General features: G+C 56.7%; 51 protein-coding genes and 1 riboswitch (1 of these 52 running past the window's edge). Of the genes, 26 read left to right on the plus strand and 25 right to left on the minus strand.

Annotation, left to right across the window (positions count from 1 at the left end; all coding sequences use genetic code 11):
* Positions 1-327: 327 nt before the first annotated feature.
* Together murI and btuB are read right to left on the minus strand one after the other, a co-directional pair.
* On the minus strand, positions 328-1,179 hold the full coding sequence (gene murI, locus SPH27_RS20540) for a glutamate racemase (RefSeq protein ID WP_023309660.1): 852 nt from the start codon (positions 1,177-1,179) through the stop codon (positions 328-330).
* On the minus strand, positions 1,124-2,971 hold the full coding sequence (gene btuB, locus SPH27_RS20545) for a TonB-dependent vitamin B12 receptor BtuB (protein ID WP_039264233.1): 1,848 nt from the start codon (positions 2,969-2,971) through the stop codon (positions 1,124-1,126). The genes murI and btuB overlap by 56 nt, the downstream gene beginning before the upstream one ends.
* A gap of 65 nt (positions 2,972-3,036) precedes the next feature.
* Positions 3,037-3,213: riboswitch (cobalamin riboswitch) on the minus strand.
* A 104-nt stretch (positions 3,214-3,317) separates the two neighbouring features.
* On the opposite strand from btuB, the gene trmA reads away from it, so the two are divergent.
* Positions 3,318-4,418 carry a tRNA (uridine(54)-C5)-methyltransferase TrmA gene (trmA, locus tag SPH27_RS20550; protein ID WP_047653051.1) on the plus strand — a complete coding sequence of 367 codons (1,101 nt, stop codon included), beginning with the start codon at positions 3,318-3,320 and terminating at the stop codon, positions 4,416-4,418.
* 79 nt (positions 4,419-4,497) lie between these two features.
* Here the strand turns inward: trmA and SPH27_RS20555 are convergent, their stop codons facing one another.
* Both SPH27_RS20555 and fabR read right to left on the minus strand, forming a co-directional pair.
* The gene (locus SPH27_RS20555) at positions 4,498-4,857 is read right to left on the minus strand and encodes a YijD family membrane protein (RefSeq protein WP_008501783.1); all 360 of its coding nucleotides are present in this window, start codon (positions 4,855-4,857) and stop codon (positions 4,498-4,500) included.
* 9 nt (positions 4,858-4,866) lie between these two features.
* The gene (gene fabR, locus SPH27_RS20560; protein ID WP_008501784.1) at positions 4,867-5,505 is read right to left on the minus strand and encodes an HTH-type transcriptional repressor FabR; all 639 of its coding nucleotides are present in this window, start codon (positions 5,503-5,505) and stop codon (positions 4,867-4,869) included.
* 196 nt (positions 5,506-5,701) lie between these two features.
* Here fabR and sthA point away from each other — a divergent pair, with 196 nt between their 5' ends.
* On the plus strand, positions 5,702-7,102 hold the full coding sequence (sthA, locus tag SPH27_RS20565; protein ID WP_008501785.1) for a Si-specific NAD(P)(+) transhydrogenase: 1,401 nt from the start codon (positions 5,702-5,704) through the stop codon (positions 7,100-7,102).
* On the opposite strand, the gene oxyR is transcribed toward sthA, so the two are convergent.
* From oxyR to argC, 4 genes are all read right to left on the minus strand, one after another.
* The gene (gene oxyR, locus SPH27_RS20570) at positions 7,085-8,002 is read right to left on the minus strand and encodes a DNA-binding transcriptional regulator OxyR (RefSeq protein ID WP_023309664.1); all 918 of its coding nucleotides are present in this window, start codon (positions 8,000-8,002) and stop codon (positions 7,085-7,087) included. The genes sthA and oxyR overlap by 18 nt on opposite strands.
* Positions 8,003-8,329: 327 nt before the next feature.
* Positions 8,330-9,703, minus strand: coding sequence for an argininosuccinate lyase (argH, locus tag SPH27_RS20575; RefSeq protein WP_069303419.1), 1,374 nt, complete (start codon positions 9,701-9,703; stop codon positions 8,330-8,332).
* Positions 9,704-9,781: 78 nt separating this feature from the next.
* Entirely contained in the window at positions 9,782-10,558 is a 777-nt protein-coding gene (argB, locus tag SPH27_RS20580; RefSeq protein ID WP_090420882.1) for an acetylglutamate kinase, read from the minus strand.
* Positions 10,559-10,564: 6 nt separating this feature from the next.
* Positions 10,565-11,569, minus strand: a complete 1,005-nt coding sequence (argC, locus tag SPH27_RS20585; RefSeq protein WP_182072168.1) for an N-acetyl-gamma-glutamyl-phosphate reductase — start codon at positions 11,567-11,569, stop codon at positions 10,565-10,567.
* An 88-nt stretch (positions 11,570-11,657) separates the two neighbouring features.
* Here argC and argE point away from each other — a divergent pair, with 88 nt between their 5' ends.
* From argE to gldA, 5 genes are all read left to right on the plus strand, one after another.
* The gene (gene argE / locus SPH27_RS20590; RefSeq protein WP_023309677.1) at positions 11,658-12,809 is read left to right on the plus strand and encodes an acetylornithine deacetylase; all 1,152 of its coding nucleotides are present in this window, start codon (positions 11,658-11,660) and stop codon (positions 12,807-12,809) included.
* Positions 12,810-13,080: 271 nt separating this feature from the next.
* Positions 13,081-15,732 (plus strand): phosphoenolpyruvate carboxylase, encoded by a 2,652-nt coding sequence (gene ppc, locus SPH27_RS20595; protein ID WP_023309665.1) that lies wholly within the window; start codon positions 13,081-13,083, stop codon positions 15,730-15,732.
* Positions 15,733-15,826: 94 nt separating this feature from the next.
* Entirely contained in the window at positions 15,827-16,591 is a 765-nt protein-coding gene (locus SPH27_RS20600; protein ID WP_182072170.1) for a helix-turn-helix transcriptional regulator, read from the plus strand.
* A gap of 128 nt (positions 16,592-16,719) precedes the next feature.
* Complete coding sequence (fsa, locus tag SPH27_RS20605; protein WP_048978885.1) at positions 16,720-17,382, plus strand: fructose-6-phosphate aldolase; 663 nt, start codon at positions 16,720-16,722, stop codon at positions 17,380-17,382.
* A 12-nt stretch (positions 17,383-17,394) separates the two neighbouring features.
* Positions 17,395-18,498 (plus strand): bifunctional L-1,2-propanediol dehydrogenase/glycerol dehydrogenase, encoded by a 1,104-nt coding sequence (gene gldA, locus SPH27_RS20610; RefSeq protein WP_182072172.1) that lies wholly within the window; start codon positions 17,395-17,397, stop codon positions 18,496-18,498.
* Between the two features lie 82 nt (positions 18,499-18,580).
* Here gldA and katG read toward each other — a convergent pair whose 3' ends face one another.
* From katG to metB, 4 genes are all read right to left on the minus strand, one after another.
* Positions 18,581-20,761, minus strand: a complete 2,181-nt coding sequence (katG, locus tag SPH27_RS20615) for a catalase/peroxidase HPI (protein WP_039264223.1) — start codon at positions 20,759-20,761, stop codon at positions 18,581-18,583.
* A 147-nt stretch (positions 20,762-20,908) separates the two neighbouring features.
* Positions 20,909-21,796, minus strand: a complete 888-nt coding sequence (gene metF, locus SPH27_RS20620) for a methylenetetrahydrofolate reductase (RefSeq protein ID WP_033146931.1) — start codon at positions 21,794-21,796, stop codon at positions 20,909-20,911.
* Positions 21,797-22,022: 226 nt separating this feature from the next.
* Positions 22,023-24,455 (minus strand): bifunctional aspartate kinase/homoserine dehydrogenase II, encoded by a 2,433-nt coding sequence (locus tag SPH27_RS20625; protein ID WP_033146932.1) that lies wholly within the window; start codon positions 24,453-24,455, stop codon positions 22,023-22,025.
* Positions 24,456-24,457: 2 nt separating this feature from the next.
* Positions 24,458-25,618, minus strand: coding sequence for a cystathionine gamma-synthase (gene metB / locus SPH27_RS20630; protein ID WP_047646964.1), 1,161 nt, complete (start codon positions 25,616-25,618; stop codon positions 24,458-24,460).
* Between the two features lie 276 nt (positions 25,619-25,894).
* Between metB and metJ the strand changes: the two genes are divergently transcribed.
* Complete coding sequence (gene metJ, locus SPH27_RS20635) at positions 25,895-26,212, plus strand: met regulon transcriptional regulator MetJ (RefSeq protein ID WP_007369220.1); 318 nt, start codon at positions 25,895-25,897, stop codon at positions 26,210-26,212.
* A gap of 48 nt (positions 26,213-26,260) precedes the next feature.
* On the opposite strand, the gene rpmE is transcribed toward metJ, so the two are convergent.
* Positions 26,261-26,473, minus strand: a complete 213-nt coding sequence (rpmE, locus tag SPH27_RS20640) for a 50S ribosomal protein L31 (RefSeq protein ID WP_003862040.1) — start codon at positions 26,471-26,473, stop codon at positions 26,261-26,263.
* A 200-nt stretch (positions 26,474-26,673) separates the two neighbouring features.
* On the opposite strand from rpmE, the gene priA reads away from it, so the two are divergent.
* The 7 genes from priA to rraA all read left to right on the plus strand — a co-directional run bounded on the left by priA (position 26,674) and on the right by rraA (position 34,639).
* On the plus strand, positions 26,674-28,869 hold the full coding sequence (gene priA, locus SPH27_RS20645; RefSeq protein WP_048976557.1) for a primosomal protein N': 2,196 nt from the start codon (positions 26,674-26,676) through the stop codon (positions 28,867-28,869).
* 119 nt (positions 28,870-28,988) lie between these two features.
* Positions 28,989-30,014, plus strand: a complete 1,026-nt coding sequence (gene cytR / locus SPH27_RS20650; protein WP_023309683.1) for a DNA-binding transcriptional regulator CytR — start codon at positions 28,989-28,991, stop codon at positions 30,012-30,014.
* Positions 30,015-30,107: 93 nt separating this feature from the next.
* Entirely contained in the window at positions 30,108-31,103 is a 996-nt protein-coding gene (gene ftsN / locus SPH27_RS20655) for a cell division protein FtsN (RefSeq protein ID WP_063439139.1), read from the plus strand.
* A 94-nt stretch (positions 31,104-31,197) separates the two neighbouring features.
* Positions 31,198-31,728: an ATP-dependent protease subunit HslV gene (hslV, locus tag SPH27_RS20660; protein WP_008501802.1), complete on the plus strand. Its 531-nt coding sequence runs from the start codon at positions 31,198-31,200 to the stop codon at positions 31,726-31,728.
* A gap of 9 nt (positions 31,729-31,737) precedes the next feature.
* Positions 31,738-33,072, plus strand: coding sequence for an HslU--HslV peptidase ATPase subunit (gene hslU, locus SPH27_RS20665; protein ID WP_023309685.1), 1,335 nt, complete (start codon positions 31,738-31,740; stop codon positions 33,070-33,072).
* Positions 33,073-33,140: 68 nt separating this feature from the next.
* Positions 33,141-34,061, plus strand: a complete 921-nt coding sequence (gene menA / locus SPH27_RS20670; protein ID WP_182072174.1) for a 1,4-dihydroxy-2-naphthoate polyprenyltransferase — start codon at positions 33,141-33,143, stop codon at positions 34,059-34,061.
* 92 nt (positions 34,062-34,153) lie between these two features.
* Entirely contained in the window at positions 34,154-34,639 is a 486-nt protein-coding gene (gene rraA, locus SPH27_RS20675) for a ribonuclease E activity regulator RraA (RefSeq protein WP_023309687.1), read from the plus strand.
* 586 nt (positions 34,640-35,225) lie between these two features.
* Here rraA and zapB read toward each other — a convergent pair.
* Entirely contained in the window at positions 35,226-35,465 is a 240-nt protein-coding gene (gene zapB, locus SPH27_RS20680; protein WP_010436935.1) for a septal ring assembly protein ZapB, read from the minus strand.
* 399 nt (positions 35,466-35,864) lie between these two features.
* On the opposite strand from zapB, the gene SPH27_RS20685 reads away from it, so the two are divergent.
* From SPH27_RS20685 to fpr, 4 genes are all read left to right on the plus strand, one after another.
* Complete coding sequence (locus tag SPH27_RS20685; protein WP_014885705.1) at positions 35,865-36,710, plus strand: MIP/aquaporin family protein; 846 nt, start codon at positions 35,865-35,867, stop codon at positions 36,708-36,710.
* 21 nt (positions 36,711-36,731) lie between these two features.
* Positions 36,732-38,240: a glycerol kinase GlpK gene (gene glpK, locus SPH27_RS20690; RefSeq protein WP_023309688.1), complete on the plus strand. Its 1,509-nt coding sequence runs from the start codon at positions 36,732-36,734 to the stop codon at positions 38,238-38,240.
* Positions 38,241-38,394: 154 nt separating this feature from the next.
* Positions 38,395-39,405, plus strand: coding sequence for a class II fructose-bisphosphatase (gene glpX / locus SPH27_RS20695; RefSeq protein WP_032662725.1), 1,011 nt, complete (start codon positions 38,395-38,397; stop codon positions 39,403-39,405).
* Between the two features lie 96 nt (positions 39,406-39,501).
* Entirely contained in the window at positions 39,502-40,248 is a 747-nt protein-coding gene (gene fpr, locus SPH27_RS20700; RefSeq protein ID WP_182072176.1) for a ferredoxin--NADP(+) reductase, read from the plus strand.
* Here fpr and SPH27_RS20705 read toward each other — a convergent pair whose 3' ends face one another.
* Positions 40,249-40,668, minus strand: a complete 420-nt coding sequence (locus SPH27_RS20705) for a DUF805 domain-containing protein (RefSeq protein ID WP_023293600.1) — start codon at positions 40,666-40,668, stop codon at positions 40,249-40,251.
* Positions 40,669-40,780: 112 nt separating this feature from the next.
* On the opposite strand from SPH27_RS20705, the gene SPH27_RS20710 reads away from it, so the two are divergent.
* On the plus strand, positions 40,781-41,377 hold the full coding sequence (locus SPH27_RS20710) for a DUF1454 family protein (RefSeq protein WP_023309692.1): 597 nt from the start codon (positions 40,781-40,783) through the stop codon (positions 41,375-41,377).
* Between the two features lie 111 nt (positions 41,378-41,488).
* Positions 41,489-42,256, plus strand: a complete 768-nt coding sequence (gene tpiA / locus SPH27_RS20715; protein WP_182072178.1) for a triose-phosphate isomerase — start codon at positions 41,489-41,491, stop codon at positions 42,254-42,256.
* Positions 42,257-42,355: 99 nt separating this feature from the next.
* Here tpiA and SPH27_RS20720 read toward each other — a convergent pair whose 3' ends face one another.
* The 6 genes from SPH27_RS20720 to cpxP all read right to left on the minus strand — a co-directional run bounded on the left by SPH27_RS20720 (position 42,356) and on the right by cpxP (position 48,474).
* Positions 42,356-43,660: an SLC13 family permease gene (locus SPH27_RS20720; RefSeq protein ID WP_182072180.1), complete on the minus strand. Its 1,305-nt coding sequence runs from the start codon at positions 43,658-43,660 to the stop codon at positions 42,356-42,358.
* Positions 43,661-43,733: 73 nt separating this feature from the next.
* Positions 43,734-44,477, minus strand: coding sequence for a CDP-diacylglycerol diphosphatase (locus SPH27_RS20725; protein ID WP_182072182.1), 744 nt, complete (start codon positions 44,475-44,477; stop codon positions 43,734-43,736).
* Between the two features lie 107 nt (positions 44,478-44,584).
* Complete coding sequence (locus SPH27_RS20730; protein ID WP_023309695.1) at positions 44,585-45,574, minus strand: sulfate ABC transporter substrate-binding protein; 990 nt, start codon at positions 45,572-45,574, stop codon at positions 44,585-44,587.
* Positions 45,575-45,784: 210 nt separating this feature from the next.
* Positions 45,785-46,747 (minus strand): 6-phosphofructokinase, encoded by a 963-nt coding sequence (pfkA, locus tag SPH27_RS20735; protein ID WP_023309696.1) that lies wholly within the window; start codon positions 46,745-46,747, stop codon positions 45,785-45,787.
* Positions 46,748-46,921: 174 nt separating this feature from the next.
* Positions 46,922-47,815 (minus strand): CDF family cation-efflux transporter FieF, encoded by an 894-nt coding sequence (gene fieF, locus SPH27_RS20740; RefSeq protein WP_023309697.1) that lies wholly within the window; start codon positions 47,813-47,815, stop codon positions 46,922-46,924.
* A gap of 152 nt (positions 47,816-47,967) precedes the next feature.
* Entirely contained in the window at positions 47,968-48,474 is a 507-nt protein-coding gene (gene cpxP, locus SPH27_RS20745; RefSeq protein WP_032662714.1) for a cell-envelope stress modulator CpxP, read from the minus strand.
* A gap of 150 nt (positions 48,475-48,624) precedes the next feature.
* On the opposite strand from cpxP, the gene cpxR reads away from it, so the two are divergent.
* Both cpxR and cpxA read left to right on the plus strand, forming a co-directional pair.
* A complete protein-coding gene (gene cpxR / locus SPH27_RS20750) occupies positions 48,625-49,323 on the plus strand; it encodes an envelope stress response regulator transcription factor CpxR (RefSeq protein WP_006179159.1) in 699 nt (232 codons plus the stop codon).
* Positions 49,320-50,693: an envelope stress sensor histidine kinase CpxA gene (gene cpxA, locus SPH27_RS20755; protein WP_023309731.1), complete on the plus strand. Its 1,374-nt coding sequence runs from the start codon at positions 49,320-49,322 to the stop codon at positions 50,691-50,693. The genes cpxR and cpxA overlap by 4 nt, the downstream gene beginning before the upstream one ends.
* A 53-nt stretch (positions 50,694-50,746) precedes the next feature.
* Here the strand turns inward: cpxA and yiiM are convergent, their stop codons facing one another.
* A complete protein-coding gene (gene yiiM / locus SPH27_RS20760; protein ID WP_058841955.1) occupies positions 50,747-51,421 on the minus strand; it encodes a 6-hydroxyaminopurine reductase in 675 nt (224 codons plus the stop codon).
* Between the two features lie 71 nt (positions 51,422-51,492).
* Positions 51,493-52,113 carry a superoxide dismutase [Mn] gene (gene sodA, locus SPH27_RS20765; RefSeq protein ID WP_004203668.1) on the minus strand — a complete coding sequence of 207 codons (621 nt, stop codon included), beginning with the start codon at positions 52,111-52,113 and terminating at the stop codon, positions 51,493-51,495.
* Positions 52,114-52,401: 288 nt separating this feature from the next.
* On the opposite strand from sodA, the gene rhaT reads away from it, so the two are divergent.
* Positions 52,402-53,436 carry an L-rhamnose/proton symporter RhaT gene (rhaT, locus tag SPH27_RS20770; RefSeq protein ID WP_182072184.1) on the plus strand — a complete coding sequence of 345 codons (1,035 nt, stop codon included), beginning with the start codon at positions 52,402-52,404 and terminating at the stop codon, positions 53,434-53,436.
* Here rhaT and rhaR read toward each other — a convergent pair whose 3' ends face one another.
* Entirely contained in the window at positions 53,437-54,285 is an 849-nt protein-coding gene (gene rhaR, locus SPH27_RS20775; RefSeq protein ID WP_048981010.1) for an HTH-type transcriptional activator RhaR, read from the minus strand. It abuts the gene before it with no gap.
* A gap of 73 nt (positions 54,286-54,358) precedes the next feature.
* Complete coding sequence (gene rhaS, locus SPH27_RS20780) at positions 54,359-55,195, minus strand: HTH-type transcriptional activator RhaS (RefSeq protein ID WP_048981012.1); 837 nt, start codon at positions 55,193-55,195, stop codon at positions 54,359-54,361.
* Positions 55,196-55,496: 301 nt separating this feature from the next.
* Between rhaS and rhaB the strand changes: the two genes are divergently transcribed.
* Positions 55,497-56,966: a rhamnulokinase gene (rhaB, locus tag SPH27_RS20785; RefSeq protein WP_182072187.1), complete on the plus strand. Its 1,470-nt coding sequence runs from the start codon at positions 55,497-55,499 to the stop codon at positions 56,964-56,966.
* Positions 56,963-57,671: the 5' portion of an L-rhamnose isomerase gene (gene rhaA / locus SPH27_RS20790; RefSeq protein WP_182072189.1), read on the plus strand. The gene runs 551 nt beyond the window's last position; 709 of the gene's 1,260 nt are visible here — the first part of the coding sequence; it begins with the start codon at positions 56,963-56,965; the stop codon falls past the right edge of the window. The genes rhaB and rhaA overlap by 4 nt, the downstream gene beginning before the upstream one ends.

The following is a 57,671-nucleotide window of genomic DNA, read 5'->3' on the forward strand; positions in this document are numbered from 1 at the left end:
GACTTGGTATTCATTTTTCGTCTTGCGACGTTAAGAATCCATGTCACTTTGAGTGCCCACACAGATTGTCTGATAAATTGTTAAAGAGCAGTGCAACGCGGCTTTCGCTCACCGTTGCGAGGTCCCGTATATTACGTTTTCCTCATTCAGAGTCAAGCGATTATTTTTGCTTTTCTCTGCAGGTGTTCATCTCTGAACCCCGCTAACCCGGCGGCCTGTAAGCCGTTGTTCCGTGTCAGTGGAGGCGCATTATAGGGAGTTCTCAGACGTTGACAACCCCTCTTTTAAAAAAAACTTTCAACCGTCTCTTTTTTGCTCAAAACCGTGCTACAGCGCCAGTTTTTCGAGCGTTTCAAAGCCATAACGGCGTAAAACGGGTAAAAGTTGCTCAGTCTCTTTCGTGATGGCCATACAAAACGCGATATTCGCATCGGTAGATTTCGCATCCGGCGCTTCATGCTCCAGCAGCCAGGCCGTACGACGGGCGATAGCCGCACCGGAATCCACCAGGCGCGTCCCCTCCGGCAATACCTCTAATAGCTCTTCCTGTAATAGCGGGAAGTGAGTACAGCCCAGCACAACGGTATCCGGAGGCTCTGGCATCCGCAGCCACGGACGAAGAATACGACGCAGCTCGTCGAGTGATACCGCCTTTCCATGCAGCTTCGCTTCAGCCATCTCCACCAGCTCAGCCGAACCCAGCATCGCAATCTGGCATTCGTTGGCAAAACGGTCGATCAGTTCGCGGGTATAAGGACGCTTTACCGTGCCTCGCGTTGCCAGCAGACCCACAATGCCGTTCGCCGTCAGGCGCGCGGCTGGCTTTATTGCAGGAACGACGCCCACAACCGGGAACTGGAATTTTTCACGCAGGGCGGGAAGAGAAACGGTGCTCGCCGTATTACAGGCGATGACGGCCAGCGCAAGGGGATAGCGCTTTTGTACCGCGGTGACGATTTCAACCACACGCTCAACAATAAAATCTTCGCTCTTTTCCCCATACGGGAAAGCGACGTTATCGAAGGCGTAGATGTAATGGAGATCCGGCAGGAGATGCCGAATCTCATCATAGACCGAAAGCCCACCGACGCCGGAATCAAACACCAGCACGGTGGGACGCGGATTAGAAGGTGTAGCTGCCAGACAAGGTGTATTCCCGTCCTGCAGTTTGGTAGCCATAAACTGTCTCGTAATCTTTATCGAACAGGTTGGCTATTTTACCACGAACTGTGAGATGTGAGGTGACAGGATACGAAACTGCGACATCCCACAGGCTGACACCGCCCATTTTTACTTTCTCAGACGGATAAGCACCAAAGTCAGTGTCGTAACGCGTACCGAGATAGTGATAAGTCAGGCTCCAGTCGAAATCATAGATCTGCGTGTCGAGCTGATATTTCACCTGCTGCTTAGCACGACGGTCCAGAAGTTCGTTGGTTGCGGCATTACGGGCATCCACATAGTCGTAGCCAACAGTATGCGTCAACGGACCCGTATCAAACGATGCTGTCGCTTCCACACCTTTAATGCGCGCTTTACCGACGTTGTAATATTGCTGAAGGTTATTATCGAAGTCGATGAGATTATCGACGTCATTACGGTAGCCGGAGACGCGCCAGCTCACGCCCGCCGTCAGGCCTTCAAACGCACCTTCCCACTGCTTGCTCTCTTCGGGATCAAGATGGTCATTGCCATAGAAACCATAGAGTTGACCCAGATTCGGTGCTTTATAGGCCGTACCATAAGAAGCAACGAAGCGGTAACCCTCCACGAACTCCCAGGCCGCACTACTTTGCCAGGTGCCATGGCGACCGAACTGAGAGTTGTCATCGCTGCGAACCGCTCCTTCCAGAGTGAAGTCACCAAACTGCTGCAACCCGGTCAGGTAAACGCCGGTGTTACGCAGGTCGTAGCCGTTGGTCACGTAGTTTGTACCCGGCTCGGTGCTCTGCTTCTGCCAGTCAACGCCCGCGCCAATGTTTCCATGGCCAACATCAACGGAGTTCAGCCACTGGACGTTGTACTGCTTGATTTCATCCAGTGTGGCTGTCGAATCGTAGCGGCCCAAATTTGGGTCGTAGTTATAGTCCTTGCTGTGGCTATAGCTGGTGAGCAGCTGTGAATGGAAGATGTCATCGTTGAAGCGCAATCCTGCATCCCAGGTCTGACTATAGAGCTGGCGGGTATCGACCAGTACGTCAGGGGTAAATGAACTGTAGTAACCGTCGTAGGCAGTACGGTTGCTGTAGCCAAAGCCGCGAACAAATCCGCTCCACTGCTCCGAGAATGCGTGATCCAGTGCACCATAGAGCGTTTTATTCATAAAGCCGTCGCGATCGGTCTGGGCAAGGCCACCATTGTTGCCGTCCGCAACCACATCAAACCCTTTGGTATAGGTGTAATCACCCGCAAGCGTGACGCGCGTGCTGTCGCCCAATGTTTGCTGAGTACTGCCGCCATAATTCTGGTAACCATGCGACCCTACACCTGCATTCAGCGTGGTACCGTCCTTCGCGCGAGTGGTAATAATGTTTACGACTCCGCCAATCGCGTCCGAGCCGTATACCGCCGAACGCGGTCCACGAACATATTCGATACGCTGCACCAGGGAGATCGGGAACTGGCTGAGATCGGACGACCCCGTAACGCCCGCCTGGTTAAGGCGGATCCCATCAACAAGGATCAGGACATGGCTGGAGTTGGTGCCACGTATAAAGAGAGAAGAGAGTTGCCCCATCCCGCCATTTTGCGCCGTATCCACGCCGGGCAGGCGACGCATAACATCAAGGACTGAGGTTGATTGCCAACGGTCAATATCGGCACGCGTAACAACGGAGGTTGCAGCCAGAATAGTTTTTTCAGGTTGTTCAAAACGATTTGCCGTCACCACCAACGAGTCGGCGCTATCCTGCGCCCAGCCCGAAAATGCCGTGACGGACAACGCCGTCAACAGCGATACTTTTTTAATCATTGTTAAAGCATCCACAATATAAGAAGGATGCCGCAGGCCTCATCGATAGCACGCGATGATGAAACCAAATGCGACGTGATCCCGGCAGGTCTTCGGGCTAGGTGGCTATATAAGGATGAAGACTTCCCATTTTCACAGTGTCTACAACACTCATCCCGCCAGACTTTACCGCTGCGCGTCAGCTCCAGATTTACACTGGATTCCCTTTTCACTCTCAGGAGACCGGAAACAGAATGCTACAATTAGACACGTATGGATGTCCAGACAGCTATTGCCCATTAAATCTGGACATCCCCTGAACAATGCCTACAATCCCCGCGTAATTCTTTATCACTCAGGACGCATCATGACCCCAGAACACCTCCCGACAGAACAGTACGACGCGCAGCTGGCAGAGAAAGTCGTCCGCCTGCAAAGTATGATGACGCCTTTCAACGCGCCCGTTCCCGAGGTGTTCCGCTCTCCCGTCAGCCACTACCGCATGCGCGCCGAGTTCCGCATCTGGCACGACGGTGACGACCTGTACCACATCATTTTCGATCAGCAGACGAAATCCCGTATTCGCGTGGACAGCTTTCCGGCGGCGAGCGAGCTCATTAACCAGTTGATGACGCTGATAATGGACGGCGTGCGCAACAATCCGGTACTGCGTAACAAGCTGTTCCAGATTGACTACCTGACCACGCAAAGCAATCAGGCGATTGTCTCCCTGCTGTACCACAAAGCGCTCAATGACGAGTGGCGCGAGCAGGCAGAAGCGCTGCGCGATGCGCTGCGCGCGCAGAACATCAACGTTCACCTGATTGGCCGCGCGACAAAAACCAAAATCATGCTGGATCAGGACTACATCGACGAGCGCCTGCCGGTGGCAGGTAAAGAGATGGTGTATCGTCAGGTCGAGAACAGCTTCACCCAGCCAAACGCTGCGATGAACGTGCAGATGCTGGAGTGGGCGCTGAAGGCGACGGAAGGGTCAACGGGCGATCTGCTTGAGCTCTACTGCGGTAACGGCAACTTCTCGCTGGCGCTGGCGCGTAATTTCGATCGCGTTCTGGCAACGGAAATCGCCAAGCCGTCGGTGGCTGCCGCGCAGTACAACATTGCCGCTAACCATATCGATAACGTGCAGATCATTCGTATGGCAGCGGAAGAGTTCACGCAGGCCATGAACGGCGTTCGCCAGTTTAACCGCCTGGAAGGGATCGATTTGAAAAGCTACCAGTGTGAGACGATTTTTGTCGACCCGCCGCGCAGTGGCCTGGACAGCGAAACCGAGAAGATGGTGCAGGCGTACCCGCGTATTTTATACATCTCCTGTAACCCGGAGACGCTGTGCAAGAACCTCGAAACATTAGGCCAGACGCACAAGGTTGAACGTCTGGCGCTGTTCGATCAGTTCCCGTATACGCACCATATGGAGTGCGGCGTTTTACTTACCGCACGGTGATCTGTAGGCCGGATAAGCGTAGCGCCATCCGGCGTTTTTGGCAGGTGGCGCTTCGCTTACCTGCCCTACAAATAATTCATTACTCCGGTAACTGGCTCTTACGGCTACGCATGCGCGAGCCAATCCAGAACACCAGCGCCACAGACAGTACCGCAGGGAAGAAGTTAGAGCCGATATCCGGATACTCCGCGCGAACCACCGTGCTATACAGCAATACGCCCAGAATAAAGCAGGCAGCGGCCAGCCCCGGTAACCCCACCGGCATGGTGCGGTTCAGGTAACGTTGATGCAGGCAGTAAACCGTCAGCACCAGCGCTATAAGCGGGAAAATCGAAAATGGAACAATTGAGCTAAAAATAGCGGCAAACGTACCATTAATGGATAAGCCAGCGATCAATGCCAGCAACAGCGTCCCTTTATCCTGACCTGACTGTTTCATTACTCACCTTCACTCTTCGGTTTGATGTGCCAGTTTCTCTTGTTCACGGCGATACCAGTAATACGCGCCTTTGGAGATCATCCTGAGCTGCAATACCAGCCGCTCTTCGAGCTGCTTGCGTTGTTCAATGCTGACATCCAGCGCTTCGGCACCCGCGCTGAAAACAATCGTCACCATCGCCTCGGCCTGTGCTTCAGTAAACGCACGCGGCATATGGTTTTCGAGTTCAAGATAGTCGGCAAGTTCCGCGATGAAGTGCTGAATTTCACGCGCGACGGCGGCACGAAACGCCGCCGATGTGCCCGAACGCTCGCGCAGAAGCAGACGAAACGCGTTGGGGTTATTGCCGATAAATTCCATAAAGGTCGATACGGAGGTGCGGATCACGCTACCCCCTTTGGCGATACGCTGACGCGCCTGCCGCATCAGCTGGCGCAGCATCAGACCGCTCTCGTCGACCATGGTCAGGCCCAGTTCATCCACATCACGGAAATGACGATAGAAGGACGTTGGCGCAATCCCGGCCTCGCGTGCGACTTCGCGCAGGCTCAAACTGGCAAAACTCCGCTCAGCACTCAGTTGACTGAATGCGGCTTCCACCAGCGAACGCCGGGTTTTCTCTTTTTGTTGTGCTCTTACGCCCATCACGATAGTTGAATCCTTCCAAAGGCCTGATGGCACTATACCAGAGAATAAAATTAATCTGTTTGCCTGGCTTTGTGAATGATTGTTTACGTGCGGTTTGTGCTCCACTGCCCGAAAAAAGCACAACGATAATTGGGTTACTCTGGCAATGATGTTATGATTCTGTTGCTTTTATGTATAAGAACAGGTAAGCCTTACCATGCCACATTCCTACGATTACGACGCAATAGTTATTGGTTCCGGCCCCGGCGGCGAAGGTGCTGCTATGGGTCTGGTGAAACAGGGAGCCAGAGTAGCGGTCATCGAGCGCTACCATAATGTCGGCGGCGGTTGCACCCACTGGGGCACCATCCCTTCGAAAGCCCTCCGCCACGCCGTTAGCCGCATTATCGAATTTAACCAGAACCCTCTTTACAGCGACCACTCCCGACTTCTTCGTTCATCCTTTGCTGACATCCTGAATCACGCGGATACCGTTATTAACCAGCAGACACGCATGCGTCAGGGATTTTATGAGCGTAATCACTGTGAAATTTTGCAGGGCAACGCGCATTTTGTGGATGAACACACCCTGGCACTCGAATGCCACGACGGTTCGGTTGAAACCATCACGGCTGAAAAATTTGTGATCGCCTGCGGCTCACGCCCTTACCATCCGGCCGACGTAGACTTCTCGCATCCGCGCGTTTACGACAGCGACTCGATTCTGAGCCTGCACCATGAGCCTCGCCACGTCATTATCTATGGCGCAGGGGTCATTGGTTGCGAATATGCGTCGATCTTCCGCGGAATGGACGTCAAAGTTGACCTGATCAACACCCGTGACCGCCTGCTGGCGTTCCTCGATCAGGAGATGTCGGACTCTCTCTCCTACCACTTCTGGAACAGCGGCGTGGTGATTCGCCACAACGAAGAGTACGAGAAGATCGAAGGCTGCGACGACGGGGTGATCATGCACCTGAAGTCCGGTAAGAAGCTGAAAGCAGACTGTCTGCTGTACGCCAACGGTCGTACCGGCAACACCGATTCACTGCAGCTGGAAAATATCGGGCTTGAAACCGACAGCCGCGGTCAGCTGAAGGTCAACAGCATGTATCAGACCGCCCTGCCGCACGTTTACGCGGTCGGCGACGTGATTGGCTACCCAAGCCTGGCCTCAGCCGCTTACGACCAGGGACGCATCGCCGCACAGGCGCTGGTAAAAGGCGAAGCGACGGCGCACCTGATCGAAGATATTCCGACGGGGATCTATACCATCCCGGAAATCAGTTCAGTCGGCAAAACCGAGCAGCAGCTGACGTCAATGAAGGTGCCTTACGAGGTGGGTCGCGCACAGTTTAAACATCTGGCGCGGGCGCAAATCGTGGGGATGAGCGTGGGAACGCTGAAGATCCTGTTCCATCGCGAAACGAAAGAGATCCTAGGCATTCACTGCTTTGGTGAACGCGCGGCGGAAATCATTCATATCGGCCAGGCGATAATGGAGCAGAAAGGCGGTGGTAACACCATTGAGTACTTCGTTAACACCACCTTTAACTACCCGACCATGGCGGAAGCCTATCGGGTAGCTGCGCTGAACGGCTTAAACCGCCTGTTTTAACGCGCTGTCGAAATGGCCATCCATCGAACCACGGATGGCCTCTGCCAGCTGCTCATAGCGGCTGCGCAGCGGTGAACCCGGACGATACACCAGGCCGATAGTGCGACGCGGCTCCGGCTTAATGCACGGCAGATAAACCACGCCATCACGCTTACGCTCGCGCGGCACGGCCAGCGCAGGCAGCAGCGTAATACCGCTTCCCGCCGCGACCATATTACGCAGCGTTTCCAGGCTGGTTGCGCGGAAATGGGTATCCTCATCCGCACCCGCTTCGAAGCAGAAGCCCATCGCCTGATCGCGCAGGCAGTGGCCATCTTCCAGCATCAGCAGCTTTTCACCGGCCAGATCGGCCATCGGTACGCGATCGCGGTTCGCCCACGGGTGATCTTCATAGATCGCCAGCATCATCGGCTCATCGAACAGCGGCACTTCAATAAAGGCTTCACTCTCTTTCACCAGCGCCAGAATGGCGCAGTCGAGCTTGCCGCTGTCTAACTGCGCCAGCAGCTGATGGGTTTGCGCTTCATGCAGGTACATTTCGAGTTTCGGGAACGTCTGGTGCAGCATCGGAATGATGTGCGGCAACAGGTACGGGCCAACGGTTGGGATCAGGCCGATATGCAGCGGGCCGGACATCGCCTCCCCCTGCTGGCTTGCCATTTCCTTGAGCACTTTGACCTCGCGCAGCACGGTGCGCGCCTGATCCACCAGCAGAAGACCTGCCTGTGTGAACAGAACCTTACGACTGGTGCGCTCCAGCAGCATCACGCCCAGCTCGTCTTCCAGCTTGCGGATCTGACCGCTCAGCGTGGGCTGGCTGACGTGGCAGGAATCTGCCGCGCGGCGAAAGTGACGATGCTCGGCTAACGCTACCAGGTATTCAAGATCACGAATATTCATTATTCATCCTCCGTCGCCACGATAGTTCATGGCGATAGATAGCATAGCAACGAACGATTATCCCTATCAAGCATTCTGTTGAATAATACACCACATAGACGAGGCGGCACGTGTTTGACCCTTGACGTCCCCGCACCGTCAGCGAGTTTCTCTCAAAACTCGAACAACTAAAGCCAACGTGAACTTTTGCGGACCCCGTGGTCCGCTTTTTTTTTGCGTAAAAAAGCCCGGGGATAAAAGCAAAATGGCAACCGAAGTTGCCATTTTTCGTGTTTACTCCCTCTCCCCGTGGGAGAGGGCCGGGGTGAGAACACCAGCCCGCACGGTTCAAACCAACCGGTTTTTCGCATCCGCTATCGCCTGCGCCACCTGCTTAGGCGACACGCCGCCTTTCGCGGCACGTTTATCCAGGCAAGACTGCAGCGCAAGGATCGGATACACATCATCCCCGATAACCGCGCTGAACTTCTGCAGGTCGGCCAGCGCCAGATCTTCCAGCGGTTTACCCTGACGAATGGCTTCCACCACCGCTTCACCCACAATGTGGTGCGCTTCACGGAAAGGTACGCCTTTCGCCACCAGATAATCCGCCAGTTCGGTAGAGTTCGCATAGCCCTGCTGCGCCGCTTCCTGGCAGCGCGGACGTTTCACCTGAATGCCGTCCAGCACCAGGGCGCCCATATGCAGACAGTCCAGCCAGGTGTCGAGCGCGTCGAACAGCCCTTCTTTGTCTTCCTGCATGTCTTTGTTATACGCCAGCGGCAGCCCTTTCAGGGTCATCATCATGCCGGTCAGCGCGCCCTGCACGCGGCCACATTTGCCGCGGATCAGCTCCAGCGCGTCCGGGTTTTTCTTCTGCGGCATCAGGGAGGAGCCTGAGGTCACGCGGTCGGAGAGCTCGACGAAGCCCGCTTCGCCAGAGTTAAAGAAGATCAGGTCTTCGGCAAAGCGCGACAGATGCACCATTCCGATAGACGCATTGGAGAGCAGCTCCAGCACGTGGTCGCGGTCGGACACGCTGTCCAGGCTGTTACGGGTGGCGGAAGCAAAGCCCAGCCAGCCTGCCAGCTGCTCACGGTCGATTTCATACGCCGTACCGGCCAGCGCGCCGCTGCCCAGCGGGCTGACGTCCAGACGCTTCAGGGTATCCTGCAGACGGCTTTCGTCACGCGCCAGCATCTCGACGTAGGCCAGACACCAGTGCGCGAAGGTCACCGGCTGGGCGCGCTGCAGGTGGGTATAACCCGGCATCACCGCGTCCTGGTTGTTCTGCGCGGTCTCTACCAGCGCGCTCTGCAGCTGACGGTTAGCCGCCAGCAGTTCGCCAACGGTATCTTTGCACCACAGCTTAAGATCGGTGGCGACCTGGTCGTTACGACTGCGGCCGGTATGCAGCTTTTTACCTAGCTGGCCGACTTTGTCGATAAGTTTGCCTTCCACCCAGCTGTGAATATCTTCAGCATCGCTTTCGAGGATCTGCTGCGGGTTAAGACGCACCTCTTCCAGCAGATTGTTCAGCGCCTCTTCCAGCCGTAATTGTTCGTCGGCGGTCAGTACGCCTACCGTTACCAGCGCCCTGGACCAGGCCACAGAGCCGACAATATCCTGTTCGGCCAGGCGGTAGTCGAAGCGCAAAGAGTCGTTGAACTGTTTGAACCGCTGATCCGCTGCCTGTGTAAAACGCCCACCCCAAAGTGCCATAACATGCTTCCTTAAATATCTTTGAATTTCATTGCCCGGTGGCGCTGCGCTTACCGGGCCTACAAAACATTAAATCGATTACGCCAGAATACGCGTGCCAATCGGCGTGCCGTTAAACAGCGCCGGCAGTTGTTCCGCGTGACGCCAGGAGGCGATATCCACCGGGCGGCCCAGCGTGCGTGCGGCATCCAGCGCGGCGTTCACTTTGACGATCATGCCGTCGGTAATAATGCCCTGGGCAATCAGCTGCTCGGCTTTCTCAGCCGTCATTTCCGCAATGCGCTGGCCTTTGCCGTCCAGAATGCCGCTCACGTCGGAGAGCAGGATCAGATCCGCACCCAGCGTTGCCGCCAGTGCCGTCGCCGCCTGGTCAGCGTTGACGTTCATCAGCTCGCCCTCTTCGGTCACGCCGATAGAGCTCACCACAGGCAGGAACCCCCCTTCCAGCAGCGTGTTAATCAGCTTAGGTGAACCCGGCTGCGCCAGTCCAACGTGGCCGAGCTCTTCGTCGAGCTGGGTCACTTTTACGCTGTCGCCATCGCCCAGATAGAGGCCGACGGACGCGATGTGGTGTTTCTTCGCCCACGCCAGCAGCGTTTTGTTCGCCGTACCCGCCAGCGCACCGGTAATGATGTCAATCTGGTCAGCTGGCGTGACGCGCAGGCCGTTCTTCTTTTTCACCGGCAGGTTGAGCCCTTTCATCAGCTCATCCACCACGCAGCCGCCGCCGTGCACAATCACCAGCGGACGCTGGTGTGATTCGCGATAGTTCACCAGCGCGGTAAACAGACGCTCCAGCGCTTCTTCGCTGTCCAGCAGTACACCACCGAGTTTGATAATTAATGGGTTCATCATCACACCTTAAATAAGAGCCTGCGTTTCCGGGAAACCGAAACGAATATTTGCACACTGCATTGCCTGTGCGGCAGCGCCTTTGAGTAAGTTATCTTCTGCGGCGACAACGATGAGATGCTCGCCCTGCACGGCAAAGCCGATGTCGCAGAACGGCAGGCCGACCACGTTTTTCAGCGCCGGCACGCCTTTATCGTACAGGCGCACCAGCGGTTTATCCGCATACGCCTGCGTGAAGGCCTCGTTCACCTGCTCTTTGGTCACGCCCGGCTTCAGACGGCAGGTAATGGTTTCGAGGATACCGCGCGGGAAGCTGCCCAGATGCGGCGTGAAAATGACGTCCGCGCCCAGATGCGTTGTGATTTCAGGGTGATGACGGTGATTAAACACGCCATACGGCTGAAGGCTCACTTCGCAGAAGCTGTTGGAAATAGCGGCCTTGCGTCCTGCACCGCTCACGCCGCTGGTGGCGTTGATCACCGGCCACTGGCTCAGATCCAGCAGGCCTGCGTCGATCAGCGGCTTCAGGGAAAGCTGCGCCGCCGTCGGGTAGCAGCCCGGAACGGCAATCAGGTCCGCTTCTTTCAGTTTATCTGCGCTCCACTCCGCCAGTCCGTACACCGCTTTTTCCAGCAGTTCCGGATGCTGATGGGTGAAACCGTAATATTTTTCGTAAAACGCACCGTCGTTCACGCGGAACGCGCCGGAAAGGTCGAAGACCACGCAGCCAGCCGCCAGGAACTGCGGCGCCAGGTCGTGGCTGACCTCGTGCGCGGTGGCTAAAAACACCACGTCGACGCCGTCGGTAAACTCGCTGATGTCAGACATGGGCTGCAGCGGCAGATCGACAAGACCCTTAAGCTGCGGATGCAAATCGGAAATTAACTTTCCTGCATCATTGCTTTGCGCTGACACGGTCAAAGCGGTTATGGTCATATGTGGATGGCGATTCACGTAGCTTACAAGCTCTGCGCCCGCATAACCGCTAGCGCCTACAATCAGCGTATTCAACATCGGGTTCCTTTATGCTCAACGTTAATGTATTTTTATTCACATTTATTGCATGAATATTGATACTATCACGACCTAAGGTGTGTCAACAATGAAAATGAACTTACCGCCATTTATCGAGATCTACCGCGCCCTGATTGCCACTCCGTCCATCAGCGCAACGGAAGAAGCGCTGGATCAGAGCAATGAGTCTTTAATCAATCTGCTGGCGGGTTGGTTTAGCGATCTTGGGTTTAACGTTGAGGTTCAGCCCGTTCCCGGAACACGCCACAAATTTAACCTGCTCGCCAGCACCGGAACCGGTGCGGGCGGCCTGCTGCTGGCCGGCCATACCGACACCGTGCCGTTTGACGATGGCCGCTGGACGCGCGATCCGTTCACCCTGACCGAGCACGACAACAAGCTCTATGGTCTGGGCACCGCCGACATGAAAGGCTTCTTCGCCTTTATCCTCGACGCGCTGCGTGACGTGGACGTGACGAAGCTGAAAAAACCGCTCTACATCCTGGCGACCGCCGACGAAGAAACCAGCATGGCGGGCGCGCGCTACTTCTCTGAAAATACGTCGATTCGCCCGGATTGCGCGATCATCGGCGAGCCGACGTCTCTGCAGCCGATCCGCGCGCATAAAGGCCATATCTCTACGGCCGTGCGCGTGCTGGGTCAGTCCGGCCACTCCAGCGACCCGGCGCGCGGCGTGAACGCCATCGAGCTGATGCATGACGCCATCGGCCGCATCATGACCCTGCGCGACGATCTGAAAGAGCGCTACCACTACGACGCGTTCACCGTGCCGTATCCGACGCTGAACCTCGGCAGCCTGCACGGCGGTGATGCCTCCAACCGTATCTGCGCCTGCTGCGAACTGCATATGGACATCCGCCCGCTGCCGGGCATGACGCTGAGCGATCTCGACGGCCTGCTGAATGAAGCGCTGGCTCCGGTGAGCGAGCGCTGGCCGGGCCGCCTGACGGTCTCCGAACTGCATCCGCCGATCCCGGGTTACGAATGCCCGCCGGATCATCAGCTGGTTGAGGTGGTGGAAAAGCTGCTCGGTGAGAAAACCGATGTGGTGAACTACTGCACCGAAGCGCCGTTTATTCAGACGCTTTGCCCTACGCTGGTCCTGGGCCCCGGCTCCATCAACCAGGCCCACCAGCCGGATGAATATCTGGAAACCCGCTTCATCAAGCCAACACGCGAACTGATTACCCAGGTTGTGCATCACTTCTGCTGGCATTAAAACCGCACCGAAGAGTCCCCTCTCCCAGTGGGAGAGGGTCAGGGTGAGGCCAACAAATCGCATGATCTCCGTCACATTCCCATAAGCATCTCTTATCTGACGCAATGCGAATTAAATTTCGTAAATTGCCCGCATTTATTCGTTTGCTGAACCGTTTTCGCAGCAATTGACGACGGGGGTTTTACGTGGCTTTATAAAGGGAGATGACAAAATAATGTCCAGATGATTTTCGCCTGGGCATAAACAAAAATGATGGGGTGACTGGGTTTTTATGAACGAACAATATTCCGCGTTGCGTAGTAATGTCAGTATGCTCGGCAAAGTGCTTGGAGATACCATCAAAGACGCGTTGGGGGAGAACATCCTCGACCGCGTTGAAACCATCCGCAAGCTGTCTAAATCTTCCCGTGCCGGTAACGAGGCCAGTCGTCAGGAGCTGCTCACCACCTTGCAGAACCTCTCTAACGATGAGCTGCTGCCCGTTGCACGCGCATTCAGCCAGTTCCTGAACCTGGCTAACACCGCTGAGCAATACCACAGCATTTCGCCAAACGGCGAAGCGGCAAGCAACCCGGAAGTCATTGCCCGCACCCTGCGTAAACTGAAAGACCAGCCAGACCTCAACGAAGCCACCATCAAAAAAGCGGTGGAATCGCTTTCGCTGGAGCTGGTGCTGACCGCACACCCCACTGAAATTACCCGTCGCACCCTGATCCACAAAATGGTGGAAGTGAACAACTGTCTGAAGCAGTTGGATAATAAAGATATTGCCGACTACGAACGCAACCAGCTGATGCGCCGTTTGCGCCAGCTGATTGCCCAGTCCTGGCACACCGATGAAATTCGTAAGCATCGTCCAAGCCCGGTCGACGAAGCCAAATGGGGCTTTGCGGTGGTGGAAAACAGCCTGTGGGAAGGGGTGCCTAACTATCTGCGCGAGCTGAACGAACAGCTGGAAGAGAACCTCGGCTACCGCCTGCCGGTCGACTTCGTTCCGGTCCGCTTCACCTCCTGGATGGGCGGCGACCGCGACGGCAACCCGAACGTGACCGCGGAAATTACCCGTCACGTCCTGCTGCTGAGCCGCTGGAAAGCGACCGACCTGTTCCTGAAAGACATTCAGGTGCTGATCTCCGAGCTGTCGATGGTTGAAGCGACGCCGGAACTGCGCGCGCTGGCCGGAGAAGAAGGCGCCAGCGAGCCGTACCGTTTCCTGATGAAGAAACTGCGTGGTCAGCTGATGGCCACTCAGGCCTGGCTGGAAGCGCGTCTGAAAGGTCAGCGCCTGCCAAAACCAGAAGGTCTGCTCAGCCAGAACGAACAGCTCTGGGAGCCGCTGTATGCCTGTTATAAATCACTGCAGGCCTGCGGGATGGGCATCATCGCTAACGGCGAACTGCTCGACACCCTGCGCCGCGTGAAGTGTTTCGGCGTGCCGCTGGTGCGTATCGACGTACGTCAGGAAAGTACCCGTCATACCGAAGCGCTGGGCGAACTGACCCGCTATCTCGGCATCGGCGACTATGAAAGCTGGTCCGAAGCCGACAAACAGGCCTTCCTGATCCGCGAGCTGAACTCGAAGCGCCCTCTGCTGCCGCGCAACTGGGAGCCAAGCAACGAAACCCGCGAAGTGCTCAACACCTGTAAAGCGATCGTGGACGCACCGAAAGGATCGGTGGCCGCCTATGTGATCTCCATGGCGAAGACCCCGTCCGACGTGCTGGGCGTTCACCTTCTGCTGAAAGAAGCGGGAATCGACTACGCCCTGCCGGTCGCCCCGCTGTTTGAGACCCTCGACGACCTGAACAACGCCAACGACGTCATGACCCAGCTGCTGAATATCGACTGGTACCGCGGCTTTATTCAGGGCAAACAGATGGTGATGATTGGCTATTCTGACTCCGCGAAAGATGCGGGCGTGATGGCGGCATCCTGGGCGCAGTATCAGGCGCAGGACGCACTGATCAAAACCTGCGAGAAAGCCGGTATTGAGCTGACCCTGTTCCACGGACGCGGTGGCTCGATTGGCCGTGGCGGCGCGCCTGCACACGCAGCGCTGCTTTCACAGCCGCCGGGAAGCCTGAAAGGCGGCCTGCGCGTCACCGAGCAGGGCGAGATGATCCGCTTCAAGTACGGTCTGCCGGAAGTGACCATCAGCAGCCTGTCGCTCTACACCAGCGCGATCCTGGAAGCAAACCTGCTGCCGCCGCCGGAGCCGAAAGCATCCTGGTGCCATATCATGGACGAGCTGTCTGATATCTCCTGCGATCTGTACCGCGGCTACGTGCGTGAAAACAAAGATTTCGTTCCTTACTTCCGCTCGGCCACGCCTGAGCAGGAGCTGGGTAAACTGCCGCTGGGCTCACGTCCTGCGAAGCGTCGCCCGACCGGTGGCGTAGAGTCTCTGCGCGCGATCCCGTGGATCTTCGCCTGGACGCAGAACCGCCTGATGCTGCCCGCCTGGCTGGGTGCCGGTGCCGCGCTGCAAAAAGTGGTGGAAGACGGTAAACAGAACGAACTGGAAACCATGTGCCGCGACTGGCCGTTCTTCTCTACCCGTCTGGGCATGCTGGAGATGGTCTTCTCGAAAGCTGACCTGTGGCTGGCGGAATACTACGACCAGCGTCTGGTGAAACCAGAGCTGTGGGCGCTGGGTAAAGAGCTGCGCGAACTGCTGGAAGGCGACATCAAAGTGGTACTGGACATCGCCAACGACTCACATCTGATGGCGGACCTGCCGTGGATTGCCGAGTCTATTCAGCTGCGTAACATCTACACCGACCCGCTGAACGTCCTGCAGGCAGAGCTGCTGCACCGTTCGCGTCTGGCGGAAGAAGAAGGTAAAGAGCCGGATCCGCGCGTTGAACAGGCGCTGATGGTGACGATTGCGGGCGTTGCTGCGGGTATGCGTAACACCGGCTAATACTCTATGCCCGGCGGCGCCGCGCTTGCCCGGACCTGTGACTGGTAGGCCGGGTAAGCGTTAGCGCCACCCGGCACATTTCGGTAGTCTTCTCATGCATTCCGATGTCACCCGAATCCTGGCAGACCTGGTAAACCGCACGCTACCGCTGGGCCAGATTCATTTCTCAGCGCTGTCTGAACAGCATTCCCGAACATCTCCCTGCCTCGTCATTACCCTTGATGCCCCCTGTGAGGCGATATTTTCATCCTTTGGACACTTAACGCATCCATCGTCTAACGCCCTGAGCATACATTTCGGTAAGCAGCTGCTGACTATCGAGTTACAGCATGACAATACGCTTGTGCAGCAGCTCCAGGTTGCCCGCCGCGGTCCGCGAACGGGTGCTTTTCTTCTGCAGACGCTAACCGAATTACAGATGCAGCCGGATGAGCAAGAGACCGCGATACTGGTGGTATTAAGCTTGCTCAGCCACTGCCGGGATCTGCTTGGCAGCGATATCCACACCGCCAGCCGCAGCCGCGCCCTGTTTGAGGCCATTCGCCGCTTCATCGAAGAACATCACGCTTCGGCGTTAACCCGTGAATCCGTCGCGCAGGCGTTCTACGTCTCGCCGAACTACCTTTCCCACCTCTTTCAGAAGATTGGCAACGTGGGGTTCAACGAATACCTGACCCAAACGCGACTCGAACACGCGCGCCAGCTGCTCAAAGGCTACGATCTTAAAATCAAAGATATCGCCGCACGCTGTGGGTTTACAGACAGCAATTACTTCTGCCGTCTCTTTCGCAAGCACACCGAACGCTCTCCTTCCGAATATCGTCGCCAGTATCACAGCGAGCTGACCGTCAAAAAATAGCATTGTGATCGCTCTCGCACTTCGCTAAGGACATTACATTTGTCCAGTATTTGGCAAAATTGGCCTGTATCCGCCCTGCTCGCCCGCGCCTTATCCTTTGTTCAACCTTTCTGACTTAAGGAAAAATAATGGAACTGTACCTGGATACCGCCAACGTGGCGGAAGTTGAACGCCTGGCGCGGGTCTTCCCCATTGCGGGCGTCACTACCAATCCGAGCATCGTTGCCGCCAGCCGTGAATCCATCTGGGACGTGCTGCCGCGTCTGCAAAAAGCCATCGGGCCGGAAGGCACGCTGTTTGCTCAAACCATGAGCCGCGATGCCGAAGGGATGGTGGCGGAGGCCAAACGTCTGAGTAACGCCGTCCCGGGCATCGTGGTGAAAATCCCGGTGACGGCTCAGGGGCTCATCGCGATTAAGGCATTGAAAAAAGAGGGGGTTACCACGCTGGGGACCGCCGTTTACAGCGCGGCACAGGGCCTGCTCGCCGCGCTGGCAGGCGCGAAATATGTGGCGCCGTACGTAAACCGCGTTGACGCGCAGGGCGGTGACGGCATTCGCATGGTCCAGGAGCTGCAATCCCTGCTGGAACTGCACGCGCCGGAAAGCAAAGTGTTGGCCGCCAGCTTCAAAACGCCGCGGCAGGCGCTGGACTGCCTGCTGGCGGGATGCGAGGCAATCACGCTTCCCTTAGACGTAGCGCAACAAATGCTCGGCACGCCAGCGGTAGAGTCAGCCATAGAGAAGTTCGAGCAGGACTGGAAAAACGCGTTTGGTAACCTCAACCTCTAAGGGAGAACTGTTATGGACCGTATCATTCAATCGCCGGGAAAATATATCCAGGGCGCTGATGTGCTTACCCGTCTCGGCGACTATCTGAAACCCCTGGCCAATCGCTGGCTGGTCGTCGGCGATAAATTTGTGCTGGGTTTTGCCGAAGAGACCCTGCGTCAGAGTTTTAAAAAAGCCGAACTGCACGCCGAAATCGCGCCGTTTGGCGGCGAATGTTCACAAAATGAAATCGATCGGCTGAAAAAGCTGGCAGACAGCGCCGACTGCCTGGCGGTGCTGGGTATCGGCGGTGGTAAAACGCTCGATACCGCCAAAGCGCTGGCCCATTTTATGGACGTGCCGGTCGCTATTGCCCCGACAATCGCCTCCACCGATGCGCCGTGCAGCGCCCTTTCGGTCATTTACACCGATAGCGGTGAGTTCGATCGCTACCTGATGCTGCCGCAAAACCCGAACATGGTAATCGTCGATACCAAAGTGGTCGCGGGCGCGCCGGCACGCCTGCTGGCCGCCGGGATTGGCGATGCGCTGGCAACCTGGTTTGAAGCACGCGCCTGCTCGCGCAGCGGCGCAACCACCATGGCGGGCGGCAAATGTACGCAGGCTGCACTCGCGCTGGCCGAGCTGTGCTACAACACGCTGGTTGAAGAGGGTGAAAAAGCCATGCTGGCCGCGGAACAGCATGTGGTTACACCGGCGCTGGAACGCATTATCGAAGCCAACACCTATCTCAGCGGCGTAGGCTTTGAAAGCGGCGGGCTGGCGGCGGCACACGCTATTCATAACGGAATGACGGCGGTACCGGACGCGCACCACTTCTATCACGGTGAAAAAGTGGCGTTTGGCACGCTCACGCAGCTGGTGCTGGAAAACGCGCCGGTAGAAGAAATAGAGACCGTCGCCGCGCTTTGTCACAGCGTTGGGCTGCCGATCACGCTGGCACAGCTAAATATCAAAGAGGATATTCCGGCCAAAATGCGTTTGATCGCGGAAGCCTCCTGTGCCGAAGGGGAAACTATCCACAACATGCCCGGCGGCGTAACGCCGGATCAGGTATATGCGGCGCTGCTGGTGGCCGACCAGTATGGGCAGCGGTTCCTGCAGGAGTGGGAGTAAATAGCGTGAATAAAAATCCCCGCATCAGCGGGGATTTTTTTGCCCTAGGCCGGGTAAGCCTTAGCGCCCCCCGGCACAACGGTTACTGCAGGTCAAACCGGTCCAGATCCATCACCTTCGCCCATGCGGCAACGAAGTCGCGGACGAACTTCTCGCTGGCATCGCTGCTGGCATAAACCTCTGCCAGCGCGCGCAGGACGGCGTTAGAACCGAAGACCAGATCGGCGCGGGTGGCGGTGTATTTCACTTCACCGCTGGCGCGATCGCTTCCGGCAAACAGTTCATTAGATTCGTCGGTTGCCTTCCACTGGGTGTTCATGTCCAGCAGATTCACGAAGAAATCGTTGCTCAGCACGCCCTCGCGGTCGGTAAACACGCCATTCTTGCTGCCATCAAAGTTTGCACCCAGCACGCGCAGGCCACCGATCAGCACCGTCAGCTCAGGCGCAGTCAGCGTCAGCTGCTGGGCTTTGTCGATCAGCAGTGACTCAGTGGTGGACACATCCACCTGCGCACGGTAGTTGCGGAAGCCGTCGGCAATCGGTTCGAGCAGGTTAAACATCTCGATATCCGTCTGATCCTGACGCGCATCCACGCGCCCTGGCGTAAACGGAACGTTGACGTAAACGCCTGCCGCTTTCGCCGCCTGCTCAACGCCCACGACGCCCGCCAGCACGATGATATCGGCCAGAGAGGCTTTGTTGGTGGTGCGCTGGATAGCTTCCAGAGCCGGCAACGCGCGAACCGCTGCGGCGTTCACATCCCAGTCGCGCTGAGGAGCCAGCGCCAGACGCGCGCCGTTGGCGCCGCCGCGCTTGTCGCCGCCGCGGAAGGTCGACGCTGACGCCCAGGCAACGGAAACCAGTTCGCTCACGGAGAGGCCAGAGGCAGCGATTTCCGCCTTCAGGCTTTCAATGTCTTCTTTCGACGGATTGAACACCGCCTGCGGCAGCGGGTCCTGCCAGATCAGATCTTCTTTCGGCACTTCCGGGCCAAGGTAACGCGATTTTGGCCCCATATCGCGGTGGGTCAGCTTGTACCACGCGCGCGCGAAGGCTTCGTTGAAGGCCTGCGGATCGTTCAGGAAGCGGCGGGAAATTTTCTCGAATTCCGGATCAAAACGCAGCGTCAGGTCGGTGACCAGCATGGTAGGTTTGCGTTTTTTCGACGGGTCGAACGGATCGGGCATGATTTCCGGCGCATCCACGGCTTCAAACTGAATCGCCCCCGCCGGGCTGCGGGTCTGCACCCATTCGTATTTGAACAGGTTTTCGAAGAAGTAGTTGCTCCACTGGGTCGGGGTTTGCGACCAGATGACTTCCAGACCGGAGGTAATGGCATCTGCGCCAATTCCCGTGCCGTGCGTGCTGGCCCAGCCCAGGCCCTGCGCTTCAATCGGCGAGGCTTCCGGGTCGGTGCCGACGTGCGTGGCTTCACCCGCGCCGTGGGTTTTGCCGAGGGTGTGGCCGCCTGCGATCAGCGCAACGGTCTCTTCGTCGTTCATCCCCATGTTGCCGAAGGTGGCACGAATGGCCGCCGCAGCAGACAGAGGTTCACCGCTGGCGTTTGGCCCTTCCGGGTTCACATAAATCAGGCCCATTTCGGTGGCGGCCAGCGGTCGCTTCGCCAGCGCCTCCGGGTCACGGTGGGTTAGCCAGGCTTTTTCATCACCCCAGTTCACGTCCAGGTCTGGTTCCCAGACGTCTTCACGCCCGGCACCGAAACCAAACGTACGGAAGCCGGAGTTCTCCAGCGCCACGTTACCCGCGAGGATAAACAGGTCGGCCCAGGAAATTTTTTGTCCGTATTTTTGCTTGATTGGCCACAGCAGACGGCGCGCCTTATCCAGGCTCACGTTATCCGGCCAGGAGTTCAGCGGCGCAAAGCGCTGTTGACCGCGGCCTGCGCCGCCGCGCCCGTCAACGGAGCGATAGGTACCCGCGCCGTGCCAGGCCATACGGATAAACAGGCCCGCATAGCTGCCCCAGTCGGCAGGCCACCACGGTTGAGAGTCGGTTAAAAGGGCTTTGAGGTCGCCTTTAAGGGCGGAGTAATCAAGTTTGCTGAATTCTTTGCGGTAGTCGAAGTCTTCACCCAGCGGGTTCGAACGATTGGAATGTTGGTTAAGAAGATCGATGCGGAGTTGTTTTGGCCACCAGTCGCGGCTGCCTGTACCTGCCCCCGCGCTGTGATCGACGCCGCCCTGGTGGAACGGGCATTTGCCGACCGATGCCGCTTTATTGGTCTCGTCTGACGTGCTCATCGCTATGCTCCCTTTTACAGTGTTACCGTTACGATATACACCACTAGCAATAAGTTATAGTTGAATTAATCCACAGATTCGATAGCTCATACCTTTTAACTATTCGCGTAACTAAAAAGCCCTCATAATACGAGGGCTTTGTGCTTATTATGCCGGACGAACACCCAGCGTATGGCAAATGGCGTAGCTCATCTCCGCGCGGTTCAGCGTATAGAAGTGGAAATCTTTCACCCCTTCACGGCTTAAAATTTTCACCATGTCCATCGCGATATTGGCCCCCACCAGCTTGCGGGTTTCCGGGTCATCGTCCAGCCCTTCGTACATTTTGGACATCCACAGCGGAATGCGGACATTGGTCATATCGGCGAACTTCTTCGCCTGTTTGAAGTTAGAGACCGGCAGAATACCCGGGATAATTTCAACGTCGATGCCCGCGGAGACGCAGCGGTCACGGAAACGCAGGTAGCTTTCCACATCAAAGAAGAACTGGGTAATGGCGCGGTTCGCGCCGGCGTCCACTTTACGCCTGAGGTTCAGCAGATCGGCCTGGGCGCTTTTCGCTTCCGGATGCACCTCAGGATAAGCGGCAACGGAGATATCAAAGTCAGCCACCTCTTTCAGCAGCGCGACCAGATCGGCGGCATACATGTCCGGCTTACCGCTGCCCGGCGGCAGGTCACCGCGCAGCGCGACGATATGACGAATGCCGTTATTCCAGTAATCCTGGGCGATGGCCCGTAACTCGTCGCGGGTGGCGTCGATACAGGTGAGGTGCGGCGCCGCTTCCAGACCGGTACGATCTTTGATGCCTTTAATGATGCTGTGCGTACGGTCACGCTCGCCGGAGTTAGCACCGTAAGTCACGGAGACGAACTTCGGCTTCAGGCTGCTGAGACGATCGATAGAGCTCCACAGGGTTTGCTCCATTTCACTGGTGCGCGGCGGGAAAAATTCAAAAGAGACGTTAATCTGGCCGTTTACTTCGGCCAGGCTCTGATTCAGTGCTTCCCGCTGGTTGGCGTGAAAAAAGCTCATACCTTACCTCTATCAATCGCATGTCGTTATTTGTTGTGTTGTGAACTTCTATACGTTTAGACGTCCAGATGTAAAAATGACGGAAAAGCGGAGGGACGTCAACATAAATAATCAACAATAACGGTGAGGTTTGCTCAGGGAATATGAGGGAAATTCAGGATGAGGGTGAGTGCGGTCTGATGCCCTCACCCTAACCCTCTCCCACAGGGAGAGGGAAATTCAGGCTTTACAGCAGCTTAGCCAGACGGTTGATGTCGGACTGAATGGCTCCAGCGGTGACATCGCGACCCGCGCCAGGGCCGCGGATCACCAGCGGGTTATCGCGATACCAGCGGCTTTCGATGGCGAAGACGTTATCGCACGGCAGCAGCGCCGCCAGCGGATGTTCAGGACGCACCGCCTCGACGCCGACTCGCGCTTTTCCGTTGGCCTCGAAACGCGCCACATAGCGCAGTACCAGCCCCATCTCGTTCGCCGCTTCCAGACGCTGTACCATCTGCTCGTTAAGCTCTTCACCATTTTCAAAGAAATGATCCACAGAACCTTCTTCACAGCCGGCAGGCACCAGCGATTCGACGCGTACGGAATCCGGTTCGATGTCATAACCGGCTTCACGCGCCAGGATCACCAGCTTACGCATCACGTCTTTGCCGGAAAGGTCAACGCGCGGATCGGGCTCGGTTAAGCCCTGCTGCCACGCCTGATCCACCAGGTCGGTGAACGGTACGGTGCCGTCAAACTGCAGGAACAGCCAGGAGAGCGTGCCGGAGAAGATACCGCTCAGCGCCAGAATGCTGTCGCCGCTTTCAATCAGGTCACGCACGGTGTGGTTAACCGGCAGGCCAGCCCCAACGGTGGCGTTATAAAGCCAGTGGCGCCCCGTTTTTTCAAACGCGTCGTGGATCTGGCGGTATTTATCAGTGCTGCTCGCCCCTGCCAGCTTGTTCGCACTGATAACGTGGAAACCGTGGCTGGCGAAATCCAGATACTGATCCGCAAGCTGTTCGCTGGCGGTAACGTCCAGCACCACCAGATCGTCATACGGGTGTGCGCGCATCCACAGGAACAGCGACTCTTCATCCTGCTCTACGGCTTCATCATTAAAGAACGCAAGCGCGCGGCTGGCGTCCAGCCCTTCGTAGTTCAGCAGGCTGCGGCGGCTGTCCACCACGCCCGCAAGAATGAATTCAAATCCGGTACGCGCCGAGAGCGTCACCTGTTCGCGGGCAAACAGCTCCAGCCAGCGGGAACCGATGTTGCCTTTCCCGAACAGCACCAGGCCGATACGTTTTTCCGCGCGGAAGAGGGAGGTGTGCAGACCCTGAATCAGGCTCTCGGTTGGCCCTTTACGCAGGACGGCGACCAGGCTGATGCCCTCTTCCGACTGCCAGGTGAACTCCACCGGCTGGCCTTTCAGCTGCTGCCAGAAGCGGTGGCAATGCAGCGGGTTACGGGTGACGCCCGCGCCCACCATCGCCACCAGCGCCAGCCCCTGACGCAGGCGAAGCTCGCCCGGCAAGCCCGCTTCATCCAGAATTTTCAGCGCGCTGTCCGCCACTTCCGCGGTATAGCAGAACTGCAGCAGCTGGCGATCGTTATGCACGCCAACGGCCAGCGGACGCACCTGGGCCCGTTTCAGGATCGTGTCGATATCTTTATGCGCCAGCTTGAAGTCCTGGCCCGCAGGCACCTGGAACTCAATCAGGCAGATGTCGTCGTGGCTGGTGACAATACGCGCCCCGGTACCGGACGCCAGCACGCGTTCAATACGCGTAGAGCCTTGATCCGGGGTGTAACTGCAGCGCAGCTGGAGGTCGATATCGCTGCCGGAAACCGGCTGCAGCGTGCGCGCGTGCAGTACCGGCGCGGCCAGACGCGCCAGCTCGCTGGCTTCGTCGAGACGCAGCAGCGGCAGCAGGCAGGCATCTTTTACTTTACGCGGGTCCGCGCTGTACACACCGGCCACGTCGCTCCAGATGGTGACGCGGGACACGCCCGCCAGGGCACCAATCTGCGTTGCCGAGTAGTCCGAACCGTTACGGCCCAGCAGCACGGTTTCGCCCGCGTTGCTGCGGCTGATAAAGCCGGTGACGACAATACGTTTGCCCGGGTGCTGCACGAGCAGCTGTTGCAGCAGCGGGTAGGACAACCCTTCATCTACCTGCGGCTGCGCGGCGCGTTCGGCGCGCAGGAAATCACGCGCGTCGAGCCAGGCCGCTTCCACGCCCAGGTGTTGCAGCACGGCGGCCATCAAGCGCGCGGACCACACTTCACCGTGGCCCACCACTTCGGCATACACCGCGTCGGTTATTCCGCTGTCCAGCAGGGCAGCCAGACGCTCAAGGTCATGCGTAAAGGCGCTGATCAGCCCGTCCGCCACGTCCGCAGGCAGCAGGCCGGCAATCAGCTCGCTCTGGTAACGGCGTAAGGACTGTTGCACCTGATGCGCAGAAAGGCGATCGGTCTGGCTCAGTTTCAGCCAGCTAATCAACTGGTTGGTGGTGCTGCCCGCCGCCGAGACAACCATCATGTCACCCGGCTGTGAATATTCCGTCATGATCCCTGCAACGCGCAGGTAACATTTCACATCAGCAAGACTACTACCACCAAACTTGTGCAGTTGACGACCCTTCGCCCCTGCCTGCGCTATCACACTCATGATTACCCCTTGGCTGCGATCCGGAAGGCATTTTCCAGATCGGCAATTAAATCTTCAGAATCTTCAATGCCGGTTGAGATACGCAGCAGCGTCTCAGAAATTCCGGCGGCGGCACGAGCTTCCGGTGCCATACCTGCGTGCGTCATGGTCGCGGCGTGGGAGATCAAGCTTTCAACCCCACCTAAGGATTCCGCCAGCGTAAACAATGACAGCCCGCTCAGGAAGCGACGCAGCGTTTGCTCGTCACCGTCCAGTTCAAAACTTAACATCGCGCCAAACCCTTTCTGCTGACGCGCGGCAATCTCGTGCCCCTGATTTTCCGGCAGCGACGGGTGATAAAGCTTTTTCACCAGCGGCTGGGTTTTCAGGAAATCGACAATCGCCTGGGCATTGCGCTGCGCCACCTCCATGCGCGGCGACAGCGTGCGGATGCCGCGCAACAGCAGATAGCTGTCGAAGGCCCCCGCGGTGACGCCAATATTATTGGCCCACCATGCCAGTTCGGTGACAACGTCGGGATCTTTGGCAATCACCACGCCCGCCACCACATCAGAATGGCCGTTCAGATATTTAGTGCATGAATGCAATACCAGATCGGCACCCAGTGCGAGTGGGTTCTGAAGGGCCGGACTGAGGAACGTATTATCCACTACACTTATCGCTCCCGCATCCCTTGCGAGCTGACAAATTTTCGCAATATCGACAACGCGCAACAATGGATTGCTTGGACTTTCCACCAGAACCAGCTTCGGTTTCTCTGCCAGGGCCTGTTTCAGCGCCTGTTCGTCGTTTTGATCGACAAACAGGACGCGATAGCAGCCGCGTTTCGCCAGGCTGTCAAACAGGCGATAGCTGCCGCCGTAGCAGTCGTGCGGCGCAACCAGCAGATCGCCGGGTTTCAGGAACACCGTGGTCACCAGGTGAATGGCGGACATCCCCGTATTGGTTAATACTGCACCTGCGCCACCTTCCAGCTCGGCCAGCGCGCGCTGGGTCACGTCACGCGTAGGGTTGCCACGACGCGAATAATCATGCGCGCGGGGTTCATTAAATCCGGTGAAATTATAGGTACTGGAAAGATGAATCGGCGGGACAACGCAGCCGTACTGCTCGTCATCATTTAATCCGCTACGCACTGCAATAGTGGCCTGTTTACGCGTCATGGTGAGGGCTTCCTGGCGAATGAGGTGAAAAGTCAGGCACCAGAGTAAACATTGAAAGTATGGACGTCAATACATCTGGACATCTAAACTTCTTTGCGTATAGATTGAGCAATGCGCAAATAGCCGTTAAAATTATATGCTTTAGTGCACGCTGCAGCGGCAATATCCGTGCCACGGTATCGTCTCTACGGTAAACTAAACAAGATTGCGGTTCAAAACGGGTGGTTACAGGTTTTGCACCTTTAAATAAATGACTGAGAGGATTAAAGGTATCTCATGGCTGAATGGAGCGGCGAATATATCAGCCCATACGCTGAGCACGGTAAGAAGAGTGAGCAAGTAAAGAAAATTACGGTTTCCATTCCTCTGAAGGTGTTGAAGATCCTCACCGATGAACGTACGCGTCGTCAGGTGAATAACCTGCGCCACGCGACCAACAGCGAACTGCTGTGCGAAGCGTTTCTGCATGCGTTTACCGGTCAACCGTTGCCGAACGATGAAGATCTGCGCAAAGAGCGCAGTGATGAAATCCCGGAAGAGGCGAAGGTGATCATGCGTGAACTGGGTATTGACCCGGATACGTGGGAATACTGAGAAGCGGATACAAAAAAGGCACCTTGCGGTGCCTTTTTTTCGGGAAACTTATTTAGCGCCCGGGATGCTGAAACGCTTGTTGAAGCGGTCAACACGGCCACCGGTTGCAACGTCACGCTGCTTACCAGTGTAGAACGGGTGGCATTTGCCGCACACGTCCAGGTTCAGATCGTGACCCACGGTAGAGCGGATCTGGATAGAGTTACCGCAAGAACAGTTTGCAGTAATCATTTCGTATTTCGGGTGAATATCTTTTTTCATGGGAGAACCTCAGTTAAGGCCGCGTCGCTCTTCCAGCCCTAACGCCAGACACCACGCGATGTTGATTGTAAGTTCTTTGGCGTAAAGTACACCAAAGGCGGCGAATCATACAGAATTTGACCAACGTATGCAAACTGATCCGCACGCCGCTTTTACTAATGTGTATACTAACGCGCCACTTTTCAAGTCAGGAAGATTCGATGCCCGTCGCTCACGTTGCCCTGCCCGTTCCGCTTCCCCGCACCTTTGACTACCTGCTGCCCGACAGCATGAGCGCCAAAGCGGGCTGCCGCGTGACCGTGCCGTTTGGCAAACAGCAGCGCGTGGGGATCGTCGTCTCCGTCAGCGATAAAAGCGAATTACCGCTTAACGAGCTGAGGTCGGTCGTTGAGGTGCTGGACAGCGAGCCCGTTTACTCTACCAGCACCTGGCGACTGCTGCTGTGGGCGGCGGATTATTATCATCACCCGATTGGCGACGTGCTGTTCCACGCCCTGCCCATCATGCTGCGCCAGGGCAAAAGCGCCAGCCATGCGCCGATGTGGTACTGGTTTGCCACCGAGCAGGGCCAGGCGGTGGACATCAACAGCCTGAAGCGATCGCAGAAACAGCAGCAGGCGCTGGCGGCGCTGCGTCAGGGAAAAATCTGGCGACATCAGGTCGACGAGCTTGAGGTCAGCGAAACGGCGCTACAGGCCTTAAGAAAGAAAGGGCTGAGCGAACTGGCTAGCGAAGCCCCCGCTCTTTACGACTGGCGGGAGAGTTTCTCTGTTTCAGGGGATCGCCTGCGTCTGAATACCGAGCAGGCCACCGCCGTGGGCGCGATTCATAGCGCCTCCGATCATTTCTCTGCCTGGCTGCTGGCGGGGGTCACCGGTTCCGGCAAGACCGAAGTCTACCTGAGCGTGCTGGAAAACGTGCTGGCTCAGGGCAAACAGGCGCTGGTGATGGTGCCGGAAATTGGCCTGACGCCGCAAACCATCGCCCGATTCCGCGAGCGCTTTAACGCGCCGGTTGAGGTGCTGCACTCCGGTCTGAACGACAGCGAACGCCTCAGCGCCTGGCTGAAAGCGAAAAACGGCGAAGCGGCGATTGTGATCGGCACCCGCTCGTCGCTGTTTACGCCGTTTAAAAATCTTGGCGTTATCGTGATCGACGAAGAGCACGACAGCTCCTATAAACAGCAGGAAGGCTGGCGCTATCACGCCCGCGACCTGGCGGTTTATCGCGCGCACAGTGAGCAGATTCCTATTATTCTCGGCTCCGCCACGCCTGCGCTCGAAACGCTGCACAACGTGCGCCAGCGTAAATACCATATGCTGCGCCTGACGCGTCGGGCGGGGAATGCCCGCCCGGCCATTCAGCATGTGCTTGATCTGAAAGGTCAGCAGGTTCAGGCCGGGCTAGCGCCGGCATTGATTACCCGCATGCGCCAGCACCTGCAGGCGGGGAACCAGGTCATTCTGTTTCTGAACCGCCGCGGATTCGCCCCCGCCCTGCTGTGCCACGACTGCGGCTGGATTGCCGAGTGCCCGCGCTGCGACCACTACTATACCTTCCACCAGGCCCAGCGGCATTTGCGCTGCCACCACTGCGACAGCCAGCGCCCGGTGCCGCGCCAGTGCCCGTCGTGTGGTTCAACCCATATCGTACCGGTCGGTCTGGGGACGGAACAGCTGGAACAGGCGCTTGGCCCCTTCTTCCCGGACGTGCCTATCTCGCGTATCGACCGGGATACCACCAGCCGCAAGGGCGCGCTGGAACAGCAGTTGGCGGAAGTGCATCGCGGTGGCGCGCGCATCCTGATTGGTACGCAGATGCTGGCGAAAGGCCACCACTTCCCGGACGTGACGCTTGTCGCCCTGCTGGACGTGGACGGCGCGCTGTTCTCGGCAGATTTCCGCTCAGCCGAGCGCTTCGCCCAGCTTTATACCCAGGTGGCAGGGCGTGCCGGTCGCGCCGGTAAACAGGGCGAAGTGGTGTTGCAAACGCACCACCCTGAGCATCCGCTGCTGCAAACCCTGCTGCATAAAGGCTATGACGCTTTTGCCGAGCAGGCGCTGGCCGAACGCCAGACCATGCAGCTGCCGCCGTGGACCAGCCACGTCATCATCCGCGCGGAAGATCACAATAACCAGCAGGCGCCGCTTTTCCTGCAGCAGCTGAGAAACCTCCTGCAGGCCAGCCCGCTGGTGGATAATCAGCTGTGGATCCTGGGCCCGGTGCCAGCGCTCGCGCCAAAGCGCGGCGGACGTTTCCGCTGGCAAATCTTACTTCAGCACCCCTCACGTGTTCGCCTGCAGCATATCGTCAGCGGCACGCTGGCGCTCATCAACACGCTGCCGGAAGCGCGAAAAGTGAAGTGGGTACTGGACGTCGATCCCATCGAAGGCTGAAGACGGATCGAAAAATTTAACGCTCCTCACACTTTTTATGAAAATTCTGTAACCGATTCCATTAACTATCTGTAAAAATGGTGATGTCAGAAGTTCGGTGTTCAGGCGAGGAGAAGACGTTGAAGTCCAGGAAAGAGGTTGCACCGGCGACCATGAAAGACGTTGCCCAGAAAGCACAAGTCTCTACGGCAACGGTATCCCGCGCATTAATGAACCCGGATAAAGTCTCCCAGGCGACCCGTAACCGGGTAGAGCAGGCTGCGCTTGAAGTGGGCTATTTCCCACAGGCGATGGGGCGTAACGTCAAACGCAATGAGTCGCGCACCATTCTGGTGATTGTGCCGGATATCTGCGACCCCTTCTTCAGCGAGATTATCCGCGGTATTGAAGTTACGGCAGCGGAACAGGGTTACCTGGTGCTGATTGGCGACTGCGCTCATCAGAACCAGCAGGAAAAAACCTTCATCGATCTCATTATCACCAAGCAGATCGACGGCATGCTGCTGCTTGGCTCTCGCCTGCCGTTTGATGCCAGCATTGAAGAGCAGCGTAATTTACCGCCGATGGTGATGGCGAACGAGTTTGCGCCGGAGCTGGAGCTGCCGACGGTCCACATTGATAACCTCACCGCCGCGTTCAACGCCGTAAACTATCTCCAGGAACTGGGGCACAAGCGCATTGGCTGTATTGCCGGGCCGGAAGAGATGCCGCTGTGTCACTATCGCTTACAGGGCTACGTTCAAGCGCTGCGCCGTACCGGCGTCACCGTCGATCCGCACTACATTGCGCGCGGTGACTTTACCTTCGCCGCGGGTGGACAAGCGCTGGAGAAACTTCTGGACCTGCCTGAACCGCCAACCGCCGTATTTTGTCACAGCGACGTGATGGCGCTGGGCGCATTATCTTACGCCAAACGCCGCGGCCTGCGGATACCGAAAGATTTATCGATCATCGGATTCGACAATATTTCGCTTTCAGAATTTTGCGATCCGCCGCTCTCAACGGTCGCTCAGCCGCGCTACCAAATCGGCCGCGAAGCGATGCTGCTTCTGCTGGATCAGCTTCACGGTCAAACAGTTAGCAGCGGCTCGCGGTTGCTGGACTGTGAACTGATTGTCCGCGGCACTACCCAGGCATTGACTTAAAGTAAACGTCTTTCGGATACCCTTATCTGGTCAAAGCCCCGCCGCTTAAGTAACATGGCGGACTGACGAACGAATAAATACAGCGAAACGATAGTGGCACAACGAGATTATGTACGTCGCGGCCAGCCGGCACCTTCGCGACGCAAAAAGAGTAGCTCAAGGAAAAAGCAACGTAACCTGCCTGCTGTCTCGCCAGCAATGGTCGCTATTGCTGCGGCTGTAGTCGTCGCCTTTATTGGTGGCCTGTACTTCATCACGCACCATAAAAAAGAAGAGTCTGAGGCGCTTCAGGCCAGTAAAGTTGCCGGAAATGGCCTTCCTCCGAAGCCTGAAGAGCGCTGGCGCTATATCAAAGAGCTGGAAAGCCGTCAGCCCGGGGTGCGTGCGCCAACCGAACCTTCTGCGGGTGGTGAAGTGCAGAATGCGAATCAGCTGACGGATGAACAGCGCCAGCTGCTGGCACAAATGCAGGCCGATATGCGCCAGCAGCCTACGCAGCTGAACGAAGTGCCGTGGAATGAGCAAACGCCAGCACAGCGCCAGCAAACGCTGCAGCGACGTCAGGCGCAACAGCAGATCCAGCAGCAGCAACAGCAGCAGTGGGCGCAAACCCAGCCGGTGCAGCAGCCGAAAGCACAGCCGCGGGTAACGGAACAGCCATACCAGCAGCAGACGCGTACGGCGCAGTCTCAGCCTGTCCAGCAGCAGCCGAAAACGCAGCCGCAGAAACAGGCGGCTCAGCCGTATCAGGATCTGCTCCAGACGCCAGCGCATACCGCCGCGCAGCAGCCGAAAACGCAGCAGGCCGCGCCGGTGACCAAAGAGACCGAAGCGCCGAAGCAGACGGCTGAGAAAAAAGACGAGCGCCGCTGGATGGTACAGTGCGGTTCGTTCAAAGGCGCAGAGCAGGCGGAAACGGTACGTGCTCAGCTGGCCTTTGAAGGGTTTGATTCGCGTATTACCACCAATAACGGCTGGAATCGCGTGGTGATTGGTCCGGTCAAAGGCAAAGAAAATGCCGATGGCACCATTTCTCGGTTGAAAATCGCCGGCCACACAAACTGCATTCGACTCGCTTCCGGGGGTTGAAACCCCCGAAATCCCCCCCATCTATCATTTAATTCAGCCCTGAGCACAGGCTCAGGGCTTCTGTTTCCCGATTCTGTAACCAGGGGGTCTGCTCGTGACAACAATAGTAAGTGTACGCCGTAACGGCCATGTGGTAATCGCCGGTGATGGCCAGGCCACGCTGGGTAATACCGTCATGAAAGGCAACGTGAAGAAAGTGCGCCGCCTCTACAACGACAAAGTGATCGCCGGTTTTGCAGGCGGCACGGCGGACGCCTTCACGCTGTTTGAACTGTTTGAACGCAAACTGGAAATGCACCAGGGTCATCTGGTGAAAGCTGCCGTTGAGCTGGCGAAAGACTGGCGTACCGACCGCATGCTGCGCAAGCTCGAAGCGCTGCTGGCCGTGGCCGATGAAACCGCCTCGCTGATCATCACCGGTAACGGTGACGTCATTCAGCCGGAAAATGATCTAATTGCCATCGGCTCTGGCGGCCCTTATGCCCAGGCTGCAGCCCGCGCGCTGTTGGAAAATACCGACATGAACGCGCGTGATATCGCGGTGAAGGCGTTGGATATTGCAGGTGATATCTGCATTTATACCAACCACAACCACACCATCGAAGAATTGACCTCCAAAGCGTAAGGATCTCCCATGTCTGAAATGACCCCACGCGAAATTGTCAGCGAACTGAACAAACACATTATCGGCCAGGATAACGCCAAGCGTTCCGTGGCTATCGCCCTGCGTAACCGCTGGCGTCGTATGCAGCTTGATGAAGAGCTGCGCCACGAAGTGACGCCGAAAAACATTCTGATGATCGGCCCGACCGGCGTCGGTAAAACCGAAATCGCCCGTCGTCTGGCGAAGCTGGCTAACGCGCCGTTCATCAAAGTTGAAGCCACCAAGTTCACCGAAGTGGGCTATGTGGGTAAAGAAGTGGACTCCATCATCCGCGATCTGACCGACTCGGCGATCAAGATGGTGCGCGTCCAGGCCATTGAGAAAAACCGCTATCGCGCGGAAGAGATGGCCGAAGAGCGCATTCTCGACGTGCTGATTCCACCGGCAAAAAACAACTGGGGCCAGGCAGAGCAGCAGGCGGAACCATCCGCGGCGCGCCAGGCATTCCGCAAAAAACTGCGTGAAGGCCAGCTGGACGACAAAGAGATTGAGATCGATCTTGCTGCCGCGCCAATGGGTGTGGAAATCATGGCGCCTCCGGGCATGGAAGAGATGACCAGCCAGCTGCAGTCCATGTTCCAGAACCTGGGCGGCCAGAAGCAGAAAGCGCGTAAGCTGAAAATCAAAGACGCGATGAAGCTGCTGATTGAAGAAGAAGCGGCGAAGCTGGTAAACCCGGAAGAGCTGAAGCAGGACGCTATCGACGCGGTTGAGCAGCACGGTATCGTGTTTATCGACGAAATCGACAAAATTTGTAAGCGCGGCGGCAACAGCTCCGGTCCGGACGTATCCCGCGAAGGCGTTCAGCGCGACCTGCTGCCGCTGGTTGAAGGCTGCACCGTCTCCACCAAGCACGGCATGGTGAAAACGGACCACATCCTGTTTATCGCTTCAGGGGCGTTCCAGGTTGCCAGCCCGTCGGATCTGATCCCCGAACTGCAGGGGCGTCTGCCAATTCGCGTTGAGCTGCAGGCGCTGACCACCGAAGATTTCGAACGTATCCTGACCGAGCCGAACGCCTCTGCTACCGTACAGTACAAAGCGCTGATGGCGACCGAAGGCGTGAACCTCGAGTTCACTGAAGACGGTATCAAGCGTATTGCCCAGGCCGCATGGCAGGTCAACGAAACCACCGAGAACATCGGTGCGCGTCGCCTGCATACCGTGCTGGAACGCCTGGTTGAAGATATCTCTTATGACGCGAGCGACCTTAACGGTCAAACCGTTACCATTGACGCAGAATATGTGAGTAAACATCTGGATGCGTTAGTGGCAGATGAAGATCTGAGCCGTTTTATCCTATAATCGCGGTTACTGGATTCTCATCACGTTTAATGGGGGCTAATGCCCCCATTTTTATTGGCTAAATACTTATGACTGACATCAGCCGTACTCAGGCGTGGCTCGAAAGTCTGCGCCCTAAAACGCTTCCTCTGGCCTTTGCCGCGATTATCGTCGGCACCGCCCTTGCCTGGTGGCAGGGTTATTTTGATCCGCTGGTCGCCGCGCTGGCACTGATTACCGCCGGCCTGCTGCAAATTCTCTCTAATCTCGCCAACGACTACGGCGACGCGGTAAAGGGCAGCGACAAGCCGGACCGCCTAGGTCCACTGCGCGGAATGCAGAAAGGGGTGATTACCCAGGCGCAGATGAAACGCGCGCTGATTATCACCGTAGCGCTGATCTGCGTATCCGGCCTGGCGCTGGTGACGGTGGCGTCTAAGACCACCAGCGATTTCATTGGCTTCCTGGTGCTGGGTTTACTGGCCATTATCGCGGCCATCACCTACACCGTCGGCACGCGTCCTTACGGTTATATTGGGCTCGGGGATATCTCCGTACTGGTGTTCTTCGGCTGGCTGAGCGTGATGGGAAGCTGGTACCTGCAGGCGCATACGGTGATCCCTGCCCTGTTCCTGCCCGCGACCGCCTGCGGTCTGCTGGCGACGGCGGTGCTCAACATCAACAACCTGCGCGACATCGACAGCGATCGCGAGAACGGCAAAAATACCCTGGCGGTTCGTCTGGGGCCGGTCAATGCGCGCCGCTATCACGCCTGTTTGCTCATTGGCGCGCTGGTTTGCCTGGCGCTGTTTAACCTGATTTCCTTGCAGAGCCTGTGGGGCTGGCTGTTTGTGCTTGCCGCGCCGCTGCTGATTAAGCAGGCCCGCTTTGTGATGCGTGAACTCAGCCCGTCCGCCATGCCGCCAATGCTGGAGCGCACGGTAAAAGGCGCGTTGCTGACTAACCTGTTGTTCGTCATCGGGATTGTTTTAAGCCAGACGCTGCGTTAGCTGACAAATATCAATTAACAATTGATGATTTTGCCAACAACGCATTTCGCACGATATACTGAACACATTCGCAGCAACTGAGCGTTAAACCTATGAAATACGATACCTCCGAGCTCTGTGACATCTACCAGGAAGATGTCAACGTCGTTGAACCGCTGTTCTCCAACTTTGGTGGGAGGTCGTCGTTTGGCGGTCAAATCGTCACGGTGAAATGTTTCGAGGACAACGGGTTGCTGTACGATCTGCTCGAACAGAATGGCCGCGGCCGCGTTCTTGTGGTCGACGGCGGCGGTTCCGTGCGCCGTGCATTAATTGATGCTGAACTGGCCGGCATTGCCGTCCAGAATGAGTGGGAAGGCCTTGTGGTGTACGGTTCCGTACGTCAGGTCGACGATCTGGAAGACCTGGATATCGGGATTCAGGCCATCGCGGCCATACCGGTAGGGGCGGCGGGTGACGGCATCGGCGAAAGCGACGTGCGCGTCAATTTCGGCGGCGTGACCTTCTTCTCCGGGGACCATCTCTACGCCGATAATACCGGCATTATCCTTTCCGAAGACCCGCTGGATATCGAGTAGTAAAAAGTCAGCGAGAACCATAAAAAAACCGCCAACAGCAATGTGGCGGTTTTTTTGTCCCCTCAGGATTCGCGGTCCGTTGGGAAGTTTTGCAGACTAACACCAGGGAGTTTCATCATACTCTCGTCCAAACCTTGGGCAACCCCTCAGAACCTTTATAAAATCCTAATCGTCTATGAATACCTTAACTCCACGGTTGATGCTCATTATGATGAAGCGTCCCTTTCCGCCATCTCGCAAATGGGCATCGGTCCAGGGAAAGGTGTATTCACTACCGTAAAGCAGGCTAATACCAGGGCTTGTGTCCACCGACTTATCACCGGTGGTGAACGGTGGAGCGGTTAGCTGCAGGGACCGCATAATGAAACGCTATTTATGTATCGCGTTCATTGTCGCCAGCGTACTCGTTGTAAAGAGTGATGAACCCAATGTGTTCGTTGCTTTTGCTATGACAACGCAGGACAAGTAGCGTTAAGGCCGCCTTTGGCGGCCTTTTTTATGGTGATCGCCGACTGACATCAAACCATAAAAAAAGCCGGGTGGCGGCTTCGCCTTACCCGGCCTGTTCAGTTCATCCCAATGGGAATTAGACCTCTTCCATACGTCCCAGCAGCGCCTGCAGGCGATCCTGCCAGCCGTTCTGCTGTTCGCGCAGCTGGTTGTTTTCGCGCTCCAGTTCTTCGCGGCCGTGCTGAGCGTTCTGAACTTCCTGCGCCAGGCTGTTGTTCTTTTCTTTCAGCTCTTCAATTTCCATCTGCAGCAGGGTGATGGTGTCAATCGCCTGCTGTACTTTCGATTCCAGTTTCTCAAACACTTCTAAAGACATGATGCTACCTCTCCTGAATTGCAAGGCGACGCTTTAACATAAACGCGCACGACATATACCGTCGATTGTATGGAGCGCGGCGCTCTGTGTCCAGCGACACACCGCGCAGATCGCGGTTTGCAACACTTTTAGGTCTGGTCCTGGTGTGTTCGCGTCATATACCCCTAAATTGTTAACTGATTCGTTAATGAAATGATTCAGCTCACATTCCTGTACTGATGCAAAAATGTGCTTTATGGCGCGAAAACGCTCATTTTATTGACGCAGACCACACATTTTGATTTCGATATTTCTCGTTTTTGCTCGTTAACGATAAATTAACACTATGTCTACAGGGCATCGTGGCTGTCACGGGCGGCCATGCTAACAATAAACATCAATTTCTTCAGGATTCCGATTATGAGTCAGACATCAACCTTAAAAGGCCAGTGCATTGCCGAGTTCCTTGGTACCGGGTTGTTGATATTCTTCGGAGTGGGCTGTGTCGCTGCACTGAAAGTGGCGGGTGCCAGTTTTGGTCAGTGGGAAATCAGTATCATCTGGGGTCTGGGCGTGGCGATGGCCATCTACCTGACTGCAGGGGTTTCTGGTGCACATCTTAACCCGGCGGTGACAATCGCACTGTGGCTGTTCGCGTGCTTCGACGGACGCAAAGTTGTTCCTTTCATTCTTTCTCAGTTTGCCGGCGCGTTTTGCGCAGCGGCGTTAGTTTACGGGCTTTATTACAATCTTTTCATCGACTTCGAACAGACGCATCATATGGTACGCGGCAGTGTCGAAAGTCTGGATCTGGCAGGCATCTTCTCAACCTACCCTAACCCGCATATCAATTTTGTGCAGGCGTTCGCAGTTGAAATGGTGATTACCGCTATTCTGATGGGCGTTATCCTGGCGCTGACCGACGACGGAAACGGCATTCCGCGCGGCCCGCTGGCACCCCTGCTGATTGGTTTGCTGATTGCGGTGATTGGTGCATCCATGGGCCCGCTGACCGGGTTCGCGATGAACCCAGCACGTGATATCGGACCAAAAGCCTTCGCATTTATCGCAGGCTGGGGCGACGTCGCCTTCACCGGTGGCAAAGATATTCCTTACTTCCTGGTACCGCTGTTTGCGCCGGTTGTCGGGGCTGCGCTGGGTGCATTTAGCTACCGCAAATTAATTGGTCGCCACTTACCGTGCGACACCTGTGTGGAAGAGGAGAAGGAAACGACTTCTACCGCACAACAGAAAGCTTCGCTGTAATCTGACTACGGGACACATACCATGACCGAAAAAAAATATATCGTTGCGCTCGACCAGGGCACTACCAGCTCCCGCGCTGTCGTAATGGATCATGACGCGAACATCGTCAGCGTGTCACAGCGCGAATTTGAGCAAATTTATCCTCGTCCAGGCTGGGTAGAACACGACCCGATGGAGATTTGGGCGTCACAAAGCTCCACGCTGGTCGAAGTGCTGGCGAAAGCCGATATCAGTTCCGACGAGATTGCCGCGATTGGGATTACCAACCAGCGTGAAACGACGATTGTCTGGGAACGCGAAACCGGTAAGCCCATTTACAACGCTATCGTCTGGCAGTGCCGCCGTACATCCGAGATCTGCGAACAGCTGAAGCGCGACGGTATGGAAGAGTACGTGCGCAGCGCCACCGGTCTGGTGGTTGACCCGTATTTCTCCGGCACCAAAGTGAAATGGATCCTCGACCACGTGGAAGGTTCACGAGAGCGTGCTAAACGCGGCGAGCTGCTGTTCGGTACCGTCGATACCTGGCTTATCTGGAAGATGACCCAGGGACGCGTTCACGTGACCGACTACACCAACGCCTCGCGTACCATGCTGTTCAACATCAACACCCTGGAGTGGGATGACAAGATGCTGGACGCGCTGGACATTCCGCGCGCGATGCTGCCTGAAGTGCGTAAGTCTTCCGAAGTGTACGGCCAGACCAACATCGGCGGTAAAGGCGGCACCCGTATTCCTATCGCCGGTATTGCCGGTGACCAGCAGGCGGCGCTGTTCGGCCAGCTGTGCGTCAAGGAAGGGATGGCGAAGAACACCTACGGCACCGGCTGCTTTATGCTGATGAACACCGGCGAGAAGGCGGTGAAATCAGAAAACGGCTTGCTGACCACCATCGCCTGCGGCCCGCGCGGCGAAGTGAACTATGCCCTGGAAGGTGCGGTGTTCATGGCGGGTGCATCCATTCAGTGGCTGCGCGACGAGATGAAGCTGATCAGCGATGCGTTCGACTCCGAGTACTTCGCGACCAAAGTGAAAGACACCAACGGCGTGTACGTGGTGCCTGCGTTCACCGGTCTGGGCGCGCCGTACTGGGACCCGTATGCACGCGGCGCGATTTTCGGCCTGACGCGCGGTGTGAACTCTAACCACATTATTCGCGCTACTCTCGAATCCATCGCCTACCAGACACGCGACGTGCTGGAAGCGATGCAGGCTGACTCCGGCATTCGTCTGCACGCCCTGCGCGTGGACGGCGGTGCGGTAGCGAATAACTTCCTGATGCAGTTCCAGTCCGACATTCTCGGCACCCGCGTTGAGCGCCCTGAAGTGCGTGAAGTGACGGCGCTGGGCGCGGCATACCTTGCCGGTCTGGCGGTAGGCTTCTGGCAGAACCTGGACGAGCTGCAGGAAAAAGCGGTTATCGAACGCGAATTCCGCCCGGGCATCGAAACCACCGAGCGTAACTTCCGCTACAGCGGCTGGAAAAAAGCGGTGAAACGCGCCCTGGCGTGGGAAGAGCACGAAGAGTAATCCCCCTCACCCCAGCCCTCTCCCCAAAGGGGAGAGGGTGTTTTAAGTTCCCTCGCCCCTTTGGGGAGAGGGTTAGGGTGAGGGGAGTACAGACCGCACCTTACCCACTCTGTGATAAACTTCGTGCAATTCCTTTTGATTGCACGAGTACCTCATGAAACGTGAACTTGCTATCGAGTTTTCCCGCGTCACCGAAGCGGCCGCACTTGCAGGCTATAAATGGCTGGGCCGTGGCGACAAAAATACCGCAGACGGCGCAGCCGTCCATGCCATGCGTATTGTACTTAACCAGGTCAACATTGACGGCACCATCGTGATCGGCGAAGGCGAGATCGACGAAGCGCCGATGCTCTACATCGGTGAAAAAGTCGGTACCGGCAAAGGCGATGCCGTGGATATCGCGGTTGACCCGATCGAAGGCACCCGCATGACGGCGATGGGTCAGGCCAATGCGTTAGCGGTGCTGGCCGTCGGCGATAAGGGCTGCTTCCTGAACGCGCCGGACATGTACATGGAAAAGCTGATTGTCGGTCCTGGCGCAAAAGGCGCAATCGACCTTAGCCTGCCGCTGGAAGAGAACCTGCACAACATCGCCAAAGCCCTGGGCAAACCCCTTAGCGAACTCACCGTCACCATTCTGGCGAAACCGCGCCACGACGCCACTATCGCGCAAATGCAAAAGCTCGGCGTGCGCGTGTTTGCTATCCCTGACGGTGACGTTGCCGCCTCGATCCTGACCTGCATGCCGGACAGCGAAGTCGACGTGCTGTACGGCATCGGTGGCGCGCCGGAAGGTGTGGTCTCCGCGGCAGTGATCCGCGCGCTGGATGGCGATATGCAGGCCCGTCTGCTGCCCCGCCATGAGGTGAAAGGCGACAGCGAAGAGAACCGCCGTATCGGGGAAAACGAGCTGGCGCGCTGCGAAGCGATGGGCATCGAGGCCAATAAAGTGCTGGCTCTGGACGAGATGGCGCGTAGCGATAACGTTGTCTTCTCGGCGACCGGCATCACCAAAGGCGATCTGCTGGACGGCATCACCCGCAAGGGCAATATGGCCACCACTGAAACCCTGCTGATCCGCGGTAAATCACGCACCATTCGCCGCATCCAGTCTATCCACTATCTCGACCGCAAAGACCCGGACGTGCAGACGCACATTCTGTAAAACCGTTTGATCGATAGAGCTTTCCGGCCCTGACGGGCTGGAAATTGTCACCACAAGTACGGAAGATAGAACAGAGAAACAGCACAGGAGAAGATCATGGCGGACTGGGTAACAGGTAAAGTCACAAAGGTACAGTTCTGGACCGATGCGCTATTTAGTCTCACCGTACATGCTCCCGTTCACCCGTTTAAAGCCGGGCAATTTGCGAAGCTGGGGCTGGACGTCGACGGCGAGCGCGTGCAGCGCGCCTACTCTTACGTTAACGCGCCTGATAACCCGGACCTCGAGTTCTATCTGGTCACCGTTCCTGAAGGTAAGCTCAGCCCGCGCCTTGCCGCCCTTAAGCCCGGCGACGAGGTGCAAATTGTGAGTGAAGCGGCAGGCTTCTTTGTGCTCGAAGAGATCCCTGACTGCGACACGCTCTGGATGCTGGCAACCGGTACGGCCATCGGCCCTTATCTCTCTATTTTGCAGTACGGCAAAGATCTGGAGCGCTTTAAAAACATCGTGCTGGTTCACGCTGCGCGCTACGCTGCAGACCTGAGCTATTTGCCGCAAATGCAGGCGCTGGAGCAGCAGTACGGCGGAAAGCTAAAGATTCAGACGGTGGTCAGCCGCGAAACCGTAGCAGGAGCGCTTACCGGCCGCGTACCGGCGTTAATTGAGAGTGGAGCCCTGGAAGACGCGGTGGGGTTGCCGCTGAACGCTGAAACCAGCCACGTCATGCTGTGCGGCAACCCGCAGATGGTACGTGACACGCAGCAGCTCCTGAAGGATACCCGGCAGATGACGAAACATCTTCGCCGCCGACCGGGCCATATGACCGCCGAACACTACTGGTGATCAGCGGTATTTCACCTCAACGGTGTCTTTACCGTATTTATTTTCGCTCTGGGTGCCAATAAACGCGCCCAGATCGACAATCATCATCACGAAGATGACCGACGGCAGCAGCCTGCCCACAACCCACGGCAGGATGGACGGCAGCATCGCCCAGTTTCCCGCCACCAGCATCCACGCCAGAATAATCAGAAATGCCCACGCGCCGGAACGTCCGCGATCGTGCAGCCGTTTTACGACAACCGCCGCCGTTGGCCATAGCAAACAGACCAGCGCGAAGGCCGCCGTTTGCGTGCTCAGCCAGGCGTTGTAAGCAACGAAAAACAGAAGCAGCATGGCGACAACCCACGTCACCATCCAGATCCAGAAATCACGGCGTCCAATACGCCCTTTGAATGAAAACAGCCACTGCTGTATGGTCATGTAAGGTTCCTTATTATCGTATAGCGCGCATTTTACCCTGGAGTTGTGACCTTTTGACAAGCCGACCAGATATCGTTTTAATCATGAGCACTTACGGCCAGGGGCAATGTTGATGAAAAGTTCGGCACGTTCTCTTTTCCTGTGTTTAGCGCTGCTCAGCGCGGGTTATCCCCTGCACGCCGCCGAAACCACAGCCCCTACCACAGCACCGTATCTGCTGGCGGGCGCGCCGTCGTTCGATCAGTCCATCAGCCAGTTTCGTGAAACCTTCAATCAGACCAACCCCACGCTGCCGCTGGATGAGTTTCGCGCCATTGATGGCTCACGCGATACCCCCACACTGACCCGTGCGGCAAGCAAAATTAACGAGAATTTGTATGCTTCCACGGCGCTGGAGCGCGGTACGTTAAAAATCAAAAGCATGCAAATCACCTGGCTGCCGATACAGGGGCCAGAGCAGAAAGCCGCTAAGGCGAAAGCGCTGGAGTACATGAGCGCGGTATTGCAGGCCTTTACCCCTGCGCTGACGAAAAAGCAAAGTCAGCAAAAGCTGCAAAAACTCCTTACCGCCGGGAAAAACAAGCGTTATTACGCCGATACCGAAGGCGCGATCCGCTATGTTGTGGCGGACAACGGCGAAAAAGGACTGACCTTCGCTGTTGAACCGATTAAGCTGGCACTATCTGACACCCTCGGCGGGGCGAATTAATGACAAAAAGCAAAGCCTTTCGAGGGAAAATCTCTATACTGATTCACAGACCATGCTGCCCGACAGGGTGGCCATATTCCTTAATTCGCTTATTTAGCGTGGAGAATTGAAATGCGACATCCTTTAGTGATGGGTAACTGGAAACTGAACGGCAGCCGCCACATGGTAAACGAACTGGTTGCGAACCTGCGTAAAGAGCTGGCTGGCGTGACGGGCTGCTCGGTTGCTATCGCTCCGCCGGATATGTACCTGGATCTGGCTAAACACGCCGCTGACGGCAGCCACATCATTCTGGGCGCGCAGAACGTTGACGTTAACCTGTCTGGCGCATTCACCGGTGAAACCTCCGCTGAAATGCTGAAAGATATCGGCGCGAAATACATCATCATCGGCCACTCCGAGCGTCGCACCTATCACAAAGAATCCGACGAGTTCATCGCGAAGAAATTTGCCGTGCTGAAAGAGCAGGGTCTGATCCCGGTTCTGTGCATCGGTGAAACCGAAGCGGAAAACGAAGCGGGCAAAACCGAAGAAGTGTGCGCACGTCAGATCGACGCAGTGCTGAAAACCCAGGGCGCGGCAGCGTTCGAAGGCGCAGTAATCGCATACGAGCCAGTCTGGGCGATCGGTACCGGCAAATCTGCAACCCCTGCGCAGGCTCAGGCGGTTCACAAATTCATTCGTGACCACATTGCTAAAGCAGACGCGAAGGTCGCTGAGCAAGTGATTATCCAGTACGGCGGTTCCGTAAACGCCTCCAACGCTGCTGAGCTGTTCACCCAGCCAGACATCGATGGCGCGCTGGTTGGCGGTGCATCCCTGAAAGCTGACGCTTTCGCGGTGATCGTTAAGGCAGCAGAAGCGGCTAAACAGGCGTAATTGCCTTTGTGGCGGGTGGCGCTTGCGCTTACCCGCCGCTCTTCTCCTCCCTCTCCCTTAGGGAGAGGGGTGGGGTGAGGGGAAACACCTCGCACCGAACTACACTTTCCCCAGCAAACTAAACCACAGATAATCCAGCGGCAGCAGTACCAGATACGTTGCGATAGCCAGCGCCAGACAGAGCACCATCCCCGCCCTTGCAGGCACCTTCCCGAGCCCCATAGCCACCACAATCGGCGACGCCTGATACGGCAGCAGCGGCGTGGAATAGCCCAGCACCTGAATCATGATCACCGACAGCAGCGGAAAACCGGTCGCGTCCGAAAAACTCTGCGCCAGAGTGGTGTACAGCGCCGGAACGCCGTTGGCGGTCATAATGAAGTTGAGCGCCGTGGTAATACCGGTCAGCGCCAGGAAACTGGTGAACGGCCTGTCTGCATCCAGCGGCATAATGCGAAGCAACGCCTCGCCCACGGCCGTTCCGATACCGGTTTGCGTCACCACGATCGCCAGCCCAAGAATGCCCGCGACGTAAATACAGGTGCGCATGTTCACGCCCGCTGAAAATTCTTCCCCGGTGATAAAGCCAACGCGCGGCAGCATAACGATGACCGACGCCGCCAGCCCCGTCCACGCCGGCCCCACGCCGTGCCAGCTCTCCGTGACCCACATCCCCAGCACCACCGCCAGCAGCCAGGCAAGACGCTTTTCATCCCGCCCCATAGGATCAGACGGCGCCTGTTCCTTCGGCGGTTTTGGGCTGCCGGGAAATAGCCAGCAGATGAGGCCAATCAGAATCAGGCCTTTGAGGATACCGAGCACCGGCGTGTGCAGCAGCAGATACGGGACATAGTTAAGATGGATGCCGTACGAGCCTTCCGCCGCACCGCTCATCACCAGGTTAGGGACGTTAGCAGGCAGGATCGTCGCCGAAAGCTGGAAAGTCCCGAACCCCACCGCCAGCGCCAGTCCGAACCAGGCGCGGGAGCCGTCGGCGATACAGGCGCGTTTTGCCATCGCCGCGACAATCTGCATCAGCAGCGCAATACGTCCCATGTTCGACGGCATCACAAACGCCAGCGCGTAGCTCAGCAGCACCACGCTCGCCACCATCAACACCCAGGAGTCGGTGAGCTTTGCCGACAGCGCCCGGGCGGCCCTGTCCGCCAGTCCGGTTTTACGGATCGCCACGCCAAGCACAAAGCCGCTGAATACCAGCCAGAAAGCCGACGAGGCAAAACCGCCGAAGATGACCTCCGGCGGAGCGATTCTGGCGGTCATCGCCGCCGTGAAGAACAGCAGCGCGGTGATAAATTCCGGCAATAGCGACGTCGCCCACAGCACGATGGTGACGCCAACGATCAGTGAGGGCAGCAGCAGAGGATACGTTAACCAGAGCGACATACCTGTCTCCTGTAGAATTTTTCAGCAAGTCTACGGTGACAGGCAGCCCGAGTAAACGCGATTTATGGTGGGGTTACTTCAGGATAGTGCATTGATGATCCTGCAGTTCCTCCGCTGACGCGCGGTTAAGCGTGAGCAGGTTACGCTCGGTCGCAAGCAAAACAAAAGAGCCATCCGACTGCTGCGCCATTGCCAGCGCGAAACGCCCCATATGGTCGCGCGCTTCCGGCAGCTCTTCCGCCAGCATCATAAACGGGCTGCGCTGGACCAGTTCATTCTCCGTTACGCGACGAGCAAGATATTCATGTCCTTCCAGCCCCCCGGGAAGAGGCAGCCACTGGGTGCTGATTTCTCCCTGTACCGCGTTGAGCTTCTCGCGCACGTCCGGGCGCAGGCAGGAGATATGAATATGGAAATGGTTCTGCGTGCGCCCTGTCGGAGAGTTAATCGTCAGCGAAATGGCGCTGTCAGGCACCTCGGATCCACGCTTCAGGGTCATAAAGCTGCGCGACTGCCACGCCAGCCAGAAAAAGTTCGGCGTATGAGCGTCGGTCAGCAGCGGGCTCTCGGTGCCGTTGATGCGATATGTCGGCATCAAAAGGTATTGCAGCGGCCCGTTGCGATCTTTAAATACCACATAGCCTGCATCCGTTTTCACCTGCGCACAGGGTGCCGGGTTACGGTTCTGGATCTGATTCGGCACACACTGGTCGAGAACGATATGTCGCAACGCATTCGGATTACCCGCCTTCATCCAGTACACGCCGCCAGCGGCAAGGGCGATGACAATGAGGAGCAATAAGATAATTTTTTTCACAACGCGTTCCCTGTTTTCAATAGAGGCAAAAGAGTAACGCAAAATGATGACCAAATAAAAAACCCGGCGGATTTCTCACGCCGGGTCACCGTGTCACAGGCTAATGGTTAGCGCTGGCTGATCTGGTCGAAAGTGCCACCGTTAGAGAAGTGCTCTTTCTGCGCTTTGGTCCAGCCGCCGAACACATCGTCAATAGTGAATAGCTTCAGTTTTGGGAACTCCCCTTCGTATTTCTTGGCGACCGCCGCATCGCGTGGACGATAGAAGTTTTTCGCCGCAATTTCCTGGCCTTCTGGCGAGTACAGATACTTCAGGTAGGCTTCCGCCACCGCTTTGGTATCTTTCTTCTCAACCACTTTATCGACCACGGAAACGGTCGGCTCAGCCAGAATCGATTCGCTCGGGGTCACGATCTCAAATTTGTCTTTGCCCAGCTCGTGGGTGGCCAGCAGGGCTTCGTTTTCCCATGCGATCAGCACGTCGCCAATCCCGCGCTCGACGAAGGTGTTGGTGGCGCCACGCGCGCCGGAGTCCAGCACCTCAACGTTTTTATACAGCGCCTTCACGAATTCCTGCGCTTTGGCCTGGTCGCCATTGTTGTGATGCAGTGCATAACCCCACGCGCCCAGGTAGTTCCAGCGAGCGCCGCCGGAGCTTTTCGGGTTCGGGGTAATCACAGAAACGCCCGGTTTGATCAGATCGTTCCAGTCTTTAATTTGTTTCGGGTTTCCTTTACGCACCAGGAAGACGATGGTCGAGGTGTAGGGTGCGGAGTTATCCGGCAGGCGTTTGATCCAGTTTTTGTCGATGCGGCCGCGCTCGGCGATCGCGTCGACATCGTAGGCCAGCGCCAGGGTTACCACGTCGGCTTCAATACCGTTTATCACGGACGTCGCCTGCTTGCCGGAGCCGCCATGCGACTGGCGAACCACCACGTTATCGCCGGTTTCCTGCTTCCAGTGTGCCGCAAACGCTTTGTTGTATTGCTCGTACAGTTCACGCGTCGGGTCGTATGACACGTTCAGTAACTGGATATCCTTAGCCAGAACGCTGGTCGATGCCAGCAATAATGTTAAACCCACGCCCCATTTATTCATCGCCCAGCTCTCTTGTGTAGTGTTTTGATGAATGCAGCGTGCCAGAAAGCGAATCGAGGATTAAAGAATAAAAAAAGATTGGCTATAACGTAGTGGAATAAAAAAAGCGTGCGCGCATAAAAAAGCCGGGTGGCGGCTACGCCTTACCCGGCCTACGAGTCGTGCTTTTGTAGGCCCGGTAAGCGCAGCGCCACCGGGCAACAGAACCGATCAGTACAGTTTTTTCGCGCAGTCCAGCCAGTCACCTTTGAACGGACGCTTCATGTTTTCAATCGCGTCGATGATGTCGTGGTGAACCAGTTTTTCGTTCTGAATACCGACGCAGCGGCCGCCGTGACCCTGCAGCAGCAGATCGATAGCGTACGCGCCCATACGGGACGCCAGAATACGGTCGTAAGGGCCTGGGGAACCGCCGCGCTGGATGTGACCCAGTACGGTCGCGCGGGTTTCGCGTTTGGTTTCGGCTTCGATGTACTTCGCCAGCTCGTCAACGTCACAGATGTGCTCGGTGATAGCCACGATCGCGTGTTTTTTACCTTTCGCGATGCCCGCTTTGATTTCAGCCACCAGATCTTCACGGCTAAATTCGACTTCCGGCACGACGATAAATTCACAACCGCCCGCAATGGCTGCCGCCAGCGTCAGGTCGCCGCAGTAACGGCCCATCACTTCAACGATAGAGATACGCTGGTGAGAAGACGAGGTGTCACGCAGACGGTCAATCGCTTCAACAACGGTACCCAGTGCAGTAAAGAAGCCGATAGTGTAGTCAGTACCCTTGATGTCGTTGTCGATGGTGCCCGGCAGACCGATGCACGGGAAACCCATTTCGGTCAGACGTTTTGCACCCATGTAGGAGCCGTCACCACCGATAACCACCAGGGCGTCCAGGCCGCGTTTCTTCATGTTTTCGATAGCCACTTCACGAACGTGTTCATCACGGAATTCCGGGAAGCGCGCGGAACCGAGGAAAGTACCTCCACGGTTGATCATGTCAGACACGCTGTAACGGTCGAGCTGAACCATACGATCTTCATACAGGCCCAGATAACCGTCATAAACGCCAAAAACTTCCAGGCCTTCCGTCAGCGCTGCACGGACAACACCACGAATTGCCGCGTTCATGCCCGGCGCATCACCGCCGCTTGTCAACACACCGATTTTCTTAATCATGACTACCTCTGAACTTAGGAATGCAAAATTGAAATCTGTTGCCGGAAGAAACTTATCGACCAACGAATACTGCAAATAGTATATCAATCCCTTCCAGCTGAATTGATTCAGGTCAGACCAAACGGCGGTAATTTATACACAAAATGCTGGCCTGGCTCACTTTTTTACAACGAATTACGAAAGCCCAACATGACCGGGTACAACCGAGCAGGGATCCTGGTGAATGATGACGTCTGAACCAGGAAAACGCTGCAAAATCGCCTGCTCGACCTGCTCAGCAATAACGTGAGCCTGAACCAGTGGCAGGTTGTCTTCCATTTCAATATGAATCTGAATAAAGCGGGTCGGCCCTGACTGCCGCGTTCGAAGATCGTGTGCACCGCTGACGCCGGGCCAGGAGGTCACGATAGAAAAAATTTCATTACGTTCTGAGTCCGGGAGGGCGCGGTCAAGCAGTGATTGCACCGCTTCATACCCCATCCGCAGGGCGCTATATAAAATATAGATACCAATCCCTAACGCAAATAACGCATCGGCGCGATGCCAGCCATACCAGGCCAGACCGAGCGCAATAAGAATAGCCCCATTCATCATAACATCAGATTGATAATGAAGCATATCCGCCCGTACAGCCTGACTTTGCGTTTTGCGAACAACCCAGCGCTGGAACGTTACCAGAACAAGTGTGCATATAAGCGCAACGATCGTCACAACTACGCCCACGCCGGGATCGTTCATCGGTGTCGGCGAAACGAGATGCTGAATGCCGGTTAAAAACAGGAACAGCGCAGAGCCGGAAATGAACATACTTTGCGCCAGCGCGGCCAGCGACTCCGCTTTACCGTGCCCAAATGTGTGCTCTTCATCCGCTGGCTGCAGCGAGTAACGCACCACCAGCAGGTTGGTCAACGAGGCGGCAATGTCCATCAGCGAGTCCACGAGCGCCGCCAGAATACTGACCGAGCCGGTATACCACCAGGCAAAGATTTTAATCAGTAACAGGCTGGAGGCCATGACGGTCGCCGCAATGGCGGCCCGGCTTACCAGTCTTCCATAGGATTGATTCATAAACGCTCCTGTCATGTCATGCCGCTAGTATAACGGAAGCATGGGGAGTCTAAGGATGAATAAACGGTTAACAGCGCGGATGCGGGGCAAAAAAAACCCCCACATCATGTGGGGGAAGACAGGGATGGTGTCTATGGCAAGGAAAACAGGGTTTACTGGTTACTACGGGTACTGCTATTGCTACTGAAAAACGTCGTTTCTGAGCTTCGCTGCATCCGTGCAACCTCGCGCAGCTGGTCCATTCGCTGCTGATGTCTGGCATTCAAAACCGCTTGCTGCTCGGGCGTTAGCAGATGGAACATCTGGTTGCGGACCTTCGCCATCTCTACCTGGCGGGCAACCTGTTCCTGTGCCATTTTTTCGGCCTGAGCGCGCACAGCGCTTTCGTCAAAATTTTCTGCGGTGACAAGGCGATGCATTGTCTCCATTTCGCTAACATTAACAGGGGGCTGGTCGTGTCGTGCCCTCTGCATCAGATCTCGCATCTGTTGACGCTGATGTTCGGTTAAACTTATGCCGTCAAACATATGGCTTTGGCTGCTGTTCTGCGTTGCGCCCTCTTGTAAGGGACTGTTATCGCTGATGATAGCTTCAGCAGCCTGGCTAAACGCACTGAACGCCAGCGTTGAGGCCATGACGGCAGCGGTAACTTTGCGCATCACTTGCTCCCAAAATCTTTCGTGTCGCGATTCAACGAGAGACAGTCTACGATTCAGGCTGCAAACATGCGTCAGGGGGTGTAAAACAACGTAAAGTCATGGATTAGACAGCCTTGATGTCGTAATTTCTGCCTCGGAGGTATTTAAACAATGAATAAAATCCTGTTAGTTGATGATGACCGAGAGCTCACATCCCTTTTAAAGGAGTTGCTCGACATGGAAGGTTTCAACGTCCTGGTTGCCCATGATGGCGAGCAGGCGCTGAGTCTCCTTGACGACAGCATCGATTTACTTTTGCTCGACGTGATGATGCCGAAGAAAAACGGTATTGATACGTTGAAAGAGCTTCGCCAGACACACCAGACTCCCGTAATCATGCTGACCGCACGCGGCAGCGAACTTGACCGCGTACTCGGCCTTGAGCTGGGCGCGGATGACTATTTACCGAAGCCGTTTAACGACCGTGAACTGGTTGCCCGTATTCGCGCTATCCTGCGTCGTTCCCACTGGAGCGAGCAGCAGCAAAATACCGACAACAGCTCACCCACCCTTGAAGTCGACTCTCTGAGCCTGAACCCGGGCCGTCAGGAAGCAAGCTTTGATGGCCAGACGCTGGAACTGACCGGCACGGAGTTCACCCTGCTGTATCTGCTGGCGCAGCACCTCGGCCAGGTGGTTTCGCGTGAACATCTAAGCCAGGAAGTGCTGGGCAAACGCCTCACCCCGTTTGACCGCGCCATCGACATGCACATCTCTAACCTGCGCCGTAAGCTGCCGGAGCGTAAAGACGGTCACCCATGGTTTAAAACCCTGCGTGGTCGCGGTTATCTGATGGTTTCCGCTTCATGATAGGAAGCTTAACCGCCCGCATCTTCGCCATCTTCTGGCTGACGCTGGCACTGGTTTTAATGCTCGTTTTGATGTTGCCAAAACTCGACTCACGCCAGATGACGGAGCTTCTCGACAGCGAGCAACGTCAGGGCGTGATGATCGAGCAGCACGTGGAAGCCGAGCTGGCAAACGATCCGCCGAACGATTTAATGTGGTGGCGCAGGCTGTTTCGCGCTATCGACAAGTGGGCGCCGCCCGGACAACGCCTGCTGCTGGTGACCAGCGAAGGCCGCGTGATTGGGGCCGATCGCAATGAAATGCAGATCATCCGCAACTTTATTGGCCAGGCGGATAACGCCGATCATCCCCAGAAGAAAAAATATGGCCGCGTAGAGATGGTGGGGCCTTTCTCCGTCAGGGACGGAGAGGATAATTATCAGCTCTACCTGATCCGTCCGGCGAGCAACTCCCAGTCTGATTTTATCAACCTGCTGTTTGACCGCCCTCTCCTGCTGCTGATTGTCACCATGCTGGTCAGCTCGCCGCTGCTGTTATGGCTGGCGTGGAGCCTGGCAAAACCGGCGCGTAAGCTGAAGAATGCCGCCGATGAGGTGGCGCAGGGTAACCTGCGACAACACCCTGAACTGGAAGCAGGTCCGCAGGAGTTCCTTGCCGCCGGAACCAGTTTTAACCAGATGGTGAGCGCTCTCGATCGCATGATGACCGCACAGCAACGTCTGCTGTCGGATATCTCGCACGAGCTGCGTACCCCGCTTACGCGCTTGCAGCTTGGCACCGCGCTGCTGCGCCGCCGCAGCGGTGAGAGCAAAGAGCTGGAGCGTATTGAAACGGAAGCGCACCGCCTGGACAGCATGATCAACGACCTGCTGGTCATGTCGCGCAATCAGCAGAAAAACGCGCTGGTCAGCGAAACGGTGAAAGCGAATCACCTCTGGCACGAGGTGCTGGACAACGCGGCGTTCGAAGCGGAACAGATGGGTAAATCCTTTACCGTCAACTTCCCGCCGGGCCCGTGGCCGCTGTACGGTAACCCCAACACGCTGGAAAGCGCGCTGGAGAACATCGTGCGGAACGCTCTTCGCTACTCGCATACGAAGATTGAGGTGGCGTTCTCGGTGGATAAAGACGGGATCACCGTCATTGTCGATGATGACGGCCCAGGCGTGAGCCCGGAAGACCGCGAGCAGATTTTCCGTCCGTTCTATCGTACCGATGAGGCGCGCGACCGGGAATCGGGCGGCACGGGACTGGGTCTGGCGATTGTTGAAACCGCCATGCAGCAGCACCGCGGCTGGGTGAAAGCCGACGATAGCCCGCTGGGTGGACTACGGTTAACGCTGTGGCTACCGCTGTATAAGCGTTCGTAGCTGTTAGTGCCGGGTGGCGGCTTCGCCTTACCCGGCCTACTTTCTGCGGAGGACTATTCCCCCCACAATCTCCGCGAATTATCCTCGATCTTGCTGCTTAAACGCCGCTTCTGCATCGTTCTTGTCCAGCTGATGGATAATCCCGCCGCCGACAGCAGGCGGTGATACTGTTCGTCGTCAAACGGCATATGCCAGGCAATGGCGCAGGCGTCATAAACAGACACATCGCTCAGGCGCGACGCCAGCTCAAGCGGCGCGTCCGCTGAAACCTGCCCAGCCAGCACCACGCGATACAGCCAGCCGGTTTTACCCGCTTTTTGCAGCTGGGCCGACATATCCTGAATACCGAAGTGGTAGTTGAGCTTGAAGCACGGCGAGCGTGGCTGCGTCACCTGAATCAGGGCATCGCCCCAGCGGTAGATATCACCGATAAACACGTTCTTTTCGGTGAGCCCTTCGGTGGAGAGATTCTCCCCAAACGCGGGGGCGACGAAGAGGTCCGCCTGCTCGGGAAACTCGGTTTTCCAGTGCTGATAGTGTTCGCGCGGGTAGTGGCACAGCGCGCGATCGGGCCCGCCGTGGATTTTCTTTTCGGCCTGCTCGTCACCCGCAAGCCCGAGGTCGGTTAACGTCAACTCACCGTCGACCTGAATTTTGGCGATGGCACTTGGGCGGCTGCCGTCGTACTCCCTTACCTTGCCTGTAAACACGTTCACCGGGTAATGCATTGCTGCCTCCATTACGCAGATACAAAAAAAGCGAGTCATAAGACTCGCTTCTCACAGGCGTCAATGCAACCTTATTTTTTAGCGGCGAAACGCGCTGCTGCTTCGTCCCAGTTCACCACGTCCCAGAAGGCTTTGATGTAGTCCGGACGACGGTTCTGGAATTTCAGGTAGTAAGCGTGTTCCCACACGTCCAGACCCAGGATTGGGAAGCCGGATGCGCCAGAAATCGCTTCACCCATCAGCGGGGAGTCCTGGTTAGCAGTAGAAACCACCGCCAGCTTGTCGCCTTTCAGAACCAGCCACGCCCAGCCAGAGCCGAAACGGGTTGCAGCGGCTTTTTCGAATTCCGCTTTGAAGTTGTCAACGGAACCGAAGTCGCGCTCGATAGCCGCTTTCAGGTCGCCCTGCAGGGTGGTACCGGTTTTCAGGCCTTTCCAGAACAGGCTGTGGTTAGCGTGGCCGCCAGCGTTGTTACGCAGAACGGTTTTCTTGTCCGCTGGCAGCTGGTCCAGCTTGGTGATCAGCTCTTCAGCAGACAGGTTAGCGAACTCTGGCAGGCTTTCCAGCGCGGCGTTCGCGTTGTTCACATAGGTCTGGTGGTGTTTAGTGTGATGGATTTCCATCGTCTGCTTGTCGAAATGCGGTTCCAGTGCGTCGTAGGCATACGGCAGGGATGGCAGTGTATAACTCATAATCCTCTCCATTATTGTCGGGCGGCACAGCTGTTAATGCCGCGTAAGCAGTTGGTTCATTATAGTTAATTAAATGATATTGAAAATGATTATCAATGCCGTAGTTTTTATAAGGTTATTCGTTTTTCGATTAATCGCGAAATTGTGAGTCTGCTCACGCGGTTAACGTGCTGATTGCCATCCAGAACACATCTGCGGCAACCTTCTGAAGGTCCCCAAACCGCCTAATTTTTACACTCCTCAAGTCGGTGGGAAGCCACTGACAATAAAAACGATGAGGGTGTAAAAATGAATCATGCGATTACGATGGGTATCTTCTGGCATTTGATAGGCGCTGCCAGTGCAGCCTGTTTCTATGCTCCGTTTAAAAAAGTGAGAGGCTGGTCATGGGAAACCATGTGGTCCGTTGGCGGTATCGTGTCCTGGCTGATTTTGCCCTGGACCATTAGCGCCATGCTGCTGCCCGATTTCTGGGGCTACTTCTCCTCCTTCAGCGCCGCCACCCTGCTGCCGGTGTTCCTGTTCGGCGCGATGTGGGGCGTCGGCAACATCAACTATGGCCTCACCATGCGTTATCTCGGCATGTCGATGGGGATTGGTATCGCGATTGGCATCACGCTGATCGTCGGTACCCTGATGACGCCAATTCTCAACGGCAACTTCGACGTGCTTATTAATACTCAGGGTGGGCGGATGACGCTCCTGGGCGTGCTGGTGGCGGTCATTGGTGTAGGAATTGTGACGCGCGCGGGGCAGTTGAAAGAGCGCAAGATGGGCATTAAAGCTGAAGATTTTAACCTGAAGAAAGGTCTGCTGCTGGCGGTGATGTGCGGCATTTTCTCGGCCGGCATGTCGTTCGCCATGAACGCCGCCAAACCGATGCACGAAGCGGCTGCCGCGCTGGGCGTCGATCCGCTGTACGTTGCGCTGCCAAGCTATGTCGTGATTATGGGTGGCGGCGCGATGGTTAACCTGGGCTTCTGCTTCATTCGTCTGGCAAAAGTAAAAAACCTGTCGGTAAAAACCGATTTCTCGCTGGCAACATCGCTCATCATCACCAACATGCTGCTCTCCGCTCTGGGCGGCCTGATGTGGTATTTGCAGTTCTTCTTCTACGCCTGGGGCCACGCCAGCATTCCGGCGCAATACGACTATATAAGCTGGATGCTGCACATGAGTTTCTACGTACTTTGCGGCGGGCTGGTTGGGCTGGTGCTGAAAGAGTGGACGAACGCCGGACGTCGTCCGGTTGGCGTACTGAGCCTCGGCTGCGTGGTGATTATTATCGCTGCCAATATCGTCGGCCTCGGCATGGCAAACTGATTACGCCCCCTTTCGACTGCGATGGCGCCACTGTACCGGCGTCATCCCCACCTCGCGGTTAAACACCACTGAAAAGTAGTTACTGTCCTCAAAGCCGCAGCGCATCGCCACATCACTGACCATCCACTCCGTATGCTGGAGGAGATATTGTGCATGGCAGATGCGCAGCTGGCGCAGGTAGTGGTTCACCGTCATCCCGGTCAGGGTGCGGAAATGCTGGCGCAACGCGCGCTCGCTGCACTGTTCCTGCTCGCAGAATTTCTCCAGTACAAAGTTTTTATTCAGGCTACCCGCAAGCCGGGTGATGAGCTTATCCAGCAGCGCTTCCTGCGTTGTGGCGGAGGGGTTATCAGTGGCGTAACGATGGCGCTTCAACGTCATCACCAGCTGGGCGAAAAGCAACTCCGCCAGCTGGTTAGCAACGGGGTCGTTCTTCTGGCTCTCCTGCTCCAGTTGAGAAATAACCTGCCGTACCTGAGCCATGCCGCTACTGCTTAAGCGCCAGTGCGGAGAACACTTAGCATCAAGAAAGCCCGGAATGCTCGCGGTCCAGTCCACGTTAAGCTTGAGCCTGTCCGGACAGTAAATAACGTTCTGCAGCACCAGGTCGTTAACCGAGGCGTAGGAGTGTTTATCATCCGCGCGAATGTAGAACAGGTCTCCGCGCGTGATGCGGTAGGGACGGTCGTTGAGGATGTGCAGGCCGTTACCGCGCCAAACCAGCACCAGCTCGCAAAACTCGTGGGTATGTTCGGCAAAGACGTCCTGCGGGTAGCGATCGGCCACCGTGACGGCCTGACTCGCGGAGGCAAAAAAATCATCTTTGCGAAGAATTAACTGAGCAGCCACACCACGACCTCTACGCCGAATAACCTGACACTATTAGCTTTTTTGCGGAAATAAAACGGTGACTGCCCTCGCGTTACTGAAGCATCGCGTCTTTTCCCTGGCGAATATCGCGCGGAGACCAGTTAAATTCCCGGCGAAACAGCGTTGAAAAGTGATTGCTGTCGCCAAAACCGCAGCAATAGGCAATATCCGTGACGCTATCGTCGGTATGACGTAAAAGATGACGCGCTTTGATCAGGCGCAGACGGTTAAGGTAGCGTTGCGGCGTCAGTCCGGTGTGCTGTTTAAGCTGGCGATGCAGGGTACGCAACGACAGGGAAAAATCATCCGCAAGGGTTTCCCAGCAGACATCCTCGGCAAAATGATCTTCCAGCCAGGCCAGCAGATGGTTCAGGCGCGCGTTGTTATCTTCCAGCCCTTCCACCAGGCTGCTGCGGCGCAGCAGCACCAGAAGCTGCATAAATAGCAGTTCGCGCGTGGCAATGGCGTGCGTCTCCTGCCAGTCCTCGCTCTTCTCCATCTGGCTCACCAGCTGACGCACCTGCTGCAGGATGGACTGATTCACCCGCCAGTGCGACGGATAGTGTCCGTCTTGCTCCTGGGGCAACAGCTGGCTCAGCCCCGAAAGAAACTGGAACGCGTCCGGGGAACGGTAAAGCACATTCGTCAGATACAGGTTGTCGGTATGTTCATACAGGTGCCGGTCGTGGTCGCGCACGAAGCACACCGTACCGCCGCTGATGGTATAAGGCTGGCCATTGAAAACATGAATACCCGTCCCGCGCTCAACAATCACAATTTCGTGAAAATCATGATGATGCTCCGGGAACGCAGCCTGAGGAAGCCGTGGCTCAATCGCGACAGGCGAACCTCCTGAAGGAAAAAAATCCACGCAGTGCAGTACGGTCATAACGGCCCCCACCAATGAAAAATGTTCTCAAAATAGTAATTAAGGCCTCCCACACTCACCTTCAATTTTTGGCAGTAAACCTCGCAAAAGCTGTCCATTTTTCAAGAAACAGGGGGAAAGATCGGGAAATGCGCTCAGCGTCACACTGCCTGAGCATCCCGTCACTGCTGGAAACTGTGAACGCCCTCACATTCACCTTTGCTTTCTTGCCAGCGCGAGATTTGGCCTGTCAGTGGTGAGAAGGTGACTTTTTCTTCCCTTTTTTACACTCACCGCTAATGACTTAAGAAAGGACCCGACCATGACTTTTCGCCATTGTGTGGCTGTCGATTTAGGCGCATCCAGCGGCCGCGTAATGCTCGCGAGCTGGGACCGTGAGCAGCACGCGCTTTCGCTTCGCGAAATGCACCGTTTCGCCAACTGCCTGCAAAAGCAGGACGGTTTTGATACCTGGGATATCGATGCCCTGGAGGCAGAGATCCGTACCGGACTGAACAACGTCTGCAACGATGGCATTCGCATCGACAGCATCGGCATTGATACCTGGGGCGTGGACTTCGTTCTGCTTGATAGCCATGGCGAGCGCGTCGGCTTGCCGGTTTCTTATCGCGACAGCCGCACCGACGGCCTGATGGCGAACGCTATCGCCCAGCTTGGCAAGGACAACATCTACGGGCGCAGCGGCATTCAGTTTCTGCCGTTTAACACGCTTTATCAGCTGCGTGCTTTGGTCGAGCAACAGCCGGAGCTGGTCGCGGATGTGGCCCATGCGCTGCTGATCCCGGACTACCTGAGCTATCGCCTGACCGGCAACATGAACTGGGAATATACCAACGCCACCACCACGCAGCTGGTCAATATCAACTCGGATAGCTGGGATGAACATCTGCTGGCCTGGACGGGGGCGTCGCCTTCCTGGTTCGGCACACCCACCCATCCGGGTAACGTGATCGGTCACTGGATTTGCCCCCAGGGGAACGCAATCCCCGTCGTTGCCGTCGCCAGCCACGATACCGCCAGCGCGGTAATAGCGTCCCCACTTGCAAGCAAAGACGCGGCTTACCTCTCGTCCGGCACCTGGTCGCTGATGGGCTTTGAGAGCAAAACCCCGTACGCCAACGATGCCGCGATGGCGGCAAATATTACCAACGAAGGCGGTGCCGAAGGCCGCTACCGCGTACTGAAAAACATCATGGGGCTGTGGCTGCTCCAGCGGGTGCTGAAAGAGCAAAACATTACCGACCTGCCCGCGCTTATCGCCGAAACCGAGAAGCTGAAGGCCTGTACGTTCCTGATCAACCCGAACGATGACCGCTTTATCAACCCGGCGCACATGAGCGCCGAAATTCAGGCCGCCTGCGTCGAGGGCGGGCAGCCGGTGCCGTCGAGCCCTTCCGAACTGGCGCGCTGCATTTTTGACAGCCTCGCCCTGCTGTATGCCGACATCCTCAGCGAGCTGGCGAGCCTTCGCGGAAAACCGTTTAGCCAGCTGCATATCGTGGGCGGCGGCTGCCAGAACCAGCTGCTGAACCAGCTCTGCGCCGATGCCTGCGGCATCACCGTGGTGGCGGGCCCCGTGGAGGCCTCCACGCTCGGGAATATCGGCATTCAGCTGATGACCCTGGACGAACTTTCCAGCGTTGACGACTTCCGTTCGGTGGTGGCGGCTAACGCCAGCCTGACCACCTTCACCCCCAATCCCTGCCGTGAAATTGCTCGCTTTCGGGCGCAGTTTCAGCAAAACCGACTGACTAAGGAGCTTTGCGCATGACAACTCAATTAGAACAAGCCTGGGGCCTGGCTAAACAGCGTTTCGCCGCCGTCGGCGTGGATGTCGAAGAGGCGCTGCGCCAGCTCGACCGTCTGCCCGTCTCCATGCACTGCTGGCAGGGCGATGACGTCGCCGGTTTCGAGAATCCAGGCGGTTCCCTGACGGGTGGTATTCAGGCCACCGGTAACTACCCCGGCAAAGCGCGTAACGCGACCGAACTGCGCGCCGACCTGGAGCTGGCGCTGAGCCTGATCCCGGGGCCAAAACGCCTGAACCTGCATGCGATTTACCTCGAATCCGACGAGCCGGTGGCGCGCAATGAAATCAAACCGGAACACTTTAAGAACTGGGTGGAGTGGGCCAAAGCCAACCGGCTGGGCCTGGACTTTAATCCGTCCTGTTTCTCACATCCGCTGAGCGCGGACGGTTTTACCCTCGCCCACGCGGACGACGACATCCGCCAGTTCTGGATCGACCACGTGAAGGCCAGCCGCCGCGTTTCGGCCTATTTCGGCGAGCAGCTCGGCACGCCGTCGGTGATGAACATCTGGATCCCGGACGGCATGAAGGATATCACCGTCGACCGTCTGGCCCCGCGCCAGCGCCTGCTGGCCGCGCTGGATGAGGCCATCAGCGAGAAGCTGGACCCGGCGCACCACATCGACGCCGTAGAGAGCAAGCTGTTCGGCATTGGCGCCGAGAACT

Origin of the sequence: Enterobacter sp. A103, from assembly GCF_034427535.1 — a bacterium.
Taxonomy (GTDB): domain Bacteria; phylum Pseudomonadota; class Gammaproteobacteria; order Enterobacterales; family Enterobacteriaceae; genus Enterobacter; species Enterobacter asburiae_B.

Coding starts and splice junctions, on each gene's coding strand:
- murI (WP_023309660.1), bottom strand. CDS start 1,179: ATGGCTACCAAACTGCAGGACGGGAATACACCTTGTCTGGCAGCTACA.
- btuB (WP_039264233.1), bottom strand. CDS start 2,971: ATGATTAAAAAAGTATCGCTGTTGACGGCGTTGTCCGTCACGGCATTT.
- trmA (WP_047653051.1), top strand. CDS start 3,318: ATGACCCCAGAACACCTCCCGACAGAACAGTACGACGCGCAGCTGGCA.
- SPH27_RS20555 (WP_008501783.1), bottom strand. CDS start 4,857: ATGAAACAGTCAGGTCAGGATAAAGGGACGCTGTTGCTGGCATTGATC.
- sthA (WP_008501785.1), top strand. CDS start 5,702: ATGCCACATTCCTACGATTACGACGCAATAGTTATTGGTTCCGGCCCC.
- oxyR (WP_023309664.1), bottom strand. CDS start 8,002: ATGAATATTCGTGATCTTGAATACCTGGTAGCGTTAGCCGAGCATCGT.
- argH (WP_069303419.1), bottom strand. CDS start 9,703: ATGGCACTTTGGGGTGGGCGTTTTACACAGGCAGCGGATCAGCGGTTC.
- argB (WP_090420882.1), bottom strand. CDS start 10,558: ATGATGAACCCATTAATTATCAAACTCGGTGGTGTACTGCTGGACAGC.
- argC (WP_182072168.1), bottom strand. CDS start 11,569: ATGTTGAATACGCTGATTGTAGGCGCTAGCGGTTATGCGGGCGCAGAG.
- argE (WP_023309677.1), top strand. CDS start 11,658: ATGAAAATGAACTTACCGCCATTTATCGAGATCTACCGCGCCCTGATT.
- ppc (WP_023309665.1), top strand. CDS start 13,081: ATGAACGAACAATATTCCGCGTTGCGTAGTAATGTCAGTATGCTCGGC.
- SPH27_RS20600 (WP_182072170.1), top strand. CDS start 15,827: ATGCATTCCGATGTCACCCGAATCCTGGCAGACCTGGTAAACCGCACG.
- fsa (WP_048978885.1), top strand. CDS start 16,720: ATGGAACTGTACCTGGATACCGCCAACGTGGCGGAAGTTGAACGCCTG.
- gldA (WP_182072172.1), top strand. CDS start 17,395: ATGGACCGTATCATTCAATCGCCGGGAAAATATATCCAGGGCGCTGAT.
- katG (WP_039264223.1), bottom strand. CDS start 20,761: ATGAGCACGTCAGACGAGACCAATAAAGCGGCATCGGTCGGCAAATGC.
- metF (WP_033146931.1), bottom strand. CDS start 21,796: ATGAGCTTTTTTCACGCCAACCAGCGGGAAGCACTGAATCAGAGCCTG.
- SPH27_RS20625 (WP_033146932.1), bottom strand. CDS start 24,455: ATGAGTGTGATAGCGCAGGCAGGGGCGAAGGGTCGTCAACTGCACAAG.
- metB (WP_047646964.1), bottom strand. CDS start 25,618: ATGACGCGTAAACAGGCCACTATTGCAGTGCGTAGCGGATTAAATGAT.
- metJ (WP_007369220.1), top strand. CDS start 25,895: ATGGCTGAATGGAGCGGCGAATATATCAGCCCATACGCTGAGCACGGT.
- rpmE (WP_003862040.1), bottom strand. CDS start 26,473: ATGAAAAAAGATATTCACCCGAAATACGAAATGATTACTGCAAACTGT.
- priA (WP_048976557.1), top strand. CDS start 26,674: ATGCCCGTCGCTCACGTTGCCCTGCCCGTTCCGCTTCCCCGCACCTTT.
- hslU (WP_023309685.1), top strand. CDS start 31,738: ATGTCTGAAATGACCCCACGCGAAATTGTCAGCGAACTGAACAAACAC.
- menA (WP_182072174.1), top strand. CDS start 33,141: ATGACTGACATCAGCCGTACTCAGGCGTGGCTCGAAAGTCTGCGCCCT.
- rraA (WP_023309687.1), top strand. CDS start 34,154: ATGAAATACGATACCTCCGAGCTCTGTGACATCTACCAGGAAGATGTC.
- zapB (WP_010436935.1), bottom strand. CDS start 35,465: ATGTCTTTAGAAGTGTTTGAGAAACTGGAATCGAAAGTACAGCAGGCG.
- SPH27_RS20685 (WP_014885705.1), top strand. CDS start 35,865: ATGAGTCAGACATCAACCTTAAAAGGCCAGTGCATTGCCGAGTTCCTT.
- glpK (WP_023309688.1), top strand. CDS start 36,732: ATGACCGAAAAAAAATATATCGTTGCGCTCGACCAGGGCACTACCAGC.
- glpX (WP_032662725.1), top strand. CDS start 38,395: ATGAAACGTGAACTTGCTATCGAGTTTTCCCGCGTCACCGAAGCGGCC.
- fpr (WP_182072176.1), top strand. CDS start 39,502: ATGGCGGACTGGGTAACAGGTAAAGTCACAAAGGTACAGTTCTGGACC.
- SPH27_RS20705 (WP_023293600.1), bottom strand. CDS start 40,668: ATGACCATACAGCAGTGGCTGTTTTCATTCAAAGGGCGTATTGGACGC.
- SPH27_RS20710 (WP_023309692.1), top strand. CDS start 40,781: ATGAAAAGTTCGGCACGTTCTCTTTTCCTGTGTTTAGCGCTGCTCAGC.
- tpiA (WP_182072178.1), top strand. CDS start 41,489: ATGCGACATCCTTTAGTGATGGGTAACTGGAAACTGAACGGCAGCCGC.
- SPH27_RS20720 (WP_182072180.1), bottom strand. CDS start 43,660: ATGTCGCTCTGGTTAACGTATCCTCTGCTGCTGCCCTCACTGATCGTT.
- SPH27_RS20730 (WP_023309695.1), bottom strand. CDS start 45,574: ATGAATAAATGGGGCGTGGGTTTAACATTATTGCTGGCATCGACCAGC.
- pfkA (WP_023309696.1), bottom strand. CDS start 46,747: ATGATTAAGAAAATCGGTGTGTTGACAAGCGGCGGTGATGCGCCGGGC.
- fieF (WP_023309697.1), bottom strand. CDS start 47,815: ATGAATCAATCCTATGGAAGACTGGTAAGCCGGGCCGCCATTGCGGCG.
- cpxP (WP_032662714.1), bottom strand. CDS start 48,474: ATGCGCAAAGTTACCGCTGCCGTCATGGCCTCAACGCTGGCGTTCAGT.
- cpxR (WP_006179159.1), top strand. CDS start 48,625: ATGAATAAAATCCTGTTAGTTGATGATGACCGAGAGCTCACATCCCTT.
- cpxA (WP_023309731.1), top strand. CDS start 49,320: ATGATAGGAAGCTTAACCGCCCGCATCTTCGCCATCTTCTGGCTGACG.
- yiiM (WP_058841955.1), bottom strand. CDS start 51,421: ATGCATTACCCGGTGAACGTGTTTACAGGCAAGGTAAGGGAGTACGAC.
- sodA (WP_004203668.1), bottom strand. CDS start 52,113: ATGAGTTATACACTGCCATCCCTGCCGTATGCCTACGACGCACTGGAA.
- rhaT (WP_182072184.1), top strand. CDS start 52,402: ATGAATCATGCGATTACGATGGGTATCTTCTGGCATTTGATAGGCGCT.
- rhaS (WP_048981012.1), bottom strand. CDS start 55,195: ATGACCGTACTGCACTGCGTGGATTTTTTTCCTTCAGGAGGTTCGCCT.
- rhaB (WP_182072187.1), top strand. CDS start 55,497: ATGACTTTTCGCCATTGTGTGGCTGTCGATTTAGGCGCATCCAGCGGC.